General features: G+C 61.7%; 45 protein-coding genes, 1 tRNA gene, 1 pseudogene and 1 riboswitch (1 of these 48 running past the window's edge). Of the genes and pseudogenes, 32 read left to right on the top strand and 15 right to left on the bottom strand.

Annotation, left to right across the window (positions count from 1 at the left end):
- The 3 genes in view from pheS to DDD64_RS00225 are tightly spaced (each overlapping or abutting the next) and all read left to right on the top strand, a layout consistent with a single transcriptional unit that may run on beyond the window.
- Positions 1-961: the 3' portion of a phenylalanine--tRNA ligase subunit alpha gene (gene pheS / locus DDD64_RS00235; RefSeq protein WP_126134495.1), read on the top strand. 119 nt of this gene lie to the left of the window's left edge; only the last 961 of its 1,080 coding nucleotides appear in the window; its start codon lies off the left edge, out of view; its stop codon occupies positions 959-961.
- Entirely contained in the window at positions 961-3,504 is a 2,544-nt protein-coding gene (pheT, locus tag DDD64_RS00230) for a phenylalanine--tRNA ligase subunit beta (RefSeq protein ID WP_126134494.1), read from the top strand. Before pheS ends, pheT begins: the two co-directional genes overlap by 1 nt.
- Complete coding sequence (locus DDD64_RS00225) at positions 3,504-4,358, top strand: SDR family NAD(P)-dependent oxidoreductase (RefSeq protein WP_241227312.1); 855 nt, start codon at positions 3,504-3,506, stop codon at positions 4,356-4,358. The genes pheT and DDD64_RS00225 overlap by 1 nt, the downstream gene beginning before the upstream one ends.
- A 107-nt stretch (positions 4,359-4,465) precedes the next feature.
- Here the strand turns inward: DDD64_RS00225 and DDD64_RS00220 are convergent, their stop codons facing one another.
- From DDD64_RS00220 to DDD64_RS00205, 4 genes are all read right to left on the bottom strand, one after another.
- Positions 4,466-4,945, bottom strand: coding sequence for a hypothetical protein (locus DDD64_RS00220; RefSeq protein ID WP_126134493.1), 480 nt, complete (start codon positions 4,943-4,945; stop codon positions 4,466-4,468).
- Between the two features lie 128 nt (positions 4,946-5,073).
- A complete protein-coding gene (locus DDD64_RS00215; protein WP_126134492.1) occupies positions 5,074-5,445 on the bottom strand; it encodes a hypothetical protein in 372 nt (123 codons plus the stop codon).
- Positions 5,446-5,546: 101 nt separating this feature from the next.
- Complete coding sequence (locus DDD64_RS00210) at positions 5,547-7,529, bottom strand: DEAD/DEAH box helicase (RefSeq protein ID WP_126134491.1); 1,983 nt, start codon at positions 7,527-7,529, stop codon at positions 5,547-5,549.
- Between the two features lie 167 nt (positions 7,530-7,696).
- On the bottom strand, positions 7,697-9,157 hold the full coding sequence (locus DDD64_RS00205; RefSeq protein WP_126134490.1) for an MFS transporter: 1,461 nt from the start codon (positions 9,155-9,157) through the stop codon (positions 7,697-7,699).
- Positions 9,158-9,363: 206 nt separating this feature from the next.
- On the opposite strand from DDD64_RS00205, the gene aspS reads away from it, so the two are divergent.
- On the top strand, positions 9,364-11,208 hold the full coding sequence (gene aspS / locus DDD64_RS00200; protein ID WP_126134489.1) for an aspartate--tRNA ligase: 1,845 nt from the start codon (positions 9,364-9,366) through the stop codon (positions 11,206-11,208).
- Between the two features lie 66 nt (positions 11,209-11,274).
- Here aspS and DDD64_RS00195 read toward each other — a convergent pair whose 3' ends face one another.
- Positions 11,275-11,823: a DUF421 domain-containing protein gene (locus tag DDD64_RS00195; RefSeq protein ID WP_126134488.1), complete on the bottom strand. Its 549-nt coding sequence runs from the start codon at positions 11,821-11,823 to the stop codon at positions 11,275-11,277.
- A 7-nt stretch (positions 11,824-11,830) separates the two neighbouring features.
- Positions 11,831-14,431 (bottom strand): MMPL family transporter, encoded by a 2,601-nt coding sequence (locus DDD64_RS00190; protein ID WP_241227311.1) that lies wholly within the window; start codon positions 14,429-14,431, stop codon positions 11,831-11,833.
- A gap of 131 nt (positions 14,432-14,562) precedes the next feature.
- Here DDD64_RS00190 and DDD64_RS00185 point away from each other — a divergent pair, with 131 nt between their 5' ends.
- From DDD64_RS00185 to DDD64_RS00140, 10 genes are all read left to right on the top strand, one after another.
- Entirely contained in the window at positions 14,563-15,906 is a 1,344-nt protein-coding gene (locus tag DDD64_RS00185) for a replication-associated recombination protein A (protein WP_126134486.1), read from the top strand.
- Positions 15,907-16,017: 111 nt separating this feature from the next.
- Positions 16,018-16,638 (top strand): 30S ribosomal protein S4, encoded by a 621-nt coding sequence (gene rpsD, locus DDD64_RS00180; RefSeq protein ID WP_016442833.1) that lies wholly within the window; start codon positions 16,018-16,020, stop codon positions 16,636-16,638.
- A 242-nt stretch (positions 16,639-16,880) separates the two neighbouring features.
- The gene (alaS, locus tag DDD64_RS00175; protein WP_126134485.1) at positions 16,881-19,562 is read left to right on the top strand and encodes an alanine--tRNA ligase; all 2,682 of its coding nucleotides are present in this window, start codon (positions 16,881-16,883) and stop codon (positions 19,560-19,562) included.
- A complete protein-coding gene (gene ruvX, locus DDD64_RS00170; protein ID WP_126134484.1) occupies positions 19,562-20,041 on the top strand; it encodes a Holliday junction resolvase RuvX in 480 nt (159 codons plus the stop codon). Before alaS ends, ruvX begins: the two co-directional genes overlap by 1 nt.
- Positions 20,034-21,365, top strand: a complete 1,332-nt coding sequence (gene mltG / locus DDD64_RS00165) for an endolytic transglycosylase MltG (protein WP_126134483.1) — start codon at positions 20,034-20,036, stop codon at positions 21,363-21,365. The genes ruvX and mltG overlap by 8 nt, the downstream gene beginning before the upstream one ends.
- Before the next feature lie 155 nt (positions 21,366-21,520).
- On the top strand, positions 21,521-22,150 hold the full coding sequence (locus tag DDD64_RS00160) for a prepilin peptidase (protein ID WP_126134482.1): 630 nt from the start codon (positions 21,521-21,523) through the stop codon (positions 22,148-22,150).
- 129 nt (positions 22,151-22,279) lie between these two features.
- Complete coding sequence (aroC, locus tag DDD64_RS00155; RefSeq protein ID WP_126134481.1) at positions 22,280-23,491, top strand: chorismate synthase; 1,212 nt, start codon at positions 22,280-22,282, stop codon at positions 23,489-23,491.
- Positions 23,488-24,012, top strand: a complete 525-nt coding sequence (locus tag DDD64_RS00150) for a shikimate kinase (protein WP_126134480.1) — start codon at positions 23,488-23,490, stop codon at positions 24,010-24,012. Before aroC ends, DDD64_RS00150 begins: the two co-directional genes overlap by 4 nt.
- A gap of 119 nt (positions 24,013-24,131) precedes the next feature.
- Complete coding sequence (gene efp / locus DDD64_RS00145) at positions 24,132-24,695, top strand: elongation factor P (protein ID WP_016442826.1); 564 nt, start codon at positions 24,132-24,134, stop codon at positions 24,693-24,695.
- A complete protein-coding gene (locus DDD64_RS00140; protein ID WP_126134479.1) occupies positions 24,695-25,300 on the top strand; it encodes a transcription antitermination protein NusB in 606 nt (201 codons plus the stop codon). The genes efp and DDD64_RS00140 overlap by 1 nt, the downstream gene beginning before the upstream one ends.
- Positions 25,301-25,469: 169 nt before the next feature.
- Here DDD64_RS00140 and DDD64_RS00135 read toward each other — a convergent pair whose 3' ends face one another.
- Complete coding sequence (locus DDD64_RS00135) at positions 25,470-25,847, bottom strand: RNA-binding S4 domain-containing protein (protein WP_126134478.1); 378 nt, start codon at positions 25,845-25,847, stop codon at positions 25,470-25,472.
- 238 nt (positions 25,848-26,085) lie between these two features.
- Between DDD64_RS00135 and mihF the strand changes: the two genes are divergently transcribed.
- The 11 genes and pseudogenes from mihF to DDD64_RS00080 all read left to right on the top strand — a co-directional run bounded on the left by mihF (position 26,086) and on the right by DDD64_RS00080 (position 37,531).
- On the top strand, positions 26,086-26,394 hold the full coding sequence (mihF, locus tag DDD64_RS00130) for an integration host factor, actinobacterial type (protein ID WP_126134563.1): 309 nt from the start codon (positions 26,086-26,088) through the stop codon (positions 26,392-26,394).
- Positions 26,395-26,489: 95 nt separating this feature from the next.
- Positions 26,490-27,059 (top strand): guanylate kinase, encoded by a 570-nt coding sequence (gene gmk, locus DDD64_RS00125; RefSeq protein ID WP_126134477.1) that lies wholly within the window; start codon positions 26,490-26,492, stop codon positions 27,057-27,059.
- A 66-nt stretch (positions 27,060-27,125) separates the two neighbouring features.
- Positions 27,126-27,374 (top strand): annotated as a pseudogene (rpoZ, locus tag DDD64_RS00120) (DNA-directed RNA polymerase subunit omega); the annotation flags it as partial.
- Positions 27,374-28,654, top strand: a complete 1,281-nt coding sequence (gene coaBC, locus DDD64_RS00115; RefSeq protein ID WP_126134476.1) for a bifunctional phosphopantothenoylcysteine decarboxylase/phosphopantothenate--cysteine ligase CoaBC — start codon at positions 27,374-27,376, stop codon at positions 28,652-28,654. The pseudogene rpoZ and the gene coaBC, both read left to right, overlap by 1 nt.
- A gap of 74 nt (positions 28,655-28,728) precedes the next feature.
- Positions 28,729-29,928 carry a methionine adenosyltransferase gene (metK, locus tag DDD64_RS00110; RefSeq protein ID WP_126134475.1) on the top strand — a complete coding sequence of 400 codons (1,200 nt, stop codon included), beginning with the start codon at positions 28,729-28,731 and terminating at the stop codon, positions 29,926-29,928.
- Positions 29,929-29,994: 66 nt separating this feature from the next.
- Positions 29,995-32,169 (top strand): primosomal protein N' family DNA-binding protein, encoded by a 2,175-nt coding sequence (locus DDD64_RS00105; RefSeq protein ID WP_126134474.1) that lies wholly within the window; start codon positions 29,995-29,997, stop codon positions 32,167-32,169.
- Between the two features lie 68 nt (positions 32,170-32,237).
- A complete protein-coding gene (gene fmt, locus DDD64_RS00100; RefSeq protein ID WP_126134473.1) occupies positions 32,238-33,194 on the top strand; it encodes a methionyl-tRNA formyltransferase in 957 nt (318 codons plus the stop codon).
- Entirely contained in the window at positions 33,187-34,635 is a 1,449-nt protein-coding gene (locus DDD64_RS00095; RefSeq protein WP_126134472.1) for an RsmB/NOP family class I SAM-dependent RNA methyltransferase, read from the top strand. Before fmt ends, DDD64_RS00095 begins: the two co-directional genes overlap by 8 nt.
- A 13-nt stretch (positions 34,636-34,648) precedes the next feature.
- On the top strand, positions 34,649-35,323 hold the full coding sequence (gene rpe, locus DDD64_RS00090; protein WP_126134471.1) for a ribulose-phosphate 3-epimerase: 675 nt from the start codon (positions 34,649-34,651) through the stop codon (positions 35,321-35,323).
- 40 nt (positions 35,324-35,363) lie between these two features.
- A riboswitch (FMN riboswitch) is annotated at positions 35,364-35,482 on the top strand.
- A gap of 103 nt (positions 35,483-35,585) precedes the next feature.
- The gene (locus DDD64_RS00085) at positions 35,586-36,389 is read left to right on the top strand and encodes an ABC transporter permease (RefSeq protein WP_126134470.1); all 804 of its coding nucleotides are present in this window, start codon (positions 35,586-35,588) and stop codon (positions 36,387-36,389) included.
- An 89-nt stretch (positions 36,390-36,478) separates the two neighbouring features.
- The gene (locus DDD64_RS00080; protein ID WP_126134469.1) at positions 36,479-37,531 is read left to right on the top strand and encodes an ABC transporter substrate-binding protein; all 1,053 of its coding nucleotides are present in this window, start codon (positions 36,479-36,481) and stop codon (positions 37,529-37,531) included.
- 45 nt (positions 37,532-37,576) lie between these two features.
- Here the strand turns inward: DDD64_RS00080 and DDD64_RS00075 are convergent, their stop codons facing one another.
- Positions 37,577-38,692, bottom strand: a complete 1,116-nt coding sequence (locus DDD64_RS00075; RefSeq protein ID WP_206435354.1) for a DUF3866 family protein — start codon at positions 38,690-38,692, stop codon at positions 37,577-37,579.
- Between the two features lie 36 nt (positions 38,693-38,728).
- Between DDD64_RS00075 and DDD64_RS00070 the strand changes: the two genes are divergently transcribed.
- The 5 genes from DDD64_RS00070 to DDD64_RS00050 are packed head-to-tail and all read left to right on the top strand — an operon-like array spanning position 38,729 to position 45,777.
- Complete coding sequence (locus DDD64_RS00070; RefSeq protein WP_126134467.1) at positions 38,729-39,709, top strand: helix-turn-helix transcriptional regulator; 981 nt, start codon at positions 38,729-38,731, stop codon at positions 39,707-39,709.
- A complete protein-coding gene (locus tag DDD64_RS00065) occupies positions 39,706-40,821 on the top strand; it encodes a helix-turn-helix transcriptional regulator (protein ID WP_126134466.1) in 1,116 nt (371 codons plus the stop codon). Before DDD64_RS00070 ends, DDD64_RS00065 begins: the two co-directional genes overlap by 4 nt.
- Positions 40,818-43,415 (top strand): DEAD/DEAH box helicase, encoded by a 2,598-nt coding sequence (locus DDD64_RS00060; RefSeq protein ID WP_126134465.1) that lies wholly within the window; start codon positions 40,818-40,820, stop codon positions 43,413-43,415. The genes DDD64_RS00065 and DDD64_RS00060 overlap by 4 nt, the downstream gene beginning before the upstream one ends.
- Positions 43,412-45,004 (top strand): apolipoprotein N-acyltransferase, encoded by a 1,593-nt coding sequence (gene lnt, locus DDD64_RS00055; RefSeq protein WP_164545849.1) that lies wholly within the window; start codon positions 43,412-43,414, stop codon positions 45,002-45,004. Before DDD64_RS00060 ends, lnt begins: the two co-directional genes overlap by 4 nt.
- Positions 45,005-45,006: 2 nt before the next feature.
- Positions 45,007-45,777 carry a polyprenol monophosphomannose synthase gene (locus tag DDD64_RS00050; protein ID WP_164545848.1) on the top strand — a complete coding sequence of 257 codons (771 nt, stop codon included), beginning with the start codon at positions 45,007-45,009 and terminating at the stop codon, positions 45,775-45,777.
- 24 nt (positions 45,778-45,801) lie between these two features.
- On the opposite strand, the gene DDD64_RS00045 is transcribed toward DDD64_RS00050, so the two are convergent.
- Positions 45,802-46,155 (bottom strand): RNA polymerase-binding protein RbpA, encoded by a 354-nt coding sequence (locus tag DDD64_RS00045; RefSeq protein ID WP_126134462.1) that lies wholly within the window; start codon positions 46,153-46,155, stop codon positions 45,802-45,804.
- Positions 46,156-46,572: 417 nt separating this feature from the next.
- On the opposite strand from DDD64_RS00045, the gene DDD64_RS00040 reads away from it, so the two are divergent.
- On the top strand, positions 46,573-50,211 hold the full coding sequence (locus DDD64_RS00040; protein ID WP_126134461.1) for a S8 family serine peptidase: 3,639 nt from the start codon (positions 46,573-46,575) through the stop codon (positions 50,209-50,211).
- Between the two features lie 131 nt (positions 50,212-50,342).
- Here DDD64_RS00040 and DDD64_RS00035 read toward each other — a convergent pair whose 3' ends face one another.
- The 6 genes from DDD64_RS00035 to DDD64_RS00010 form a co-directional block, all read right to left on the bottom strand.
- Positions 50,343-50,906: a MerR family transcriptional regulator gene (locus DDD64_RS00035; RefSeq protein WP_206435353.1), complete on the bottom strand. Its 564-nt coding sequence runs from the start codon at positions 50,904-50,906 to the stop codon at positions 50,343-50,345.
- Positions 50,907-51,269: 363 nt separating this feature from the next.
- Complete coding sequence (gene add / locus DDD64_RS00030; protein WP_126134460.1) at positions 51,270-52,277, bottom strand: adenosine deaminase; 1,008 nt, start codon at positions 52,275-52,277, stop codon at positions 51,270-51,272.
- Between the two features lie 43 nt (positions 52,278-52,320).
- Positions 52,321-54,087: an adenine deaminase C-terminal domain-containing protein gene (locus DDD64_RS00025; RefSeq protein ID WP_126134459.1), complete on the bottom strand. Its 1,767-nt coding sequence runs from the start codon at positions 54,085-54,087 to the stop codon at positions 52,321-52,323.
- A gap of 54 nt (positions 54,088-54,141) precedes the next feature.
- Positions 54,142-55,560: a purine-cytosine permease family protein gene (locus DDD64_RS00020; protein WP_126134458.1), complete on the bottom strand. Its 1,419-nt coding sequence runs from the start codon at positions 55,558-55,560 to the stop codon at positions 54,142-54,144.
- Positions 55,561-55,774: 214 nt separating this feature from the next.
- Positions 55,775-56,506 (bottom strand): transcriptional regulator FtsR, encoded by a 732-nt coding sequence (ftsR, locus tag DDD64_RS00015; protein ID WP_126134561.1) that lies wholly within the window; start codon positions 56,504-56,506, stop codon positions 55,775-55,777.
- A gap of 73 nt (positions 56,507-56,579) precedes the next feature.
- Entirely contained in the window at positions 56,580-57,029 is a 450-nt protein-coding gene (locus tag DDD64_RS00010; RefSeq protein WP_126134457.1) for an FHA domain-containing protein, read from the bottom strand.
- Positions 57,030-57,336: 307 nt separating this feature from the next.
- On the opposite strand from DDD64_RS00010, the gene DDD64_RS00005 reads away from it, so the two are divergent.
- Positions 57,337-57,410 (top strand) — tRNA-Pro (locus tag DDD64_RS00005).
- Positions 57,411-57,671: the final 261 nt, after the last annotated feature.

The following is a 57,671-nucleotide window of genomic DNA, read 5'->3' as shown; positions in this document are numbered from 1 at the left end:
CAGCGGTGATAACGCTCCGATCACTCACGCAAATATGCAGATCCGGAACCTCGCCAAAGAAGAAAAGCCCATTGCCGGCAAGCTTCTGGGCGCGGCCCGCAAAGATATCCAGGCGGCCCTCGCCAGCGCCACCGCCCGCATTGAGGAGGCGGAAGCGGCCGCGGCCCTCGCCACTGAAACGGTGGATGTTACCGTGCCGACCAACCGGTCCCCGCGGGGGGCGCGCCATCCACTCACGGTTCTCAGTGAGGATATTGCCGACTTCTTCATTGCTATGGGCTGGGAGATCGCCGAAGGCCCCGAAGTGGAACACGAATGGTTTAACTTCGACTCCCTGAATTTCGGGCCCGACCACCCGGCACGCCAGATGCAAGATACCTTCTACGTATCGGGTGTCGTTGATGGTGCCGGTGCGGTAACCGAGGAACGCAACCTGGTGTTGCGCACCCACACTTCGCCCGTGCAATCCCACGCGCTACTGCGCCGCGGGGCTCCGCTCTACATCGCCTGCCCGGGGAAGGTATTCCGTACCGACGCGCTGGATGCCACCCACACCCCGGTTTTCCACCAGGTGGAGGGCTTAGCGGTCGATAAGGGCTTGACTATGGCCCACCTGAAAGGCACCCTTGATCACTTCGCCCGCCACATGTTCGGGCCCGAAGCCAAGGCGCGCCTGCGCCCTTCTTTCTTCCCCTTTACCGAACCGAGTGCCGAAATGGACCTGTGGTTCCCGCAAAAGAAGGGCGGCCCGGGGTGGATCGAATGGGGTGGCTGCGGCATGGTCAATCCGGAAGTACTGCGCAATAACGGTATCGACCCGGATATTTACACCGGATTCGCTTTCGGGATGGGCCTGGAGCGCACCCTGATGCTGCGCAATTCCATCGCTGATATGCGTGACATGGTGGAAGGCGATGTGCGCTTCTCCATGCAATTCGGAACCACCGGGAGGGGAAACTAATGCCACTTATTCCGCAGGAATGGTTAGGCTCGCACGTGGAGCTGCCCGAGGATCTCACCCCGGCGCAGCTGGCTGCCGCGCTGGTAAAAGTCGGCTTGGAAGAAGAAACAATCCATCCCGCTACTGTTACCGGCCCGCTGGTTTTCGGCCGGGTTCTCACCCGCGAACCGAAGAAACAAAGCAACGGCAAAATCATTAACTACTGCCGCGTGGACGTAGGCCAGTACAATGACGAGCCCGGTACCGGCCGGGAGCCCTCTGAGCTGCCCTCGCGCGGCATTATTTGCGGGGCCCATAATTTCGAGGCGGGCGATACCGTGGTTGTCTCCCTCCCCGGCGCGGTGCTACCGGGTGGTTTTGAGATCGCGGCCCGCAAAACTTACGGCCATATTTCCGACGGCATGATGTGTTCGGAACGTGAACTGGGGCTCTCGGATGAAAGCGCAGGAATTATTGTGCTCGACGCCGCGGCCGCCAGCCGGGTGGAACTGGGAAGTGATGCCCGGCAATTCCTGGGCTTGCCCGGGGAAACCCTGGAAATTAACGTAACCCCGGATCGCGGTTACTGCTTCTCCATGCGCGGAGTAGCCCGCGAATACCACCACTCCACCGGAGCACGCTTCACCGATCCGGGCCTGCCTACGCAGCCACTCCCGGAGGCGACTCCCACCGGTTTCCCGGTGCGGGTGGAAGATAATGCACCCATTCACGGCCAGCCCGGCTGCGACCTTTTCGTGACTCGGGTGGTGCGCGGGGTGGATCCCGAAGCGCCCTCCCCGGCCTGGATGGCACGCCGTCTCCAGCAAGCCGGCCAGCGCTCCATTTCGCTGGCGGTCGATGCCACGAATTACGTCATGCTGGACCTGGGCCAACCGCTCCACGCCTACGATCTGGATAAGATCCGCGGCGGCGGGCTGGTGGTACGCCGCGCCACGGCCGGTGAAAAACTCACCACCTTGGACGACGTGGAACGCGTCCTCGATCCGGAAGATCTTCTTATTACGGATAGCGATGGAGCACGGGTTCTTGGCCTGGCCGGCGTGATGGGTGGTGCGGACACTGAGATCACCGCCGAAACGCGCAATGTCCTGGTAGAGGCAGCGCATTTTGACGCCGTATCGGTGGCGCGTAGCGCCCGGCGGCATAAGCTCCCCACCGAAGCATCCAAGCGGTTCGAACGCGGGGTGGATCCCGCGGTGGCTGCGGTGGCCGCGCAGCGCGTCGTCGACCTTTTGGTGGAATACGGCGGGGGAGAAGCTACCGATGAAGTATTCCACTACGGCCAGGTGCAGCCGCTGCCCGCGCTGGCTTTCCCGATTGCGGATGTGGAACGCCTGACCTCATTGCGACTGAGCGCGGATCGTATCGCTGATATCCTCACGGATATCGGTTGCACGGTGGAACGTAGCGGCGAGGTGTGGAGCGTGCAGCCTCCGACCTGGCGCCCGGACCTGGTCGGTTCGGCTCATCTGGTGGAGGAAATTGCGCGCCTGGAGGGCTACGACGCGATTCCGACCGCCGTTCCCACCGCTCCGGCGGGGCGTGGCCTGAGCCCCGCGCAGCGGCAGCGCCGCGATATTGCCCGTACCCTGGCTGAAACCGGGTGGGTGCAAGTACTTACCTATCCCTTTATCCCGGCCGCGCGTTTCGATGAGCTCGGGTACGCCGCGGATGATGAGCGGCGCACCGCTATCGTCTTGGCTAACCCCCTGCAAGACGATGCCAATCTGCTACGCACGTCCCTGCTCGACACCCTCATTCCGGTGGCCTCGCTCAATGTGAAGCGGGGTAATCCGGCGGTGGCAGTGTTTGAAATGGGCACGGTGAGCCGTCCGGCTGGCATTAGCCCGGCTCCGATTCCGGCAGCGGGCCAGCGCCCCTCGGAAGCAGAAATTGCTGCACTCCACGGGGCTATTCCTGCTCAACCCCATCACGTCGCGGGGGTCGCCTGCGGCCCACGCACGCCCGCGCGGGCCGGTTACCCGGTAGAAACATGGGATTGGCGTGACGCGGTGGAAGCCGGGCGACGGGCTGCCGGTATGCTTGCCGACGTTTCGGTACGCGCTGCGAGCCAGGCCCCCTGGCACCCGGGGCGCTGCGCGGCCATTCTCAGTGGCGATCAGGTAGTTGGCTATGCCGGGGAACTTGCTCCGGCCGTCTGCAAGGCCTTGGATATTCCGGCGCGCTCCATCGCCTTTGAGGTGAATACGGATGCGGCGCTTCCCGATACCGTGGAACCCGCCGCGGTGAAGCCGGTATGGACCAGCCCGGTTGCCAAGGAAGATCTCGCCTTTATTGTTGATGCCGACGTGATTGCCGGTGAGGTACGGGCGACCATCGAGGCGGCCGCGGGGGAGATCCTCGAGGGCATTGAACTCTTCGATGTGTTCACGGGCGATCCCGTACCGGAAGGTAAGAAGTCACTGGCGTTCTCGCTGCGTTTCCGCACCGATCACACCCTGACCGCTGAGGAAACTGCCCAGGTACGCCACCGGGTGGCACGCCGGATGCGCAAGGACTTCGGCGCGGAGTTGAGGGCGTAATGGCGCAGCAGGAACTGGAGCGCGAAGAATCGGGCGAGGCCGCAGCGGCTAGCGTGGAGCGGGCCGGTTTAGAACCCGCCCGCCGGATTCTTATCACCGGAGCCTCCCGGGGCGTGGGCAAGGAGCTTGCTATTGGCTTAGCGGCGCCCGGGCGCACTCTCATTTTGCTGGCGACCAAGCTCTCCAATTTGGATGGTACCGCCACCGAATGTGAGATCCGGGGTGCCCAGATTATTACCCTCGGGTGTGATCTAGCCAAGGAATCCTCCATTCGAGAGATGTTGCGCATCCTCCTGGAGGAAGGCGCACCCGATATGGTGCTCAATTCTGCCGGGGTGTACGGGGAAGAGGAACTTCCCTGGGATACCAGTCTGGAAGATTTCCAGCGCACCATCGCCATTAACGTGGAGGCGCCGTTCCAGCTCGCGAAAACCCTGGTGCCCATTATGCTGGAGCGTGGCGGGGGGAGAATTCTTGATCTTTCCGCCACCGCGGCCTCGCACGATTCTGCGGATGCGGTATCGTATTACGCCTCGAAAACGACGCTTTTGCGGCTGGCTGCTTCTTTGCATCTAGCCGGGTACCAGCGTGGCTTGCGGGTACTTTCCCTCAATCCGGGAGCGGTGAAAACCGATATGACGGCCTCCATGAAACGCTATCGCGACCGCACCGAATGGGTACCGCTCGGGGAATCGGTAGCTATCGCCCAGGCATTTGCGGCCGGCGAGCTCGACGGACTTTCCGGCACCCAGGTGCGGGCCGGAACGGACTCCCTGGAAAAGCTCCGCGAGCTCTCCGCGCGCGGGGTATCCGGGCGGGCGCGCCGCCTGCGCCTAACCGGATGGGATGCCTAAATCTCTCCGGGTCCAGCAATGAGGGCTAGGGGTAGGCAATGACTAAGGGCGGGAGTCTCCTTCACTGGAGGCTCCCGCCCTCGCTTTGTACCCAGAATAACTAGTGGTTAGTTAGCCCCGAATTTTTCCCCGCAGACCTTGGCTGCTTCGCCCATAATGGCCTGGTCTTCCTGGGAGAGCAAAAGGACCTGCGCGGCGATATTACGCTGGCCCTGCTCGGAAAGGCCACGGCTGAGCCCTTCATCAACAGTGCACTCCACCAGCTGGGGGAGCAGTGCCTTTTGAGCTTCCGGAATATCCTGCGTGTTCTTGAGTAACTCCGAAGTAGCGGCGAGCATACCGGCGCTCACCTCATCGCGGCTAGGTGCCGGACCATCCGTTGCGATAGCTGCCGGGCCCTTATCGGTGATCGGCGCGGCAGGCTCAGCGGAGGTTTCAACCGGTGCCGACGGCGCGGCCTGTGCCGACGCGGCTACCGACGTTTCCGGAGCCGGCGTAGCCGATTCCGATGTATCGCTCTTACCCGAACAAGCGGCCAGATTCACCACGAGGCATACCGCGGCAACGCCGCCCAAAAATTTACGCATCTTCACTCATTTCCACGCGGAATAAAACAAGTAGATACTATCAGCTACGCGGCATTCACCCGCGGGCTGCCCGCGTGAGGTATACCGCCTAAGGCGCGGGTAGCAAAAATGGGTAATAAGGCGTGGGCTTAGCCCTGGGGCTGGCCAACGAGCTTCGTCACGCAACCTTCGGTGATTTTTTGGAGAAGCTCATCGTCCTGTTTAGGAACGTCATTAAATTTTTCAGCGTCACCCGTGGCAAGGATCTTGAGCCCCTCCGCAGAAACACCCTGTTCGATAGCGCCATCGGCTATGCATTCAACAAAGTTAGAAAGCATAGCTTCCTGAAGGCCGGCCGGGGCCGACGTGCCCGTCTCCTTGATAGCGGCACTGAATCCTTGGTTCAGCCCGGCTACGATCTCATCACGAGAGGGCGCGGCATCCTTTCCGGAACCGTTGGAGCAGGCTGTTAGAGTGATCGCGGTGCAGAGCGCCGCCAAACCGGCAAAGATTTTACGCATGGAATTCTCCTCAGAAGCGTGGTAGTGGGTGAAAGTTTATCCAGCCCACCACCACTTTACCGGGAGAAGGTTACCAGCGCGTGAACACTAAGCGGCGACACTTATGAGCGACGCCATCCGCGTCCGCCGCGCCGTTCCCCGCGATCATGCCGGTCATGGCGCCGGTCTGAGCGCCGCTCAGACCGGTAATCCGAACCGTACTCACCCTCGTCGCCGCGGTTGAAGCTGCCGCGCCCGCGCCCGCGCCGATCCCCGCGCGCGGTGCGATCCGAACGGCCGGCCCGATCCGAACGGCCGTAACTCCCACGGCGCGCGGTGGGAGCACCGCTGTCCTCGGAGATACGCAGGGCTCGCCCGGAAACCTGGGCTTCGGAAATGCGCCGGCGGGCTTCCGGAGAAAGCGGCACCCCGATTTCCACCAGCGAGAACGTGGGATAAATATCGATATGACCCAGGTCCGAACCGCGCAGGCCACCTTCGTGGGTGAGTGCGCCAACGATAGCTCCCGGCCGCACCCGATCCTTATGCCCGACCTCGATGCGGTAACGCTTCCCGCCCTTGAATTCACGAGCTTCGCGACGCTTCTTCTTGAAGGAATCGCGGCTATCCTCCCCGGTGAAGCTTTCCTCTTCATCCGCGGAAGGTCCAGGATCGCGCACGCCCAAGGCCAGCAGGGCAACGATAATATCCTCGAGGCTCATCGGCTCGGGAGCGTCACTCGCTACTTCGGTAACGTCCTCGCCCGTGGGGAGGGGAGCGGAGGAGGCTGCGGCGTCGTCGTTCTTAAGCTGCTGCTCCTCTTGTTGCGCGGCCAAGAATTGCTCGAGTACCTCGCGGTAGACCCCCAGGCGCCCGGCATCGAAACGGGTGCGAGCCTGCTCCATAAGTTTGGCGGCGCGCAGTTTCGAAACCTCGGCCGGGGTGGGAAGATCGATTTCTTCCATCTTCGATTTGGTGGTCTTCGCGATGCGGCGCAGGCGCGGCAGTTCCTTCGGAGTCACGAACGTGAGTGAGCGACCCTCGCGGCCAGCGCGGCCGGTGCGGCCGATGCGATGCACGTAGGTATCGGCTTCGCGCGGCACATCAAAATTGACAACCAGCCCGATGCGTTCCACGTCCAGGCCGCGCGCGGCCACGTCCGTGGCGATAAGAACATCCAGGGTGCCGTCGCGCAGGCGCGAGACCAAGCGTTCGCGATCCTTTTGGGCGACGTCGCCGGACAGCGCCGCGGTGGCCACCCCGCGGGTACCCAGCTCAATCGCCAAGTCCTCGGCGGTGGCGCGGGTGCGCACGAAGACGAGGGCGGCGTCGGCCTCAGAAACCGCGAGTACTCGGGCGAGGGCACCCACCTTGCGGCGGGCCGGAACCACGGCGAACTCCTGGGTAATATTCGCAACCGTCGAAGCCGGGGGAGTAACAGTAATTTCCTCCGGGTCGTGCAGATGAGAATCCGCCACGCGGCGAATCGCGGGAGGCATCGTAGCGGAGAAAAGCGCCGAGACGCGCTCCGCGGGCAGATCCGAGGCGATCTTTTCCACGTCCTCCGCGAAGCCCATGCGCAGCATTTCGTCGGCTTCGTCCAAAACGAAGTAGGAAACGTGATCGAGCACAAGCGCGCCGCGATCAATGAGATCCATAATGCGCCCGGGCGTGCCCACCACCACATGCACGCCGTTTTCAAGGGCGCGCAGCTGCGGCGGGTAGGGCGAACCACCGTACACAGCCAGCACCTTGGTATCCGTGCCGCGGGCAAAAGATTCAATGGCGTCCGCGCCCTGGAGCGCGAGTTCGCGCGTGGGGGCGAGCACAAGTGCTTGTACGACGGCGCTGCTAGTATCCACCCGTTCCAGGAGCGGCAAACCGAACGCCGCAGTTTTCCCCGTTCCTGTTTGGGCGACGCCGATAACGTCCCGCCCGCTCAGCAGGAGCGGAATGGCCTGTTCCTGGATCGGGGAGGGGTGTTCAAAGCCGAGAGCATGAATAGCGGTGAGTGTTTCCTCGGAAAGCCCGAGGTCAGCGAAAGTCGCCGGAGTGGCGGTGGAGGAAGAATCAGACGGCGTGTGTTCACCGAGATGTTCAGACATGAATTCCTAACATAGGCACAGGGGGCGCAAACGCGCCGCTACTAGTTTACTCCGGGGCGCAAGCCCGGCGGTGGATATGCGCGGTGAGCTTGCCCTCTGTTCGGAACGGGGCGCGCGGGCGCGGTGTACCGCAGCGCGATACCCGGGGATTAGTTCGGACCAGGGGATTAGTTCCTGCCCGGCCCAGGTTCCTCGCTGAGCATATCCGATCCACTCAGCTTTTCCCCGCCCGGACCCACGCCACTCAGGCGCTGCGATTCGGCAAGATTGGCTGCGGCCTCACTTCCCGCGGGTGGCACAATGCGACTGGCCACCACGGCACCGGCAATAGTCAGCGCGATGGACACCGCGATTCCTGCCATCAGCGCAATATCCTGCGGCGGCGTAATAACGGAATAAATAATGCCAATTATTGCGGCAACGAGTGAAGTCCCCATGGAATCGGCCACCTGGAGCGCCGAGGAGGTGCGCCCTTGGCCAGCTTGGGAGGTGCAGGCGAGCGCGTGCACGCTCAGCGCGGGGAAAGCAAAACCGCATCCGATACCCGCGATGGCCCAGCCAAGAATGACGAGACTTCCGGGAAGGGCGTGGTGTGAGCCGGCTAATACCAGGGCCAACCCGATGGCGTCGGTAATCGAGCCCCATAGCGGCAGGCGCAGGCGCAACGCCGCATTGGTAATCCGCCCGGAGAAATACGATCCAACCGCCCAGGTAATTGAGCCGACCGATAAAATGAGACCGGCTTCCACCGGGCTCCACCCGTGCACATCCTGGAGCAGCAGCGGTAGGAACATCTCAATGGCCGTGAAAGTACCCAGGAGGACGCGGGTGGCGATCGTTGCGGGTAGTCCGCGCACTCCGCGGAAGGTTCCGCGCGGGAAGAGCGGGCGGGCGCAGAACACCAGGGCAAAGGCACATACGCCAATAATCGCGAAGGTGCGTGCGTTATGCGACGTCGCCCCGCTCATAATTTGCAAGCACGCCACCAGAGCGCCGGTACCGAAAGCCGGAACCACCATGGTGCGAATATTCATCGGCTTCTTTACGCGGTCGATATCGGGGATTTTATTCATTCCGATAAAGAAGAAGGGGCCGATGAGCAGGATGGTGGCGGGGACGAATCCGAAAATCCAGCGCCAGGACATTGCCTCGACGATAATTCCGGCGAGCAGGGGCCCGAAAAGCGAGGGGAGAACCCAGGCTGCGGCGAAAGCAGTGAAGAATCCGGGGCGACGGCGCGGCTGCACGCTATTGCCCACGATGGTATAGAAGGGCACAATAATGAGCCCGCCGCCCAGGCCCTGAATGGCACGCCCGGCCACGAAAATTTCCATGCTGGGGGAGATGGTACAGATTGTGAGCCCCACGGTGAGAAGCACAACGCCGGTGTAGAGGCAGGAATGCGGGCCTTTGGAATCGGACCATTCCCCGGCGAGCGCCGTCGTCATGAGCTGGGCAGCAAGTACCACGCCGAGCGCGAGGGCGTAGAGATTCTGGCCGTTGAAGGCACGGGCAACGGTGGGCATGGCCGTGGTGACCGCCATGCTCTCAAAAGCAACGAGCGAAATAAAGCCGACGGAAAAAATACGGAAAAGGCGTTCGCGCTCCGGAGATAGATACCTGCTCATTAGATCAATTACACCAGCGGGAGGGGGGAGAAAGAAAGAGGCGGAGCTCAAGAAAGACGGTGGTGTGTGCCACCGTAGCACATGGGCCTAACTTTTGCCCCGAGTGCGCTGCGGGTTCTACCATGGAGCCGGTGCTTGCTCGTCTCGCAGGTGCCTCAGAACGGCCCGTCTAGCCGTTTCCCACGACAAGAAAGAGTGACAAAAGCGTGTTACGTACTCGTTATGCAGGCTCGCTGCGAGCAAGTGATATTGACAGCGAAGTGACGCTGACCGGGTGGGTGGATCGCCGCCGTGACCACGGGGGTATCGCCTTTATTGATCTGCGCGATGCTTCGGGTATCGCACAGGTGACCGTCCGCGAAGAAATTGCGCACGAGTTGCGTAACGAATTTTGCATTAAGGTGACCGGGATTGTGCGCGAACGGCCGGAGGGCAATGCGAATGCGGCCCTGGCTACGGGAGAGATCGAGGTGGAGGCCACGGACGTTGAGGTCCTTAGCCCCGCCGAAGCCCTGCCCTTCCAGGTCTCCGATCATGCCGAAGGCTCCGGCAAGGTTTCCGAAGATATTCGCCTCAAGTACCGCTACCTGGATTTGCGGCGCTCTTACGAACAGAAGGCGCTGCGCTTGCGCGCGAAGGTGAATCAGGCTGCTCGCCGGGTGCTGGACGGCCATGATTTCGTGGAGATTGAAACCCCGACCCTCACCCGTTCCACCCCGGAAGGTGCGCGCGATTTCATTGTGCCGGCGCGCCTTAATCCGGGAACCTGGTACGCACTACCGCAGTCCCCGCAGCTCTTTAAGCAGCTGCTCATGGTGGGCGGGATGGAACGCTACTACCAGATTGCCCGCTGCTACCGCGATGAAGATTTCCGCGCGGACCGGCAGCCGGAGTTCACCCAGCTGGACGTGGAGATGAGCTTCGTTGACCAGGATGACGTTATCGCGGTGGCCGAAGAAGTGCTGCGCGAGATCTGGAAGCTCATCGGCTATGACCTGGCCACCCCGATTCCCCGGATGACCTTCAAGGACGCCATGGAAAAGTACGGTTCGGATAAGCCGGACCTGCGCTTCGGGTTGGAACTTATTGACCTGACCGAGTACTTCAAGGACACCACCTTCCGAGTTTTCCAGAACCCTTATGTGGGCGCGGTAGTTATGCCCGGCGGGGCCTCCCAGCCGCGGCGCACCTTCGATAAGTGGCAGGAATGGGCGAAGGCACGCGGGGCGCACGGTCTGGCCTACGTCACAATCGCGGAGGATGGCACTCTGGGCGGCCCGGTGGCCAAGAATATTACCGAGGCGGAACGTGCCGGCCTGGCTGAGGTCACCGGCGCGAAGCCCGGGGATTGCATCTTCTTCGCTGCCGGTGAGCCGACTTTCTCCCGCGAACTTCTGGGCGCGGCCCGGTTGGAGATTGGCCAGCGGGTAGGCCTTATTGATGAGGATGCCTGGGCCTTTGTGTGGGTGGTGGACGCCCCTATGTTCAAGCCGGCCTCCCAGGCCGCGGCGGAAGGCGATGTGGCTCTTGGGTCGCGCTGGACCGCGGTTCATCACGCTTTCACGGCGCCCAAGCCCGAACACCTGGATACCTTCGATACCGATCCGGCCGGTGCGCTCACAAATGCTTACGATATCGTCTGCAATGGCAATGAGATCGGCGGCGGTTCCATCCGTATCCACCGCCGTGATATCCAGGAGCGCGTCTTCAAGGTCATGGGTATCGATAAGGAAGCCGCCGAGGAGAAATTCGGTTTCCTCCTCGAGGCTTTCAAATTCGGTGCGCCCCCGCACGGCGGCATTGCGTTCGGCTGGGATCGTATTGTCTCCCTGCTGGTCAAAGCCCCGTCGATCCGCGATGTGATCGCTTTCCCGAAGATCGGCAACGGCTGGGATCCCCTCACGGACGCTCCCGCGGAAATCACCGCGCAGCAGCGTAAGGAAGCCGGTGTGGATGCCACCCCGAAGGCCCGCTCTGGCGCGGTGGATGCCGCGACCGGTGCCCCGATCACGGAGGAGGCCGCTGCGGTCGGTGCAGCCAACGCGAAATAACGGCTCGGCCGCCGCGTAGGCGGTGGCTGTGAAACTAGCGGATTTACCGGGAAGACGCCGGGCGTACTAGATGCGCTCGGCGTCTTTCACACCCGCGAGCAGGCGCGGATCAAGCGTATTGGCTGGCCCGGTCAGTACCGATAGCTGCCCGTTCGGCTCGAGGATGACAGCGGCGACGTCGTCCACACACGCAACCCCGCGCAAACGCAAAGCCATCATGATTTCTTCCGTGGTGGTGGAATGGCGCCGGGCGGCAGGGGTGAGCTCCCCGTGCGCCCAGATAACGACGGGCCGCGCGTGCACCCAGGCTTCTCCGCGGTGCGAGAGCGCGATAAATCGCAGCAGCGCCTGCATGAAGAACAGGGTGAGAAGGGCGACGATACCGCCGGCCAGGGTGGGGGTATGCCCGAGCGTCACGCGCCCCGCGATTGCCCCGATAACGACGACGGCCGCCATATCCGAGGTGGAAAGCCGGCTCACCACGTTTTGCCCCAGAGCCCGCAAAATCACCACGAGGAAAAGGTACATCAGGCAGGTGGCCACCGCGATAGCACCGGCCTGCAACCAGGTAATGCCCAGTAGTTCGGCCAGATTCAGGTGATTGATCTCAGACATGCCTCCATTATGGCGCGGCGTGCCTCCCGCGCGGCACCGCAGTCGCGGTGCTGGCGCTTGCCGGCGCGATATTCGCGGGGTATTTTTCCGGCGCGATGGCCGCGGCTTGGGCCGGTTCGTGGTGCTCGAGGGTGCGGTGCCCGCCTTCGGACACCCCGAAACGCTGGTAAATACGCGAAAGCCAGCGCGGCGCCCACCAATTCCACTTGCCCAGTACCGTCATGGTGGCCGGAACCAGGAGGATACGGCTGAGGCTGGTATCCGCGATGACGGTGATGGCTAGCAGCACCCCAACTTCCTTGATCGCGAGCATCTGCCCGAAGCAGAAGCCCACGAAGACCGCCACGATAATCGCGGCCGCGGACGTAATAATTCGCCCCGAGCGTTGCAAGCCGAGCGAGACTGCCCGGTCATTGGATTCACCAGCATCCCAGTATTCCTTCATGCGGGCCACCAAGAACACTTCGTAATCCATGGAAAGCCCGAATCCGAATGCCAGGCCGCAAGCCACTACCACCGCGGTCAGCCCGTCGGTTTCCGGCAGACCCAGCAGGCCGTTATCGAAGAGGAAGGCGGTCAGCCCGAGGGAGGCCACCAGAGAGAGCGAATTAATAATGATGGCCTTGAGGGGGATGAGCACCGAACCGGTCATGAGGAAGAGCAAAATCAGCACGGCGAGCAGCACCACGCTGAAAGCAATAGGTGCGCCCTCGCGCAATACCTGGTTGAAATCAATCTGGATAGCCGCGCTCCCACCTACCAGAATCTCCGTATTCGCGACGCTTTCCGCATGGGTGCGGATATCGCGAACGGTATTACTGGCCTGGGCGGAGGTAGGATCCCCACCGTTAACAAATACTCCGAGATTATGCCAGCCGTTATCCATTTTCGTGGATTCCCCGACCTTGGAAACCTCCGGCAGCCCGGCGATCCACTCTGATTGCTCGCGCAGGGCGGCATCATCGCCCTTGACCAGGACGGTAATGGCCGGCTGGCTCAAATCCGGGTAATCACGTTCCAGAATCTCCTGGGTGGTGCCCGGCGAGGAGGTTACCGGAATATATTCACTGGTATCCGTGCGTAAAGTGGTGTCCTTAATGGGAATAATCATGACCACGAGGATGGCGGCCACCACAGTCATAATGACCCACGGGCGCCGCTGCACCCAGCTCGCGATACGGGAGAATACCCCGTGATCGGTATGGGTATCACCCACCGCGCGCATCAGGTGGCCCAGGCCGGGGATTTTCGCGAGCGCGGACGGCTGGGCCAGTCGCGGCCCGGCAATACGCAAAAGGGCCGGCACCAAACTAACTGCGGAAATAACCGCGAGGAGCACGACGACGAAACCGCCCATGGCTATCACCCGAATAATGCGGGAATTGAAGGCCAGCAGCCCGGCAATGGCGAAAGCAATGGTGACGGCGGAGAAGATCACGGTGCGCCCGGCGGTGCGGACCGTGGTGGCTAGCGCCCCTTCCATAATGGTGGCCAGTTCCTTTTTCTCCGGTTTGGCTCCCAGCCCGTAGCGTTTTTCAATACCGCGGGTGATTTCTTCGCGGTAGCGGGAGACCACCAGCAGGCCGTAGTCAATGGAGAGCGCCAAGCCAATAATGGAAACCACGTTGAGTACGAAGGAATCCACATCGGCCACGAAGGTGAGGAGCCAGACTCCGCCCAGGGTAATAATGATGGCAACAATGGCCCCGGCCAGCGGCATAAGAGCGGTGAGGAGACCGCCAAAGACCAGCACCATGAGGATGAGGGCGACCGGGAGGCCGATAGCTTCCCCGCGCACCAGATCGTGACGGGCTACATCGTTAATGGCGGTCATCGCCGCATTCGCGGAGGTGGCATCCACCTGGACAGCGTGGGTGGATGCAAAAGTATCAAGCGTTTCCTGCACCCGAGCTTCGGTAGCTTCGGTAGGCGCATCCGAGGTGAATGTGATGACGAGGGCGAAACCGTCCGCGGCGCGCAAACCGGCTGTTTCCGCGCGGGCCTGGGTGCGCGCGGTGGCGATGCCTTCTTCACGAGCGGAGGCAATGACCTCTTCTTCGCTGGGTTGGCCCGCCTGGGCCGCGGCGGCCGCGGCGCTCACTTCCTGGGTGGCGCGGGCCTGAGCTGCTTCGCGCGGCATTCCAGCGCGCATGAGCTGCGCGGTGGCGGCCTCAATTTGGGTGGCGAGCTGCTGCTGGGCCGCGGCGGCGGCCTTCTGATATTCGGCGCGCGCCTGCTCCTCAGCCTTGGTTGCGCCTTCCGCTTCAGCTTCCCGCACGAGGGAAGGTGAACTCAGGGCGCTGGCCACCCCGGGGATTTTCGCGATCTCCTCACTGAGATCAGCGACGGCAGCGGTAAGCTCCTGCGGATTTGCGGCGCCGTGGATGGCGGCCACCATGCGGTAATCGCCCTGGGAATCGGTGAGTTCCAGGACTCGAGCGGATTCCGTACCGGTGGTGAGGCCCTGGGTGGAGGACATGCGGGAGAATAGGCCTCCCTGGCCGAAACCTGACAGCGCGGCGAAACCGGCAGCAACGGCGCACAATATCCAGGTGATGATGACTCTCCACGGGTGGCGAATAGAGGCACGCGCTAACAACTCTGTCATGCTCCTATTATCGCTCATTTTCCCGAAAAGTAGCGGTTTTTAAGCCATCTTTGAACGCTTGAACTGGAGCTTCTGCGGTAGGCGCCCATAGCGGAGCGTGAGCCTGCGTGCTGAGCCCGTAAACTGGGAGGGTGGATCTCTTTGAAAGCAGCCAAGTTGATTCTCGCGGGTTACCCGATTCCGACACCGGCCCGCTGGCGGTGCGCATGCGCCCGCGCACGGCCGCCGAGGTGGTCGGTCAGGATGAGGTGCTCGCCCGCGGCGCGCCCTTGCGCCGCCTCATCGACGCGGAGGCCGGGTCTGCGCCGTCGTCCGTATTTTTATGGGGACCGCCGGGGGTTGGGAAAACAACTCTCGCGTATCTTATTGCTCGCTCCGGGCACCGCGATTTTATTGAGCTATCCGCGGTGAGCGCCGGGGTGAAAGACGTGCGGGCCGCGGTGGAAAGCGCCCGGCGCAAGCTGGTGAGCAACGGTACCGAAACCGTGCTTTTTATTGATGAGGTGCATCGCTTCTCGAAAACGCAGCAGGATGCGCTGCTACCGGCCGTGGAAAACGGGTGGGTGATTCTGGTGGCCGCGACCACCGAAAATCCGGCCTTTTCCGTGGTGGCACCGCTGCTTTCGCGCTCGCTTCTCGTCACGCTGCGGGGTTTGAACGACGCCGATATCCGCGCCATCATCAACCGGGCCCTCACCAGTGAGCGCGGGCTGGGCGGGGCATATACTCTCGACGACGATGCGGAATACAATCTGGTGCGCCTGGCCGGAGCGGACGGGCGGCGCAGCCTCACCCTTCTGGAAGCCGCGGTGGACGGGGCCCGTGCTCGCGGGGAACACCGGGTGAGCGTGGAGGATGTGGCCCGCGCCGCCGATGGCGCCACCGTGCGCTACGACCGCGATGGCGATGAACACTACCAGGTGATTTCCGCTTTTATTAAGTCGATCCGCGGTTCGGATGTGGACGCGGCTATGCACTATCTTGCACGCATGCTAGAAGCGGGGGAGGACCCGCGGTTCATCGCGCGCCGTCTCATGATTTCCGCCGCCGAGGATGTGGGGATGGCCGATCCTTCCGCGCTGCAAACCGCTACCGCGGCGGCGCAGGCCGTTGCGCTGGTGGGTATGCCCGAGGCGCGGATTATCCTCGCGGAAGCCGTGGTCCACCTGGCCACCGCACCGAAATCAAACCGGGCCTACCGCGCTATCAACGCTGCCATTGCCGATGTGCGGGCCGGGAAAAGCGCCCCGGTGCCCCTCGCGCTGCGCAATGCCTCGTTCAAAGGTGCCGCTGCCCAAGGCTACGGGGAAGGATACCGGTACGCCCACGACTACGAGGAAGGGATTGCCCCCATGCAATTTATGCCGGAGGGCTTGGAAGGCACTCGCTATTACGAACCCACCACCCGCGGCTACGAGGCGAATATCACCCCGAGGTTGGCGCATAACCGCGAGGTGCTCGACCGGGAGAACTGATACACTAGTTCGGTTGCTTTGCGAGAAGTAACACCTGGGGTCTTAGCCGATTGTGTTGGCCCCGAACCGGCGCCGCCCGGCGCTGGAACGTACATCTACAGGAGATTATCAATGGCAGGAAATCGTTCTCGTAAGGCCGTGCGTCAGTCGCGCGCCCTGGGCATCGCCCTCACCCCGAAGGCCGAGCGCTATATGCAGCGCCGCCCCTACCGTCCCGGTGAGCACGGCCGCGGCCGCACCAAGGATTCCGACTACTCGGTCCGTCTCAAGGAAAAGCAGCGCCTGCGCGCCCAGTACGGCATCCGCGAAGCGCAGATGCGCCGCGTCTGGGAAGAAGCGCGCCGCCAGGATGGTCTGGCCGGTGAAAACCTCGTCGAGCTGCTGGAAATGCGCCTGGATGCCCTGGTGCTGCGCGCAGGTTTCGCGCGTACCATCGCCCAGGCTCGTCAGGTTGTGGGCCACTCCCACGTCATGGTAGACGGCAAGATCGTCAACCTCCCGTCCTACCGCGTGACCCCGGGCCAGGTGGTGCAGGTCAAGCCGAAGTCGCAGGCTTCCCCGCAGTTCCTCGTGGCAGCGCAGGGCGCGCACCGCGATGTGCTCCCCGCGGTTCCCGAATATCTCGATGTTGACCTGGAGAAGCTGAAGTTCACCCTGGTGCGCCGCCCGCGCCGCGTGGAAGTTCCGGTCCAGGCTGACGTCCAGATGATCGTCGAATACTACTCCCGCTAAAGATGTGGGACTTGAGGAAGGGTGCACCCGGAAAGGTGTGCCCTTTCTTTGTTTCATAGTTTTTTGATAGCTATGTGAGAGCGATGCCCGCCGCTGCTTTTATAGTGCCCCCGCGAGCAGCTGCGGCGTCGTCGTAAAAAATAAGCCACTCCCGCCTGTGCCTCGAAAATACCGGGCGGGAGAGCCTGTACCATAGGTGCGTGGTCGGAACGGCCACATAAGCCATAAGGAGACAAATACGTATGCGCACCGCTGAGATTCGCCGGCGCTGGCTGGATTACTTCGCGAAGCACGACCATCATATTGAGCCGTCCGTGCCCCTCGTGTCGCCCGATCCTTCCATTTTGTTCACGATTGCCGGCATGGTTCCCTTCATTCCTTATATCGTGGGAACTCAGCGAGCTCCGTGGCCGAGGGTAGCCTCGGTACAGAAGTGCATCCGTACGAACGACATCGATAACGTTGGCAAAACCACGCGGCACGGTACGTTCTTCCAGATGTGCGGCAATTTCTCCTTCGGGGACTACTTCAAGGAAGGCGCTATCGACCTGGCCTTCGGGCTGCTGTGCGCGCCGCTGGAGGAAGGCGGCTACGGCCTGGATATCGAGCGGATGTGGGTGACCATCTGGGAAGAAGATGAAGTCTCCTTCGCGAAGCTCGTTGAGGTAGGCGTGAATCCGGCCCATATCGTCAAGCTGACCCGGGAAGAAATTTTCTGGTCCACGGGCCAGCCTGGACCGGCCGGACCCTGCGCGGAAATTCATTATGACCGCGGGCCCGAATACGGCCCGGATGCGGTGGGCGGAACCGTGGACCCGGGCGGGGATCGCTACCTGGAAGTGTGGAACCTCGTTTTCGACCAGTATCGGCGCGGAGAAGGCTCCGGCAGTGACTACCCGCTGCTCGGGGAGCTGGACCAAACCGCCATCGATACCGGTGCGGGCCTGGAGCGTATCGCCTTCCTGCTCCAGGGCAAAAATAATATGTACGAAACCGATGAGGTGTGGCCGGTTATCGCCCGCACCCAGGAACTCACCGGGCGTACCTACGGCGCGAACGAAGAAGACGACGTTCGCATGCGCGTTATCGCTGACCACGTGCGCTCGGCCATGATGCTTATTAACGACGGCGTGCGCCCGGGCAACGACGGACGCGGCTACGTACTGCGCCGGCTTATGCGGCGCGCCATTCGTTCGGTCCGCTTGCTCGGGGTGGATGCCGCGGTCCTCGGTGACCTGGTGGAAACCTCGAAGAATGCCATGAAGGAGTCCTACCCCGATCTGGAGGCGAACTTCGGGCAGATTCACCAGGTGGCGGTGGAAGAAGAAGCCGCTTTCCGGCGCACCCTGGCTACCGGTGAACAGATTTTCGCGGCGGCCGTGGATTCCGCGACAAACGCGCCCCATACCGGCAAGGTCATTATTCCCGGATCGGCCGCTTTCACGCTGCATGATACTTACGGGTTCCCCATTGATCTCACGCTCGAAATGGCGGCTGAGAAGGGCGTGGCCGTGGACGAAAAGGGCTTCCGGGCCCTCATGACCGAGCAGCGCGAGCGGGCGCGCGCCGATGCCCAGGCAAAGAAAACCGGGCACGTGGACGCGCACGTGTACCACGAGATTCTCGACGCGCAGGGTGGGCCCACCTCGTTCCTCGGATACTTTGAAAAGGCCGCGGAAGCGCGCGTGGTGGCGATCCTTGAAAACGGGGTGCCGGTACCTGCGGTCACGGCTCCCTCCGATGCTGATGTTATTTTGGACAAGACCCCGTTCTACGCCGAAATGGGTGGGCAGCTTGCCGATCACGGCACCATCAGCGTAGCCGGGGGCGGTATGTTCGACGTCGTAGACGTGCAGGCACCCGTCAAGGGCTTGCACGTGCATCGCGGCTCGCTGACCGAAGGGACCATCGCGGTGGGCGATATTGTCCACGCGCAGATCGATACCCTACGCCGCCATCGGATTGCCCAGGCGCATACCGCTACCCATATGATTCACAAGGTGCTCCACGAATTTATTGGTGAGCAGGCCACCCAGGCGGGCTCCGAAGATGCCCCCTCGCGGCTGCGTTTCGATTTCCGCCACGGTTCGCAAATCCCGGTGGACGTGATGACGCAGATTGAGGCGCGCGCCAATGAACGCCTCCAGGACAACCTGGAAGTTACGTGGGCGGAATACCCGATTGAAGAAGCCAAGAAACTCGGGGCGCAGATGCTCTTCGGGGAGAAATACGGCGATATCGTGCGGGTGGTTTCCATTGACGATGCCTGGTCGCGGGAATTCTGCGCCGGCACCCACGTGGCGAATACCGGTGAAATCGGGATGATTACCGTCCTGGGTGAATCCTCCATCGGTTCGGGAGTGCGCCGTATTGATGCGCTCGTGGGCGAAAGTGCCTACGCGCAAGGGGCGCGTGAACGCGCGCTGGTTTCGCAGCTCACCGCGATGATGGGGGTGCGCCCGGAGGAGCTTCCCGAGCGCATCGACACGATGCTCGGCAAGCTCAAGGCGGCTGAAAAACAAATCGCGGCGCTGCGCCAGAAAGATATTGTGGGGCAGGTTGACACGGTTATTTCCCAGGGCGTGCACCTGGGTGATCGCGCGCTCTACCGTGCCCACCTCGGCGTGGTGGAGAGTGCGGATGACCTGCGCGTGCTCGCCACGGAGATCCGCGGGCGGTTGGCACCGTCCGATGATTTCGTCATCATTATTACCGGAGTTAGCAACGGGCGTCCCCTTATTGTGGTGGCGGCTTCCGAGGCGGCACGTACGGCCGGTCTGAAGGCCGGGGCACTGGTTTCGCGCGCGGCGAAGATCCTGGGCGGGGGCGGTGGCGGTAAGCCGGATCTCGCGCAGGGCGGCGGTTCGGATGTGACGAAGCTGGATGAAGCCCTCGCGGTTCTGGAAGCGGAGCTGCGCGGCTAATGCGGCGAGGCGTGCGGATCGGAGTGGACGTAGGACGGGCGCGTACCGGCGTGGCCAGTTGCGATAGCGACGGCATCCTCGCCACTCCGGTCGCCACGCTCCGGGCGAACGGCACGGACGTGAGTGAAGTTGCTCGCGAGGTGCGCGAGCGCGGCGCCATTGAAGTTATCGTGGGTTTGCCGCGCAATATGGATGGGAGTGAAGGCTCCTCCGCGAAGTATTCGCGCAGGTGGGCGCGGCGTTTAGCCCGGCGTATCGCTCCGGTTCCGGTGCGTTTATTCGACGAGCGGCTCTCCACGGTGGCCGCCCATGCCCAATTGCACGAGGCCGGGCGCAGCTCGCGGAGCCACCGCGCCGTTGTTGACCAGGTCGCGGCGACCGTTATTCTTAATAATGCGTTGGAAGCAGAGAGGCTCACCGGCGCACCGGCCGGCGAACTCGTGGCGGCGAGTACCGAAGCGAAAGGCGATAATGAGTGACGTTTTTGACCGCTTGAGTGCGGACGACGCCGATACCCCGCGCCGTCGCCAATCGGGCGCGCGGCGAAGCTCTCACGGGGCGAGTGTGCCGCGGGGCGGTGCACGCGGAAGCCAGCCGCACGGGCGCGGTGCCCAGGGGCGCGGAAGTTCCGGGCGGATGCCGGCGGGGCGCAACTCATCGGGCCGAAATTCGGAAGGCCGCAATGCCGCGGAGGCGAGGCGCCGGGCGGCCGCGCGGCGTACGGAGCGGGCCCGGCTGCGGCGCCGCAAGAGGATCACCACCGGGATCATTACCGTTCTTCTTGTTACCGCGCTCACCGCGGCGGCTGTTATTTTCTTCCCGCGCTTGCTGCACAGCTCCGATACCGTGCGCGACTACAGCGGAGAAGGAACCGGCCAGGTGGTGGTGCGGATTCCGGAAGGGGCTACCGGGCGGCAGATCGCAGCGGTACTCGCCGAAAAAAATATTGTTGCCACCGAAGGCGCATTTATCGATGTCTTTTCCCGTGATCCGCGCTCCACGGGCATCCAGGCCGGGGCGTATACGCTGCGCGAGCAGATGTCCGCTTCCGCGGCTCTTTCCGCCCTGCTGGATCCGGCTAATGCCGCCACGATTAAAGTGACGATTCCCGAAGGCTTTACCAAATGGCAGGTGCGTGACCGGCTCGGCAATCTTATGGACATCGATGTCGGGGTGGTCGAAGATGCGATGAACGACGCCGCAGCTATTGGTCTGCCTGCGGAAGCCGGCGGGAATGTGGAAGGCTGGCTGGCGCCCGCCACCTACGATTTTGATCCGAATACCACGGTGACCGAGGCGCTCCAGCAGATGGTGGAAGTCCAGGTTGGGCGCCTAGAAGCCAGTGGGGCAGAGCGGAGCCGGTGGCAAGCAGTGCTCACCACCGCTTCTATCGTGGAACGTGAAGGGCACCCGGCCGATTACCCGAAGGTCGCCCGAGTCATTGAGAACCGGCTCGGGGATAATGCGCCGGAAGTAGCCGGGCGCCTGCAGATGGACTCCACCGTGCTCTACGGGGTAGGCAAATCCGGCGGGGTGCCCACGCGGGCGGAATTGGACGCGGATAATCCGTATAACACCTACCGTGTCAAGGGCCTACCGCCCACCGCTATCGGGGCGCCCGGGGTACAAGCCATTGAAGCGGCTGTCAATCCGGCGGAAGGCAATTGGCTCTATTTCACCACCGTTAATCTGGAAACCGGGGAAACGAAGTTCACGGCCGATTACGAGGAGCAGATGCGTTTCCAGGCTGAGTTCCGCGAATGGTACGCCGCTCACCCGGACGGAGAGAAAAAGGACCACTAGCGTAGCTGCGCATAGGTACGACGGCGCAGCGCGAATCTGGCATGTATCGATGCGGCGGTGCCGGAATTTATCCCCAGGTTGCTCGCGCGGCCCTGCTATCCACAGGGCGCAGGCGTGGCATCGCCCCGATACGTGGGCATCCGTAATCTGAGCGCATGAACTTCTTTTCCCGTGAACGTATCCTGCGGGGCGCTCTCAGCCCGGCGGTAGCGGTGTTGCTCGTCGTGGGTGTGAGCCTGTGCTGGGCGGGGCTGGGGTGGTCACGTTCGGTGGGTGCACTTGGGGGCGGTAGCCCGGTTATTGATACGGGTGCCGGTAATTCTGCCGGGGTGTTCCCGGGCGCCGGAGCGCTGCTGGGTGCCGGTATGCTCGCGCTCCTTTGCGAGGCGGTAAGCGGGGCATGCCTGGCTCTTGCCGCGGTCGTGGACTCGCGGGTGCAACTCCTTCCTGATCCGCTGCTGGCGGCGGCCGGGGGAGCTGCGCTTACGGGCATCGCGCTGCGAGGGCAGTGGGAGGATAGTGCTATTGGAGCCGTGGCTGGCCTCGGTGGTTACGTGGTGCATCGTTTTGCCCAGCTCGGATGGGGTGATGTCAAAATGCTCATCGTGCTGGGGTGGTGGACGGGGCCGCGCCTTGGGCTCGGCCTGCTTATGAGCCTCGTGGGCGCGGGTATCTTTGCCGCGGTGCGGGTGCTGAGCGCCCGGCTCACCGTGGATGATTCCATTCCGCTCGGGCCGTGGCTCATGGGCGGTGGCGCCCTCGCGTGGCTGGCCGGGCTAGGATAGGGAGGCGCCTGCATCCCGGCACTTCCGGGCCATGGCGGGTGAACCGGGATCCGTGAGCTCTGTGCTAACAGCACGGGTGGCCGGGATACGTAACGGGACTTATGAACATAGGAACGGGGAAGGACGCGCATGATTCGGTGGTCAACAGCGGGGGAATCCCACGGAGCAGCCCTCGTGGCGCTTATTGAGGGAATTCCAGCGGGCCTGAGCCTGAGTTCGGATACCATTCGGGATCAATTGGCCCGCCGCCGGCTCGGCTATGGGCGCGGTGCCCGCCAGAAATTCGAGCAGGATAAGCTTCACGTCCTCACCGGATTACGGCACGGATCCACCCTCGGTTCACCCATCGCGCTCGTTATTGAGAATTCCGAATGGCCCAAATGGGAAGCGGTCATGTCCGTTGATCCGGTTCCACCCGAAGCACTGCTGCGTGATGCCGGGAGGGGAGATAACCAAGAACTTGCCCGGAATAAACGCCTCACCGCGCCCCGGCCCGGGCATGCCGATCTCACCGGCATGAATAAGTACGACCACAGCGATGCTCGAAACGTCCTCGAACGCGCTTCGGCTCGGGAAACTGCGGCCCGGGTGGCGCTGGGCGCTATCGCGCGCGAGTACGCGAGCCAAAGCGCTGGAATTACCATCGTTTCCCGCGTGGTGGCTCTCGGTGGCGTGAGTGATACCTCAGAGACTGTTCCCGGGCCGGCCGATGCCGCAGCTCTTGATGCCTCGCCGGTGCGCTGCCTGGATGAGGCCGTGGCCCAGGCCATGATGGAAGAAGTTGATCGGGCGAAGAACGCGGGAGACACCCTGGGCGGCGTCGTCGAAGTTCTTGCCTACGGCGTGCCGCAAGGACTGGGCAGTTACGCAACACCTTACGGGAGGCTCGATGCGGAACTGGCCCGCGCCATGATGTCCATTCAAGCGGTAAAAGGCGTGGAAATCGGAGATGGATTCGCCACCGCTGGCCGGCCCGGCAGCCAGGCCCATGATGAGATCGTCCGCACCGCAGCAGGGGTGCGGCGTCTGACCAACCGGGCGGGTGGAATCGAAGGCGGCATGTCCAACGGCGAAACGATCCGAGTGCGTGTGGCTTTCAAACCGATTTCCACGGTACCGAGGGCCCTGCGCACCATCGATACTGAAACCGGGGAAGCCGCAACGGCACTGCACCAGCGCAGCGATGCAAGTGCTGTGGTTCCCGGAGCGGTTATCTGCGAAGCGATGATGGCGCTGGTTCTCGCGGAAGCAATCCAGGATAAATTCGGTGGAGACACCCTCGGTGATACCCGAGCGGCGGTCCGCGCCTACCTGGAGCGCATTCCGGAGGAACGCCGATGAGCGTGCGAGCAGTGTTGGTCGGGATGCCTGGGGTGGGCAAATCGACCGTGGGAAAGCTGCTGGCCAAAGATCTGGGCCTTCCCTTTGCCGATTCGGATGCTCTGATCGTGAGCGAAACGGGGCAGAGCATCCCGGAGATTTTCCAGACGGTGGGAGAAGAAGGATTCCGGAGGCTGGAAGCCGATATTATCGCGCGCACCCTCGCGGATTTTGATGGTGTACTTTCCCTGGGGGGAGGAGCTATTTTGAGTGAAGCCACCCGGCAAGCGCTACGGCACCATCCCGTGGTTCTCATCGAAGCGCGTATGGATATCCTGGTGCGAAGGATTACCGGTTCGCGGACCCGCCGTCCGCTCCTCGAGGATAATCCCGCGCTTCGGTTGCGGGAACTCGACCGGGAGCGCACTCCGCTCTATCGTGATGTGGCAAGCGTGACGGTAACCTCCGATGGGGGTTCCCCACACCGGGTAGTGCGCCGGATTCGCGCGGCTCTGGATGAATGCGGTGATACCGCCAGGTGAAGGCTCCGCCACCCAGTGGATGCACCGCTCAGAAAAGGTGATGGCACCGTAGCGGCTGCGTCGCAAAGATGAAACTCCCCGTGTAAACTTGGGGAGGACTATTTGTGAAAGGATACCTTGTGGCAACAACCAATGATTTGAAGAATGGCATGGTCCTGGTATTCGACAACCAGCTGTGGCAGGTTGTTGAGTTCCAGCACGTCAAGCCGGGCAAGGGCCCTGCTTTTGTGCGGACTAAGCTGAAGAATGTCCTCTCCGGTAAGACTGTGGATCGCACTCTCAACGCGGGTATTAAGGTCGAAACCGCCACCGTGGACCGCCGCGATATGCAGTACCTCTACCATGATGGTACTGATTTCATCTTTATGGATGAGGATACCTACGAACAGGTTCCGGTCACCGCTGAAGTCATGGGTAATCTGGCGAACTTCCTGCTCGAAAACCAGAAGGCCATTGTTGCTTTCCACGAAGGTAATGTGCTGTTCGTGGAACTCCCCGCTTCGGTGATTCTCGAAGTGACGGAAACCGAACCGGGTCTCCAGGGCGACCGCTCGAATGCGGGTACCAAGCCGGCTACGGTGCAGACCGGGTATGAACTCCAGGTGCCGCTCTTCCTCAATATTGGGGACAAGATTAAGGTTGATACGCGCACCGGTGAATACATTTCCCGGGCGAATGACTAATGGCTAAACAGAAGAAACACCGGTCCACAGGCCGTTCCACCCAGCGTCATCGCGCCTTGGATGTGCTTTTCGAAGCTGATGAAAAGAACATCACGTCGGAAGCGGGTATTCTCGAGCTTCTTGCTGAGCGTCAGCGCGTCTCTACCGCACAGGTTCCCATCGGGGAATTTGGCTCGCAGATTGTGAGGGCTTACGCGCAGCAAATCTCGCAGGTGGATACCCTCATTGAGGCTTCCTCGGAGGATTGGTCACTCGAACGTATGAACGCGGTGGATCGCAGCGCTTTGCGCGGTGCGGTTGCCGAACTCATGTACCTGGGGACTTTCCGCGGTGCCGTCATTGTGGAGTGGACGAACCTCGTACGCGAATTCTCTACGGATCGCTCCGTCGGCTTCGTTATGGGCGTGCTCAATAAGGCTGCCGATATTCGCGAACGTGAGGAAAGTGGCGGCGCACCGATTCTTCAGAACGACGACGCCGCTAACGCGGTGGAATCCGGCGAAGAAAGTAACCTTGTGGAATCTGATGAGGCCGGCCTCATCGCCGCTATCCGCACCGGCCAGCTAGATGATCCCGAAGCTGCCCGGGCCAGCGCGGAAGAATAAGATTTTCTCCCGGCCACCAGTAACTAATGGCGGGTTTCCGTGAAATCAATTCACGGAAACCCGCCATTTTTTGTGCTTGGCAGGCAGCTTGTGCTGCTAAGCGAAAGTGATGAATCCCCGCGCCCCCGAAAATTCCTGAGCTCTCGGAAAAGCCCGAGCTCCCGGAGTCTTACCGGCGGCCGTAATTGGAATTGCGGCCGAAAAGGCGGTCGAGTTCGCGCCGTTCTTTCTTCGTGGGGCGGCCGCTCCCAGGATCACGCCGCATGACCGGTAGATAAACTTTCTCCCGCACCGGGGTGAGATCCTCATAATTTGCCCGAGCTAGTGGCGCACTCGTCCGTTTGGTAATAATCCCGGTAACTTTGAGGATTCGATCAAAACCTTCTACCCGGTAGCGCACCACATCACCAACGCGGACCTTCGCGGCGGGCTTGACTGGTTCATCATTGATGCGCACGTGGCCCGCCTTGCATTCGGACGTAGCCAAGGAACGAGTTTTGCACTGCCGCACGCTCCATAGCCAGACGTCAATCCGAGTTGTTTCCATAGGTGTAGCCTACTCGGATGCTCCTACCCGTCGCGAACTTCGTCACAAGCCGCGGCGCTGACCTGCCGCGATGGTTTTATAAAAAACAAGGGCGCGGCTCCTTATATTATTTACGGCTTTTTCGCTCTACGCTACTAACAAGACAGAGAAGTTTCGTAGCGTCAGCGTCGTTATGACTGATGTTGACGGAATTGTTATGAGCACCAGGGCATATCTGATGCGCAAGAAAGGGGACACTGTGGAGGTACCACCACTTACTCTGGAGCAGCGTCTCGCCGCTTTGGATAAGGCCGCCGAAACACGGCGGCGCCGCGCGGAACTTTTGCAGCAACTGAAATCCGGACAGCTGCACCTTTCGGAGGTTTTGGCGCAGCGCGATGACCCGGTAATCGCACGCACCCGTGCCAGCGTACTACTGCGGGCACTTCCCGGTATCGGTGAAGCCAAGGCCGCGCGGGCCATGGCTGATATCGGAATCGCTCCCTCCCGGCGCGTACGCGGACTTGGTGTGCATCAGACCGCGGCCCTTATCGCACTTTTCGGTTAAAGGCTCACCTGAGGTAAGCACCAATTGCTCGCGAGGCACGGTGAGGATTTTCGGGACCGAAAATCCTGTCGTAGGGCTGTGGCACAATAAATGTCATGACACCTGAGGATCATCGTCGTATTTGCGTGCTTGCCGGCCCCTCCGGGGTGGGAAAGGGAACCGTGGTTGCGCAGCTGCTCGCGCAGGAGCCGCGCATATGGCTGTCCATTTCTGCCACTACGCGCGCACCTCGCCCGGGGGAGCGCGAAGGGGAATCCTACTTCTTCGTGGATGATGAGCACTTCGATCACCTCGTCGAAAGCGGGGAGATGCTCGAGTGGGCCATAGTACACGGGAAACACCGTTACGGAACCCCGCGCCAGCCTGTGCTAGAAGCATACGCAGCGGGAAAAATTCCGCTTCTTGAAATCGATCTGGCAGGGGCGCGCCAGGTTCGCCAGTCACTGCCCGAAGCGTTCCAGATCTTTCTAGCTCCGCCGTCGTTCCAAGAACTTGAAGCGCGGTTGCGCGGGCGCGGTACTGAAACAGAAGAGGCCATCGAACGGCGCCTGGAGACCGCGCGAGGTGAATTAGCCGCCCAGGCGGAGTTTGACGCCGTCGTCGTTAATGACACCGTGGCACGTGCCACCGGCGAAATTCTCGACCTCATCGCCCCGAAGCGTTAGAATAAAAGGCCGAAGCTTCACGGTGGTGCCCATGTGCGGTACCGCGTTTATCCAGAAGGGAACTACATGTTCGGAACTGTTCCGGAACCCGAAGGTATCACCAACCCGCCCATTGACGATCTTCTCGCAAAGATCGATTCGAAGTACGCACTGTGCGTGCTTTCAGCGGATCGTGCGCGTCAAATCAACTCCTACAAGCAGGAAATGGCGCGCGGTGACGGCAATATCGAGCATTACGGTGCGCTTGTCTCGGCGGAACCGGAAGAAAAGCCCCTGTCCATCGCGCTGCGTGAAATCGCCGAGGACAAGCTCGAATGGCAGCTGGACGAAAAGTAGAGCACGCGCCGCGCGTCGTTATCGGCGTAACCGGAGGTATCGCCGCCTATAAGGCGGCCTACCTCGTCCGGCTCTTCGTGAAAGCCGGTGCGGATGTGCACGTTATCCCTACCCCGACTGCCCTGGAGATGGTCGGGGCCACCACGTGGGAGGCCTTGACGCATCATCCCGTTCTTGTGCGAACCAGTGAACACGCTGATGAAGTCGCGCACGTTCGCCTTGGAAAAGAAGCCGACTTGGTTGTGGTCGCGCCGGCAACTGCGAATACTATCGCGAAGGCGCGTGCGGGAATAGCCGATAACCTTCTTCTCAATACCCTGTTGGTGGCCCAGTGCCCGGTGGTGATGGCACCAGCGATGCACACCCAAATGTGGGAGCATCCGGCTACTCAAGAAAATATTGCGGTGCTGCAGGCCCGCGGGGTTCATATTATTCCACCCGCTAGCGGGCAACTCACCGGGGCGGATTCCGGGCCGGGCCGGCTGCCGGAACCGGAAGATATTTTCGCGCAATCCTGGGAGATCCTCACTGGCGAACACCCGGATGCACGGGCGGAGCAGCACAGTACGGAACATACGCTGCGCGGTCGGAATATCCTTGTCACAGCGGGAGGCACCCACGAAGCCCTCGATCCGGTGCGTTTTATCGGCAACCGTTCTTCGGGGCGTTTTGGCCTGGAAATTGCTCGTGCTTTGCTCGAGCGCGGCGCGCGGGTAACGGTGCTGGCGGCTCATGTAGCCCGCGATATCACTGCACTTGCTTCGGGGGCTGAGATTGTTCCGGTCAGTTCGGCGCGTGATCTTCACCAAGCAGTTCTTGCCCGGGTGAAGAATGCAGACGGCGTGGTGATGAGCGCAGCGGTTGCTGATTTTCGCCCGGCCGAACCCGCCGCAAGCAAACAGAAAAAAGACGGTAGCGGCAAACGCGTCGTCGAACTGGTAGAAAATCCGGATATTTTGGCTGATATTTCCCATCGGCGCCGCCGGTCGGGGCAGCTCATCGTGGGTTTTGCCGCGGAAACTGGCGACGCGAATGGAAGCGTCTTGGATTACGGACGCGAAAAAGCGCGGCGCAAAGGCGCTGATTTACTTGTGATCAATCGCGTAGGGGAGAAAACAGGATTTGGCGAGGTACCCACTGAGATCACCGTGGTCACTCCCGCAGGTGAGGTCATTGCGAGCGGCGCGGGCAGCAAAGCTCAGATGGCTGGTATTATTGCGGGCCTTATAGCCGATCATTTCACCACCGAGCGCGTATAGAATAAGGTTTGCCTTACCTGGCAGCCGCTGATGACTAATAGTGACTAAGTAGTTTTAATAAGCGAGGGGATACGATGCATTACCGGCAACCGTTCACGTCCGAATCGGTCACGGAAGGACACCCCGACAAGGTGTGCGACCTTATTTCCGACTCCATTCTTGACGCTCTGCTCGCGTCGGATGAGAATTCTCGCGTTGCCGTGGAAACGATGGTGACGACCGGGCTGGTGCACGTGGCCGGTGAAGTGACCACGGATGCCTACGCGGATATCGCTCATATTATCCGCACTGTTGTGACCGGGATCGGTTACAACTCCTCGCAAGTCGGCTTTGATGGAAACTCCTGCGGCGTGACCATCTCCATCGATGAACAAAGTCCGGATATTGCCGCCGGTGTTAATACCTCGCTGGAACGGCGGGAAAGCAGCGAAGTCGAATACGATCATTTCGACCAGCAGGGGGCCGGGGATCAGGGGCTCATGTTCGGTTATGCCTGCAATGAGACTAAAACACTTATGCCCGCTCCCATCCTGCTTGCCCACCGCTTCGCAGAACGTCTCGCCCTGGTGCGCCGTGAAGGTGTCGTTCCCGGACTGCGCCCCGATGGTAAAACTCAGGTCACTATTGACTATGAAGGTGCGCGGCCCGTGGCCCTCAATACCGTGGTGATCTCCAGCCAGCACGACGAAAATGTGCAACGCGAGTGGTTGACGGAAACGCTGCGTGACCACGTGGTTGCGCCCGTTCTCGAAGAAGAAAATATCGCCATCGATACCGATAAATTCTCGCTTCTCGTTAATCCCTCGGGGCGTTTCGTGGTGGGAGGACCGATGGGCGACGCCGGAGTGACCGGCCGGAAAATCATCGTGGACACCTACGGCGGGATGGCACGCCACGGCGGCGGGGCTTTCTCTGGAAAAGACGCGTCCAAGGTGGATCGTAGCGCGGCCTACGCGGCACGCTGGGCGGCTAAGAATGTGGTTGCGGCCGGGCTTGCTTCCCGGTGCGAACTCCAGCTGGCTTACGCTATTGGGCGTGCCCATCCGGTATCCGTGCGCCTGGATACTTTCGGGACGGAAACAGAAGAACTGGGTCGTATCGAAAACGCTGTTCAGAAGGTTTTCGATTTCCGCCCCGCGGCGATTATTGACGCTTTGGAACTCAAGCGTCCAATTTTCGCGAAGACGGCTTCCTACGGTCACTTCGGGCGGGAACTTCCCGAATTCACCTGGGAGAAAACAGACCGGGTTGAAGAACTCCTCCGCGCTATCTAGAGCTATCTAGAGCCCGAAGTTTGACGCCGGATTTTTCTGTCGTAGGGCCGGGATATCCTAGGTTGCATGGAGAGCACACTCTTTGATTTCGATGCCCTCCCCCTCGTGGGGGAGCAAGGCGCCCTTCTTGAGGCGCGCCCGGCACGCACCCGCGTGCGCTCCAAGGTACCTAATTCCGTTGCGCATGTTCAGGTGCTCCACTCCCAGCCTCATATGGACCGGGTATTTGACTACCTTGTCCCCGAAAAATTCGCGGATAGTGCCCGGGTGGGAACCCGGGTCGTGGTAGATCTCGGTGCACAGCGGGTAGGCGGATTTATCGTTGCTCGGGATAGTGTTACGGAAGGCAGCGGGCGGCTGCGCCCCCTGTATCGGGTGGTCTCGGAATACCCGGTGCTCACTGCGTCGGTGTATGCGGTTGCCCGTACTCTTGCCGATAAGTATGCCGGAACAGTAGCTGATATATTGCGGACCGCTATCCCGGAACGGCATGCGCGGGCCGCTAAAGAATTCTTGGCCACTACCCAAGAAACCATCCCTTTGGCCAGCTCGCACGCGGCTCCTGAACCGGGCCCCTGGGAAGCCTATCGGGGTGGACCAGAATTCCTTGCGGCGCTAGGGGAAGGGAAAGCTGTGCGGGCCTGCATGGCTGCCCTCCCCGGGCCCGCCGGGGGAGTAGAAGTTTTGATTCGGGCCGTCCAGGCAGTGCGGCACGCCGGGCGCAGCGTCCTCCTGGTTGTTCCCACTACCCGGGCTGCCAGAGCACTGCAGGCTACCCTTGCCTCCCGGGTAGGGGAAACCCCCACTCTCATGGTGTCCGAAGAAGCACACGAAAAACGCTACCGTGCTTTTTTGGCGGTGCTATCGGGGCAATCACGCATTGTGGTAGGTACCCGCGGGGCGGCCTGGGCGCCGCTCACAGATCTTGGGCTGGCAGTCATCATGGATGATGCTGCCTCAACCTTGCGTGATATTCGCGCACCGTATCTGGCAACACGTGACGTACTACTGGAGCGTGTTCGGCGTGAAGGGGCTGCGTTTCTAGTTTTCTCCCCTTACGTGAGTGAAGAATGCGCCCAGCTGCTTTCAGAACACCGCATCAGCCTATTGGATGGCACCGCGGCCGCACGGCGCGCCGCGCTTCCGCATATTTCAGGTCCCCACCAGTGGCCCGGGGGAGAAGCCGATCACTTGCGCTTACCCCAACCGGCATTTCCTATTCTGCGGCGGGCCCTGGAAAACGGGCCGGTTCTTATCCTCGTGCCGCGGAGCGGGTATATTCCGGTGCTGTGCTGTACCTACTGCGGGGAGCGTGCGCTGTGCACAATCTGCGGAGGGAATCTGGCTCAGCGTACCTCACGTGAACCACTGCGCTGTCAGCGCTGCGGGGTGCGAGTGCAGCCCTGGCGATGTCCGCACTGCCACAACGGGAAGCTGCGCGCTGTCCGAATCGGTTCTGCACGTACCGCGGAGGAAATCGGGCGGGCTTTTCCCGGTGTTGGCATTATTCTTTCTGGATCGCACTCTCCGGAGGGAATTATTGGGCGAGTCTCCCAGCACCCGCGCATCGTGGTGGCAACACCTGGTGCGGAACCGGAGGCCGAAGGCGGATTCGCCGCTGCATTGGTATTGGATGCACGCTACCTCCTCGGAGAAGGGCTCGGCGCTGAAACACGTTTTATTCGGGTGCTCGCGCGGGTTGCGGCCCGGGTCCGTTCAGCCGGAGAAGGCGGCCATATGCTGGTGGCCGGGGGAGCACCTCCCGCACTTCTCAATCGGCTAGCGCAATGGGAACTGGGCGAATATGCCGCTGAATTACTCGAACAGCGGGCCGAATTGAAATTGCCTCCCACTGCTTCCTGGGTGGCTATCTCCGGAGCCAGCGGGGATGTGCGAACGTACCTGGCCATGTTGCGCGCGGCCCTCTATCGCGGCGTAAGAGAGGAAGAGTCCCATCTCTTTGCCCAGTTTTCAGGGGAGGCCGGTTCCAAGAAATGGCCGCCGGAGAATGAGAAAGAAACAGAAGCAGACCTGCTGGCCGGCGGAGCTTTTGAGCTAGCGTCCGGGATCGTGTTGCTCGGCCCGGTGCCGGGGGCACGCCCGGGAGAAATCACCGTCTATGCACGGGCGGAACTCTCGCGGGGTATGACCCTCACCCGTCAGACGCGGAAAACTTACGGTGCCTACTCTGCCCAGCGGCTGGGTGGCTCATTGCGTTTACAGGTTAACCCACCCCTATAAGCACTCAGGGGCAGAGATAACTATCCATACTCGACTAGGCTGAGAAAAGAACTAGGTAGGATTGATACGTGAGAATACTATTCGCAGGCACACCGGAGACCGCGGTTCCGTCCTTAAAACTCCTGCATGATGAAGGTTTCGATATCGCTGGGGTGCTTACCCGCGCTCCAGCTGCCCAAGGGCGCAAACGCGTGTTGACTCCCTCGCCGGTACACCGCGTGGCAACAGAACTAGACCTTCCCGTGCTCACCCCCCGTACCTTAAAGGACAGCACCGCTCAGGACCAGATCGCCCAGCTCGCCCCCGAAGCTGTGGCGGTAGTTGCCTACGGGCTCATCATTCCGCCCGCGCTCCTCACGGTGCCGCGCTACGGTTGGCTCAACCTGCATTTCTCCCTCTTGCCGCGCTGGCGGGGGGCCGCGCCGGTCAATTACGCGATTGCCGCGGGGGATACCACCACCGGAACCAGCGTCTTTCAAATTGAACAAGGCCTGGATACCGGCCCCGTTTTCGCGAGTGAAGCCACCCGGATCGGGGCGGAAGAAACCGCTGGAGAACTGCTGGCCCGCCTGGCACAATCCGGGGCGCGCCAATTGAGCGATACTCTCCATGCCATCGCGGCCGGTAACGCCCACGCACAACCCCAAACTGGGGAAGTTACCCTCGCGCCCCAATTCGATTCTTCCTGGGCGCGAGTGAATTGGGAGTGGCCCGCCCAGCGTATTGCGGATCGGGTTCGCGCCGCCAACCCGGCCCCCGGGGCGTGGACCACCCTCAACGGCCAGCGCTTTAAAATCGAATCAGTGCACGTGGTTGTGCCTGAAGCGCCTACAGCACCCCTAAACTTGGCACCGGGCGAAATCGGCCCGGGTGGTGTTATCGGCTGCGGGGAAGGAACCGTGCAATTGCGCCGGGTTGCCCCGCCTGGCAAGGCCCATATGGATGCCTCCGCCTGGCTTAACGGTGCCCGCCTTGCCGAGCACACCCGTTTCGATGCTGAAGTGAAGGAAGGCCACCATGAATGAGCGTCCTGCCGGCTGGGTGCCGCGCCGCCAGTCATCGAACCACGCACGTCTCGTTGCCTATGATGCATTACGGGCTGTTAATACTGAAGATGCTTACGCTAATCTCATCCTTCCGGGTATGGTGAGCCGGGCGCGTCTCAATCGAAGCGACGCGGCCTTCGCCACCAATCTGGCTTACGGAACCTTGCGACTGCAAGGCCGGTGGGATGCCATGATCGCCCGCTGTTCCCAAGGCCGTACCCTCGCGGATATCGATCCGCGTGCCCTCGATCTACTCCGTCTAGGCTGCTACCAGCTCATTGAGCTGAAAACACCACCTCACGCGGCGATTAATGAAACAGTTGCGCTAGCTCGCAATGAACTAGGTCAGGGAATCGCCGGTTTCGTCAACGCCGTGTTGCGGAGGGTGTCCGAGCGTCGGAATGCCTGGCGTGGGATCATTGAAAATAGCACGGCATCTAGGGAAGAGTTCCTGGCGGTGTGGCATTCGCATCCGCGCTGGATCGTGCGGCAGCTGGAATCTTCGCTCGCGGCAGCCGGGCGCTCCACCGAAGTGGAAGCCGTTCTCGAAGCGAATAACACGCCCGCGAAAGTAGCTTTAGCCTGTCGCAATATCTCACCCGAACACCTCAAAGCCAGGATTGAGCGCGCCAAAATGACGTGGGAAGATCCCTATCTGGTACCCAGCGCGGTGCTCCTAGCCTCCGGTGACCCGCACCGGCTCTGGCCCGTACGCGACGGGGTCGCCGGTGTCCAGGATGAGGGCTCGCAGCTCATTTCCGCCATTGTCACGGAGGCCTCCATATCCGGGAAGGATAAATCCTGGTTGGATATGTGCGCCGGCCCGGGAGGGAAAACCGCAACTATTGCTGCTACTGCGGCACGGCGCGGTGCTCGGGTGTTCGCAAATGAACCCCAGGCTCACCGCCTTGATCTCGTTGAAGAAAATATTGCACCCTGGGCGGATACCGTCGCCCTGCGCGAAGGCGATGGGCGGGATATTGGCGCTCAGGAACCCGATAGCTATGATCGGATCCTCGTGGATGCCCCATGTTCTGGCTTGGGGGCACTGCGCCGTCGCCCCGAAGCTCGGTGGCGCAAAAAAGAAAGCGACCTGGCTGCACTGACGCAACTCCAAGGCGAGCTCCTCGACTCCGCCTACCGTGCCCTGCGTCCGGGCGGGCTATTGCTCTACACCACCTGTTCCCCGGTGCTCGCGGAAACCCGCGATGTCATCGCCGCGTTCCTGGAACGCACCGCGGGCGCGGAACTTGGCGACGTCACCGTCACCGCGAACCGGCGAGCCCTGCGCCCGGTTGCCTCTCGTGGAATGACCGTGCAACTGTGGCCTGATATCCATCACACGGATGCCATGTATATGGCACGCATCCTCAAATCCGCATCCGCACCCGAATTCGCGCCAGCATCACGGCGCTCCTGAAAGGATCACCATCATGGACGTGAAGATTTCCCCATCTATCCTCAACTGCGATTTTGGGCATCTAGCTGATGAACTGGAGAAAATCTCCAACGCTGATTTCGTGCACGTGGATATTATGGACAATCACTTTGTTCCCAACCTTGCCCTCGGTCTGCCTATTTTCGAAGCTACGGCACAGGCAACCGCGGTCCCGCTCGATGCCCACCTCATGATCGAGAACCCCGATCACTGGGCGCCCGCCTACGCGGAAGCAGGAGCTGCCTCCGTCACCTTCCACGCCGAAGCCTGCCAAGCCCCGCTACGTCTTGCCCGCGAACTACGCGCGCAAGGCGCCCGCGCCGGACTCGCCATCAAACCGGCAACGCCCATCGAGCCGTACATCGACATTCTCAACGAATTCGACATGGTCCTCATTATGACCGTGGAACCTGGATTCGGCGGGCAAAGTTTCATCGAATCGATGATGCCGAAAGTTACCCGCACCCGCCGCGCGATCGAAGCAGCCGGCCTGGACGTGTGGATTCAAGTGGACGGCGGTATCTCCCGCGCGACCATCGAACAAGCGGCCACTGCTGGAGCTAATAACTTCGTGGCGGGTTCAGCCGTTTTCCGCGCGGAAGATGCCTACGCTGAAGTAGAGAAGCTCCGCGAATTAGCCACAGGTGCGTGCCAGCACGCGGCGCATTAACAACGGGTGCACGCCCGCACGCGACGAGCTAATATAGAACACGATGCACCGGGGTCAGTGAAAGTCTGAACCGGCGGTAACAGTCCGCGAACCACGCACGTGGCCGATGGGGTGGAATTCCCCAACCGACGGTAATAGTCCGGATGGGAGGCGCATCGAGGGGCTCCAAGCCCCGCTTCGGCTACGCAATTTTGGCGCGCCGTGGCGTCAGCGTCTCCCGGCTTCAAAGTTCCCGGCCATCGGGAAGGTCAGGAACTGGAACGTGAACACCGTGCGCCGCAACTCTCACCCGCGCCCGCGCTCTCCTCGCACCGCGTGGGTACCCGCCGCACTCTCTCTCCTCGCGGTTTTTCTCCTCTGGTCGGCAGTCACTAGCGCCCAGCTGGTACCCGACCACCTCTTCCCCGCACCTCGCGCGGTCGGGCACCGCCTAGCGACCGCACTCCTCGGACTTGGCGCTCACCCTCCCTACCTCCTCACCGCGCTAGGAAACACCCTCGCCGCGGCCCTCACCGGGTGTGCCTGGGCTGCCCTCCTCGGAGTTCCCCTCGGCATCGCCCTAGCGCGCTGGCGTCTGCTCAATAGCGCACTCCAGCCCTTCCTCGCCGCTTCGCAAGCAGTCCCCGCCGTCGCCCTCGCGCCCCTCCTCGTCGTCTGGATTGGCTACGGGATGCCCTCCATCGTAGTGCTGTGCACCATCATGGTTATCTTCCCGATTATCGTTTCCACCTCGGTGGGCGTGCATGCCATTGACCGCGATGTTATCGCCGCAGCTCGGCTCGACGGCGCAGCTCGCCTCAGCCTCCTTTTCCCCATCATCGTGCCCCTGGCTGCGCCCTCCATCCTGGCCGGCCTACGCACCGGATTCACCCTGTCCATCACCGGCGCCGTCGTTGGAGAAATGATCATCGGGGGAGCGGGCCTGGGCACCGAACTCTCGCGTGCCCAACCCACCGGAGATATCACCGGAATGTTCGCCGTCATCGTTGTTATGGCCGCCGCCGCCATCAGTATCTACCTCCTCATCTTTACCGTCGAAAAACACGTCACCGCTGCGGTGCGTTAACTGCGGTGCGTTACCGAGGCCATCACAGCCACAGCTCGCACCCCAGCAGGAAACTCGCGCACAGAAGCGCAACACAAGAAAGGACACCCATGAAACGACTCATTGCCACACTCGCGACCGCTGCCCTCGGGCTCGCCGGATGTGCGGGAGGCGGCGCGGGAGGCGGCTCCGGGAACAAAGCCGGTGAAAGCAGCTCGCCCTCCGCCGCCGTGCAGCAACCTACCGCGAGCGCCACCGCCTCCCTCACCGTCGGTCTCACCTACGTTCCGGATATCCAATTCGCGCCCTTCTACGTGGCTGAAGACCAGGGCTATTTCCGCGAAGCTGGGCTTGATATCACGCTGCGTCACCACGGCGCCCAAGAATCCCTCCTCGGCGCGCTCTCCAGCGGGAGTGAAGATGTGGTTTTTGCCGGCGGTGACGAAATGATGGAGGGTCGCTCCAACGGTATCGACGTCGTCAATTGGGCAACGATGTACCAGGCTTATCCCGTCACCCTCATCGTGCCGGCCGATTCCCCGATTCAAAATGCAGCTGACCTGGCTGGACGCCGCATTGGGCTGCCCGGTCCGTACGGGGAAAACTACTATGCGCTCCAGGCGCTCATGGCCGCACATAACTGGACTGAATCAGATATCAGCGTGAACTACATCGGCTACACCCAGGCCGCCGCCCTGGCCAGTGGGGAGGTGGACGCAATTATCGGTTTCCGCAACTCCGATGTTCCCAGCGTGGAACGCCAGGGGGTGCCGGTGCGCACCATCGAGATGCTCCCGGGCGGACTGCCGCTTGTCGGGGTGGGACTCGGTTCGCTGCGCCCCACCGTCGACGCCCATCGTGACGATTTCACCCGCATGCTCGGAGCGCTCGACCGCGCCGTGAACTTCGCGCGCAGCAACCCGAAGGAAACCGTGGAGATCACCGCAAAGCATGTTCCGGCTTTGCGCGAAGCGGATAACGCCACCGCTGCCGAAAAAGTCCTCGCGAATACCATTGAGCTGTATGCGGGACGTACCCCGCTCGGGGTGCAGGACGCACGGCGCTGGGAAGCGATGGCCACGTTTATGTCTGAGAAACTGTTACGCGAACCGGTTGCCGCGGCCGATGCTTTCGTTGATCTGACCGGTAACTCCGCGCATTAAGAACGACGACGCAGCTGCGTGCCACCGGCCTACCGGGCACGCAGCTCAACTCTGCTGAGCCCGCGCCACCAGCTCCCCGGCCGTGTAGCCGGCCGCGCCGGCCGCTAAGAAATTGAGGGGATCGGCGGTGAGCGAGCGCCCCATCGTGGACAGCCGTACCGGGAAGTCCGCGAGGGCGCTCGCTACCGCACTCGCCTCTATATCCACACGTTCCAAGTGGGGTGCTCGGAAAAGTTCCTCCAGCTGCCCGCCCAGACGCGCGGCCACGTCAGCTGGTACCGCTCGGGAGAGCGCATCCTCGCCGAGCACCGGAACCGGGCAGCTCACCTGGCAGCGCGCCACTCGCGTGAGTGCCGTCACGCTGTGATGGGAAAGTCCCAGGTGGCGCTCCCGCCTATCCGCGCTCGACATCCGCAAGGCCGCAATCGGGATTCCTCCCAGGGTATCGGCGGCGTTGAGATGCTCACCGACTCGTGTGCCGGAAAATCCCCACCGGGTATCCGTTCCCAAATTCCCCGGCCCCTGCGCCACTACGGCTACATCCGCGTGCCAAACCAGGCGCGCCGCCAGTAAGGCCGTATACATCGTGACAGCTTCGAGCTTCCCCCCGAAGGCCTGCCCGCACGAAATTGTGCCCAGGATAAGGCCGAGACCTTCCAATTGCGCAGCGGTGCGTGAGAACCAGGCGGGCAGAGCTCCGCCGTCGTCCATCACATACGCGATACGCGCGTTCGGCACGCGCGCGTGCACCCCGGCAGCAATCGCGGGAAGCGCCGAATGCAAATCTGCGGCCACCACCGGCATCCCGCTAATGGAATCAGCCTCGCGCAGCAGCTCGTGGTGGGGAGAATTCTGTTCATCAACACCCAGGGTGAGGTATTGGAGCGGGGTGTAGCGGGCCTTGACAATATGGCCGGGCGTGGAGGAGTCTGCGGGCAAGCGCTCGGGAATCGCGCATACAAAGAAATAACCGCCGGTGCCCAGCCCGCGCGCGGCGGCACTTGCCTGAAGCAGCACGGTATCACCGACCTCCGGCTCGCCGACGAGTTCAGGATAGGCCAGCGCTCGCCCGCGGGTACCATCCTCAAGCTCCACTTCGGCTTCGCGCGCCCCACGCCATGTTTTGCCCAGGGAAAGAATTCTCCCTCTCCGCCACATCATCACGGCTTTAACTCTACCGTCGGCTAGGCTGGGATCGTGAAGCAGAAAGAGACACGCCGGCGCCGCGAACGTCAGCTCGCGCTCCTCCACACGATTCGCCGCGGTAGTTTCCTTACCGCGGCGGAACTCATGGAGCGAATCCCGGCCTACGCCGAAGCCGGAATCGATCTGCGCACCTTCCAACGCGATATTGATGAGCTGCGGGAAGCCGGGTATCCCGTTATTTTCGATGATCGCTGGCGTTATTCTTACGATTCGACCGCTCCGGTACTCGCGCGGGTGACCGGAATTGGGGCCGGTGTGCTCCACGCTCTGCGCGCTAGTATCGAGGCGGGCGATCCCCAAGGTGAATCGGCACGCCTGGGGGTGGCGAAACTGCTCGCGGTAGCGCCGCCGGAAAACGGCGACGCCGCAGTCCCCACCCACCTGCGGGTTAGGATTCCGGGTGGTGCGGCCGCGCGGGTGGTGGCGCGTGCCCTCCAGTACCGCCGCCGGGTCCGCTTCGATTACCGCCGCGGCCCTGGGCTGGTCAAACATTATGAAGTCGAGCCGTGGAACTTCTCCGAACACTACGGAATGTTCTATGTTTCCGGGCTGGCGCGTTCGCGGGCGGGGCGCGGCGAGGCGTTCGGCCCGTGGGATGAGCGAACTTTCCGCCTCGGTCGCGTGATCGCCGGAACTCTCAGCGTAGGTGAGCCATGCGAGTTCCCACGGGGGGAAGTAGGCGGTGACCACTTCGATGTCGATATTATTCTTCATATTCGCGACGGTGCCGCCGCGGCGCTTACCGCCCGCGGGGAAAAACTCAGCCGCGCGCAGGCGCCGGCCCCAGCGGGATGGTCGGCCTACCGATTCTCCACCGTGGGCCTTAATCGCATTTTCGAATATCTTGCTTTTTACGGGGTGGATGTGCGCCTCGCTGCACCCGGTGAGCTGCGTGAGGAATGGGACCGCCGTGTAGAGAATCTCATTAACCTGGGCGAAGCTGCCGGGCCGGGGGAGGGGGAAACTCGATGAGTACCGATATTGTTACCACTCTAGGGATGCTGCTCTACCTGCATGAACGCCCCGAGGGTGCGAGTTTGGCTGAGCTGACCGCCCATTTCCAGTTCCCCTCCTGGAAGCGCACCCTCGACTATCTTTGGGATGCTAACCTCGCGGAAACCGCCGATTTCGATATCCCCTTCGAATTGGAGCTCCCTGAACGTGCCGCTTCCGCGGGGCGCGTGGCGGAGTCGGATACCGCGGGCGGGCCGGAGAGTCGCGTCTACCTGCGGTCCATGACAGATGATCCGGTTATTCCTTTCACGTTGGACGATGCGATGGTGGTAGCTGCTCTGCTCGATGCCGCCCGGGATGTGACCGCTCCCGGCCCGGCTGCCACAACCCTCACCGCCACGCGCAACGCACTGGGGGAGGCGGTGCGCGAAGCCGGATACGAAGGTGCCCTCTGGCCACCCACCCGCCCGGCAGCGGATGCCGCCACTATGGAGGCCGTGCACGCCGCACTCCAAGGCGGCTGCTACCTTGACTTCAACTACGAACGCGCGGTGGCCGAGCCGTTTGCACATGCGAAGGCCGGGCACGAACACGTTATTCCCCTCGTTATCCTGGCCGGTGACGCTCCGCTACTACGCGCCCTCACCGCGCAGGGCCTGCGGCATTTCCGCCTGGACCGCATAACGGCGGCCCGTCCCGGGGCGAAGCTCAGCCGATCGGAACGCGCGGCAGCTCGCAAAGCCCTCGTCGAGGTAGAGAAAAGCGAGAAAGTGCAGCGCACCCGCGGGGAGGATACCTGGGAACCGCGCGGCACGCAGGTGCGGATCACCGTGACCGGAGCCTCACGCTGGGTGGCCGAAACCCTCCCCGGCGCGCGGGTGCGCGAAGCGGATGAGGAATGTGGCACCGCGGCAGCGCCGGGCGGCGCGGAACTGCTCACCATTGAGGTTCGGGCGCGCTCACTTTCCTGGCTCGTTTCCCTCCTCGTGCAAATTGACGACGTGATCGCATTGGAACCGCCGGCGGTTGCGCGCGCGGTAGGGCGGTATTGCGCGCGCTTGCGCGCCCAGAAGGGCGACGACGCCGCTGCGTGCGTGAGCGATGAAAGTGCACCGGAAGGGGAGCGATGACCGATCTGCTACTCGAGGATTATCGGGAAAGCTACGCTAGCCGCGGTATCCACCTCGATGATTTCCAGCTGGAAGCCTGCGCGGCTCTCGGGCGCGGCCATGATGTGCTGGTCTGTGCTCCCACCGGTTCGGGGAAAACAGTGGTGGCCCATTACGCGGTGTATCTGGCTTTAGCGTCGTCGAAAAAATGTATCTATACCGCGCCGATTAAAGCGCTCTCCAACCAAAAGTACGCCGAACTGTCCCGGCAGATCGGTGCGGAGCAGGTGGGTCTGCTCACCGGCGACCAGAGCATTAATCGCGAGGCGCAGATTTTGGTGGTGACCACCGAAGTGTTGCGTAATATGCTGCTGCACGAATCCCCTGATATCCGTGACGTCGGCTACGCAGTTCTGGACGAAGTGCATTTTTTGGCGGATCCTGACCGCGGGCCGGTATGGGAAGAAACAATTTTGTCGCTCCCTGAGCATGTGCGTTTGGCTGCGCTATCGGCCACGGTGGCCAATACCGAGGAACTTGCAGCGTGGATGCGGTCGGTGCGCGGGGCAACGGACGTCGTCGTATCGACAAAACGCCCCGTTCCGCTCGCGCAATACGTCAATGTGGGCCGCAAGCTCTTCCCGCTCTACCGTGCGGGTACTGTGGATCCTGATCCGGCGCTGGTCAACGCGCTGGGCCGGCGCAGTGCGGAACGCAAGAAACGCGTCTCGGATCGCGAGCGCCGTGCCATCATCGACAAACTCGGCGAGCGGCGTATGCTCCCGGCGATTGAATTCATTTTTTCCCGCAAAGGCTGCGATAAAGCGGTTGAGGCACTACTGCGCCATAATGAGGTCCTCACCACCCGGGAGCAGCGCGCCGAGATCGCTAAGGAGGTCGCGGCGCTGCGCGAAACACTCACGGAATCGGATCGGCGTGCCGTGCATTTTGAGCGGGCCGCCGCGGCGCTGGAACGCGGATACGGAGCTCACCACGCCGGGGTTTTCCCCGCTATCAAAGAGCTGACTGAACGTCTCATGGAACGTGGGCTCCTCAGTATCGTCTACGCGACCGGTACTTTGGCCCTCGGCATCGATATGCCGGTGCGCACCGTGGTCCTCGAGGAACTCCAGCGCTGGGACGGCCACGGTTTTGTGGACCTGAGCGCCACCGAATACACCCAGCTCATCGGGCGTGCTGGGCGGCGCGGGCGCGATAACGTGGGCTACGGAGTGGTGGTAGCCGATGCGGATACCGATCCGGAGCATCTGGCCGATCTGGCTTCGGGGCGGGTGGAGCCCTTGATATCAGCTTTCCAGCCGTCCTATAACACGGTAACGAATCTGCTGGCTCGGATGAGCTACGCGGCGGCCCGGGATCTTATGGGGCGTTCTTTCGCGCAATTCCAACGCAATGCGGAGCTGGGGGGACTGGCGGCGCGGCGCGCCCGGATTCAACGCCGGGTGGAGACCGAGGAAAGCCGCCTGCGCTGCTCACGCGGGGATCTGCTTGACTACCTGCGGCTGCGCGGGAATGCCGGGCGGGCCGCGAAAGCCGAACGCAAAGCCGCGAAACGGCGCTACCGGGAGCGTATTGCGAATAGCTTCGCGGCGGTGCGCCAGGGCTATGTGTACGCTTACGCGAGAGGTACCGAGCTGTCCTACGCCCTGGTGCTCTCCGCAGCCCCGGAGCGAGTGCGCATTATCGATTGGTTCGGGAACCTGGCTTGGCTTGATGAAGATTCTCTCGCCTCGGAAATGCGTGAGATCGGCCCGGTCACGGTACCTTTCGGAATGTCTACCAAAAAGACGGAGGTGCGCGAGCACATCGCCGACGACATTCTCAATCTGGTGGGGGGACGCGCAGATCTGGGAATCGACCGGGACCTGCTGGCATCCTGGGCGCGTTTCGCCACCCCGCGCGATCCCGCAGTAGCCGCGCATCCGGTTTCTTCCTGCCCGCACCTGTATACCCATCTCGATGAGGCCCAAACGTGGATCTCGCTCCACCACCGCATCGAGGAACTCGATCAGCGTATCGCGGCTTTCACCGATTCGGCCGGGCGGGAATTTGATGCCACCGCCGCGGTATTACGCGAGGTCGGGGTGCTCCAGGGCGACGATGACTCCATCCGCATGGGCCCGGGAGCCGCGCAATTGCGCGAACTGCATACAGAGGCTGATCTGCTCATGTACCAGTGCTTGGCGCAGCTGCCGGAGGGCGGACTGGACGGATCGGCCCTGGCCGGATGGGTGTCCATGTTTTTGGCCGATGATCGCTTGGGGACTGCCCTACCGCGCGATACTCGGCTCTTTGATGCGGCGCGGGTCGCCCGCGCCGAGGTGCAGTACCTGCAATCCCTGGAATATCAGCATGGGATTACGCGCACCCCGGATCTGAGCCCGGGCTGCGCGGATGTTTTCGCAGCCTGGGCTAGGGGAGTGGGCTTGGAGGCGTGCCTGGAATCTGCCCGGATGACCGCCGGGGATTTCATTTCCGCGGCCCGCCGCATTATCGATGTCCTCGGGCAGGTCACGGTGGCCACCGAGGGTACCTGGCTGAGCGATATCGCACGTCAGGCCCGTGACCTCATGCGGCGATCGGAGCTTATGTGAGCGGTGTTCTCTTGCGGCTGTGCGGCGTGGTTCTGGCAGGTCTTGGGCTCTTTGCCTCCTTCCCGCCCCTGAGCTACGGCATCCTCGCGCCGGTGAGTATTGCGCTACTTCTCCTCGTTGCGGCCTCCTGTCACCCGAGCGCTGGTTTCGCCTACGGAGTTCTTACCGGATGCATATTTTTCTCCTTGCATTTTTCCTGGGCCGGAGAAGCCTCCGGGGATCTCATACCCCAACTCGCTCTCGCTCTGTCGCAAGCACTGTTTACCGGAGTGGTGGTGGCAACCTGGAGCGCCATGAGCCAGGCGCGTTGGACTCGTTGCCCGCTGCTATTCCTCCCCGCGGTAGCCCTGGTGTGGACGGGCGCCGAACTGGCTCGCTCCCTGTGGCCTTTCGGCGGCATCGCCTGGGGAACCCTCGCCTTTTCCCAGGTAGATAGCCCGCTAGTGCGCCTGGCACCCTGGGGTTCCACCATGCTGGTCTCCGCCGCCGTCGTGATATGCGGGGCAGCCCTCAGCCTGGCCTTCATTCGAGTGCGCAGCGGTCGGCTTTTTGTGGGGGCCGCTCTGGCGCTCAGCGCCGCGCTGCTCTTCGCTTTCCCCTGGGCACTTCCTCTTCCCGCCACCCCTCCCACCGGTACGCTACGCCTGGGCTATGTGCAGGGGATCGTGCCGCGGGCGGGTAGCCTTCCGGACGGGCGTGATCAGGCCCTGACAGTCACCGAGAATCTCAGCCAAGCAACCCGGGAAATCAACCCGGAGGAGGTAGACCTGGTGGTATGGCCGGAATCCGCCTCCGATCACGATATTCGCGAGCATCACCGCGCTCGGGCTCTCGTGAGCGAGACCTCGAACTACCTGGGTGTTCCGCTGCTCTTGGGAACCCAATCTTACGAGCGTGATGCTTCGGGACAGGCGATGAGCCGAACCAATGATCTTGTTGTTTATCTTCCCAACGAGACCGGGGGAGAGGTAAACGCTGTATACAGTAAGCAGCACCCGGTTCCCTTCGGGGAATATATGCCCTATCGAGATTTCTTCCGAAAGTTTAGCTCCGCGGTTGATCTGGTCTCCGTTGATATGCGGGCCGGTACGAAACCTGCGGTTCTTGACATCCCGATGGGGGAGAGCGGTGCCGGTGGCCACAACAGTACTGCGGGAGCTAAGAGCACCACCGTGCGCCTAGCCACCCCGATTTGTTTCGAAGTGGCGCTTGGAGATGTGGGCTCCGAGGCGATCCGCCAGGGTGCCCAGCTCTACGTGGTCGCCACCAATAACGCCTCTTTTGGGGATAGCGCCGAATCTGCCCAACAATTCGATATGGTCCGTTTCCGGGCGGTGGAATACCAGCGTATTGCGCTCCAGGTTTCCACCGTGGGAGTTTCCGGCGTCGTCGAAACAAATGGCGCGGTACGTGAACGCACCGAAGCGTGGACGCAAGCAGTGCATACCACCACGGTGGCCCTCCACGAAGGTCTCACTCCGGCAGCGCGTTTCTATCCGTACTACCGGGACGGGGTTCTCGGTGCGGCGGCAGCGGTCGGCGGTATAGCATGGGTGTGGTACGCAAGGCTGCGCTGGAAGAAAGGTTAGTCGTGCACGTTCTCATCACGATTCCCACGTACAACGAGGCGGAGAATCTTCCGCGTATTATCGAGCGGGCCCGCCGGGCGGTGCCCGCCGCGGATATCCTGGTTGTTGACGATAATTCTCCGGACGGTACCGGGGATATCGCCGAGGAACTTTCCGGGCGTGATGAGCAGATTCACGTGCTGCACCGCACCGAAAAAGATGGTCTCGGGCGTGCCTATATCGCGGCTTTCGGCTGGGCACTTGAGCACGGATACAGTCATGTGGTGGAGATGGACGCGGATGGTTCCCACCATCCTGAACAGTTGCCGCTGCTGCTGGAGCGCGCCGCGATGTCTGATCGGCCGGATCTGGTCATCGGTTCGCGCTACGTGCGGGGCGGGAAAATTGATGGCTGGTCCAAGCCGCGCGAAGCGCTCTCGCGGCTAGGGAACCTTTATATTCAAGGGATGCTCGGGCTGCCGGTACGTGATGCCACCGCTGGCTACCGCGTGTACCGCACAGATATGCTGGAGAAGCTCAACCTGGATTCCGTGGAAGCACGCGGCTACTTCTTCCAGACGGATATGACCGACCATGTGGCGCGCAGCGGCGGCCATATCGTTGAAATGCCCATCACTTTTTCAGAGCGCGAGGCGGGGGAGTCGAAGCTCTCCGGTTCGGTATTCACCGAATCGCTGAAGCGCACCACGGTGATGGGCGTCACGCGGCGGGGGAGGCAGCTACGCGATGCCGCGAAACGAGCTGCCGCACACCTGCGCCGGCCGCGGCATTGAGCGCCGCGTGATTGACGGTGGCGATTAGCGGTTCCGCCGCAAGCGCAGCTTACCTTCACGCAGTAGCTCGAGGCGTTCCTCCAGCAGCACCTTGAGCTCATCTTCGTTACGGCGTTCCATGAGCATATCCCAGTGGGTGCGCACCGGCTTGGGCGGCTTGCGGTCGTCCACGCCTTCACCTTCGATAAGTTCGGCTTCCACGCCGCAGCGGCACGTCCACGCGGTAGGCACTTCGGCGTCCACCGCCATGGCAACCCCGAATTCGTGGCCGTTCGTGCAGCGGTATTTCACCTGCTGGCGATCCACGAATACCACGTTGTCATCGGTCTCGAGTGAATTGGCTCCGATGCGCATTCCGCGCAAGGAACGTTCAGCCATAGTGCTATCCTTCCTCGCGGGCCGGCAAGCCCGCATATCGTTTCGCTGTTTCTATATTAACGACGACGCCGCGTACGCCTGCGGTTGCGCTCTGGAAAACGGTGCGGTCATGCGTGAAAGAGGGGCTGGACGGGAATCTGGCTCCCCGGCGCTACTTGCCGATAATGTACATTATGTCAAAACGAATTCATGGGGGCGCGAACGGCGGGCCGCTGGATCGGCTCCTGGTAGCAAGCCCCTTCCCCGTACTTTTTCGCCGTACTTTGACCTTGTCCCTTCTTCACCCATGCCTGTCGTTCACACTCTGGACTGTCAGTTTTGATTATTTAAGATATTCGGCAAAATTGCTGGCATGCCGTTGACCTGGGCGCATATCTCTCTGTTCGGGCCGGCGGCCAGCTATCAGGAAGGATATGTATGGCTGAGCAACCACGCTGGCGCCGATTTAGCGTCACCTGGGCCTGTGCCGCACTCATCGGCGGCGCCCTCGCTCCCGCAACCGCGGCGGCCACGGAATCGGATGGGCAGGCACCCCTCGACATCCGCGCCACCGTCGCCGCAGCGGAAAGTGATCCAAATTTCACCGGGAAATGGTTTATTGAGCTTAAGAGCGAACCTCTTATTCGCGGTGGTTCCTCCGCCCGCATCGCGGGCGAGCAGCGCGAATTCACCCAGACGGTCGAAGATGACGGTGGCGAGGTGGACACCTCCTACCAGCATGTCTGGAATGGCGTGACCGTCGAAGCCGATTCGGTGGAACTGGCGCGCTACGTCAACGACGCTAATGTTATCGGTGTTTACCCGGTCCTCACGGTGGAACGTCCCGCCGAGGTGGACTCGAATGCGGAAATTAACCGCCCGGGCGAAACTCCCGATATGTATTCCGCGCGGGAGATGACCGGCGCGAGCGTGGCCAATGAAGAATTCGGCGTCACCGGCAAGGGCGTGCGCGTGGGAATTATCGATTCCGGCGTGGCCATTGATCACCCCGCTTTCGGTGGGAACGGCGTCAAGGGCGAGCGCGCTTTCCCCAATGAGAAGATCGTGACCGGTTACGATTTCGTGGGCGACTCCTTCAATACGGATCGCAGCGATCCGAATTTCCAGCCGGTCCCCCACCCGGACACTCTTCCCGATGATTGCGGGGCCGGCGGCGGGCACGGCTCGCACGTTGCCGGTATCGCCGCAGGTAATGACCCGGAAAGCAAGTTCAAGGGCGTGGCTCCCGATGCTGTAATCGGTGCTTACCGAGTATTCGGATGCACGGGTTCCACCAGCTCCGAGGTCATTCTTTCCGCTCTCGAACGCGCCCAGCGCGACAAGATGGACGTGGTTAATATGTCTATCGGCGCGGCTTTCGCCACCTGGCCCAACTACCCCACCGCGGTGGCTTCGGAAAACCTCGTTGCGGCCGGTGTGGTGGTGACGGCCTCGCAGGGTAATTCCGGTGCGAAAGGTATTTTCTCCGGTAGTGCTCCGGCGGTAGGCCCCTCGGTTATCGCGGTGGGCTCCGTGGACAATACCCACGTGCTGCGCCCGGTATTTATGTTCAACGGCGCGCCCGAGGGATTTGATAATGTCACGGAATCGCCGGCGGTACCCACGGCGGGTAGTCTCGACGTCGTCGCCTATCCCGAAGGGCAAAAAACCGGCGCTGTTGATCTGCCCGGAACACCGTTTACCGGGAAAGCAGTGCTTATCTCCCGCGGCACCTCGACCTTCTACCAGAAGGCGCGCGCCGCGCAGGACGACGGCGCCGCCGCGGTCATTATCTACAACAACCAACCCGGGAGCCTCAACGCAACCATCGCCGGAAGCCCGGCCGTGACCATTCCGGTCATCGCGGTCACCCAAGAACAGGGCGAGCGCTTCGAAGAGGCCGTAGCTGCCGGAAACGCCAGCCTCGAATGGACGGACGCGAAGCGAGTGACCGCCTCCCCCACCGGCGGGAAGATTTCCGATTTTTCCTCCTGGGGCCTGGCTGCGGATCTCCAGCTCAAACCCGATGTGGTCGCCCCGGGTGGCAATATCTATTCTGCGTGGCCGGTCGATGATGAGGTGACGCCCTCGTGGAAGACGATTTCCGGTACCTCGATGGCGGCCCCGCACGTGGCCGGGAGCGTGGCTCTGCTCCTCCAAGCTAACCCGAAGCTCACGCCGGCGCAGGTGCGCGCGGCTTTGCAGAACACCGCTGATCTGGTGACGGTGGACGGCAGCGCGGATTCCCCGAAGCTCGCCACGCACCGCCAGGGTGCTGGGCTCGTCAACCTTCCTGCGGCCCTGACCGCGGTCACGGAACCGGGTACGAATGGTGGTGGGAGCCCCACCGCGTTCACGCCCGCCAAGATTTCCCTGGGCGATTCTGACGTGCAGGAAACGACGACGCTCACCGTGCACAACGCTGCGGCAGCTCCTGTCACCTACACTTTCACGGCGGATACCCACGTGCGCGCCACCAGCGGGCCGCATGATCGTTTCACGAGCTACAACGGGACCGATGCGCAGGTGGCGATTAGCCCCGCGCAGGTAACGGTGCAGCCCGGGGCGGACGCCCAGGTACAGGTGTCCGTCACCGATCCGACGAACGTGCCCGAGGGTACGATCTACGGCGGGTACGTGGTGGCCCACGGCGATGATAATTCCACCTACCAGGTGCCCTTCGCGGGTCTCAAGGGCGATTACGAAAACGCCTTGCAATTCCTCCACACCACGTGGAAGGTCAAGGATATTCGGCCGGATATCGCTCAGAGGCGCCCGGATCTGGCGAATCTGCTCGCCTACGATCCGCCCTCGCTAACGAAGCTCATTGCGTGCCCCAACCCGGCCACCATCTACAAGGGCGAGTGCCTGGATAAGGGTGCGCAGTACTCCAATGCCCCCAATTCTGAGCTCTTTGCCTACGCCATGGACTACGCCAACGGCGCGGTTCCGGTAGTGGAATACCATATCGATTCCCCCGTGCAGAAGCTTGAGATTCGGGTCTTCCACGCGAATGAGGATGGCTCAAAGGGCGCCCCGGTCTCGGAAAATAACGTGGTGCATAGCGAGGACGGTGTGGGGCGTACCGATCTGGGGCGCTTCGCCTGGGACGGTACCTACCTCGAATCCGCCTCGGCGACGACGCGCACCGCGGCTGCCCCGGGTCGCTATGTCTTTGAGTTGCGGGTCGTGAAGGGTACCGGTGCAGGAACAACTGAGCCGACCGGTGACACTCTTCCCGGATTCACCCGCAGCGCCAGCGAAGAAACCTTCGTGACAGCGCCCTTCTGCGTCAAGGAATGCACGACGTCGCAGCCGTCTCCCACACCGGAGCCGACCCCGAGCGAGAAGCCGGAGCCGACCGTCGCCCCGACAACCCCGGCCCCCGCGCCGAGCCCGAGTATCGATCCAACGACTCCGGCCCCGACGCCAACGACCCAGGCCCCCGCGCCGACGCCGTCGGTGGAGCCCACGGTCGAGCCGACCGCTCCTGCCCCCGCGCCTACGACTCCCGCGCCCGCGCCGACACCGAGCGCAGAGCCGACGGAAGAACCTCCGGCCCCGGTGCCCAGTGAGAAGCCGGAGCCGACCGCGCCCGCGCCGACACCGAGCGCAGAGCCGGAACCCAGCGAGGAGCCGAGCAAGCCGGCCACTCCCCCGGCTTCGCACGGCAACACCTTCTTCGTCTCCAATAATTGGACGGCAACCGTTGCCTCGGCAGTGTTCTCTTACGGGCGTGCCGGCGATGAAGTCCTCGTGGGTGATTTCGACGGGGATGGGAAGGATACTTTCGCGGTGCGCCGCGGTAACACCTTCTTTGTCCAGAACTCGCTCGTGGGCGGGAATGCCGAGCAGGTATTCTCCTACGGCCGCGCCGGCGATGAAGTCCTCGTGGGTGATTTCGACGGGGATGGGAAGGATACTTTCGCGGTGCGCCGCGGCAACACCTTCCACATCACCAACCACCTCACCGGAGGAGATGCTGAAGCGACTCTTGCCTACGGGCGCCACGCTGACGCGGTCTTCCTCGGAGACTGGGATGGTAACGGAACGGATACCCCGGCTGTGCGCCGCTAAAGTAGCGCCGGCAGGGTACTTATAGCCCACTAAAGATCCCGGTTACCTCACTGCTCAGGCAGGAAAGGTAACCGGGATTTCTTTGAGCGTATGAAATTTTATAGGGATTCGCGAGAAGAATAGAGTTGCCGCTACGCACCGCGGCGGCGCTTCGCGGCCCGCCGCTGCGCCAGTTCATCCACTACGTCTTCTTCAGCACGTTCGGTAGGAAGCTCGGAAAGCGAACCCTGGATTTCACGCCAGACACGACCAACTGCGATGCCGAAAACGGCCTGGCCGCCCTTGACCAGATCAATGACTTCATCATCGGACGTGCATTCGTAGACCGAAGCGCCGTCGGACATGAGGGTGATGCCGGCCAGGTCTTCCACGCCACGATCCTTGAGCTGCGCAATTGCAACCCGAATCTGCTGGAGCGACACCCCGGTATCTAACAGGCGCTTGACCACCTTCAGGACCAAAATGTCCTTAAAAGAGTAGAGACGCTGGCTGCCGGAGCCCGAAGCGTTCTGCACGGTAGGCGAAACAAGACCGGTGCGATCCCAGTAATCGAGTTGGCGGTAAGTGATACCTGCAGCCTTGCAGGCGATCGGACCGCGGTAGCCGGTTTCGGCGTCAAGCTCGGGAAGAGGATCGCCGAAGAGCATCGGTTGGGTACGCCGATACGTCGCGTCCTTGGCAGTCGCGTCGCTCATAGTCTCTCCGTTTCGCAGCGTGGATTCTGGCCGGTTGCCAGTGTTAGCTACCACGATATAGCAGGCCGCGCGGCAGGTCAGCGCCCGGCGCGGCGTGTCTAAAGCTCAACTTGAGCTTTAGGGTTTGTTGCCATGGCATTGCGCCCCGCAGCACTCCCCTAGCCTACCGCATTCATCCCTGAGAATGGCCAGTTTCCGCCACTTAAAGGCCGCGGCGCCGGCGCGCTCCCACACGAGAAGCGGCCGGCGCCGTCGTTCCCATCGCGATGTGATAAACGATACATGCGATGTTATTGTGAAAATTGAGGCAACTGAGGCTAGTGCGCGCGAGGTGCCGCGCACCGGCCGCAGCGCTTAATTCACCTAGCCCTTATAGGCCGCAATCTCCGCCGCGATGCGTTCCTTGAGCGAGGCCGGCGCCCAGGAAATATCCACCGCATTGCGCGCGAAACGCTTGAGGGTCTCCTCATCGACCCCGGCTTCATCCACCACGCGCTGGTAGTTTTCCGCAATGTAGCCACCGAAGTAGGCCGGGTCATCCGAATTGACAGTGACCTTGACTCCGCGTTTATCCAGTTCGGTGAGCAGTCCCACCTTGGAGCCGTCGGATACCCAGGTATTGGAGATCGGGCAGGAGGTGAGCCCGATCCCGTGCTCAGCCATGTAATCGACCAACTCAGGCTTTTCCAGCACGTTGGTGCCGTGATCCACGCGATCTACCCGCACATCCTCGAGGACCTGGCGAATATGCTCGGCCGAATCGGCAATATCGACGTCGCAGTGCATCGTCAGCTGATAGCCCAGCTCACGGGCCTTGGCGAAGACGGCCGCAAACTTGGCGGGCGGGTTGCCGGTTTCGTCCGAATCAAGCCCCACGCCGATAATCCAAGGGCGGTAAGGCAGGGATTCCAGCAGGGTCGCCATGGCGTATTCAGCCTGGAAATCCCGCAGGAAACACATAATCAGAGCGCTGTCCACCCCCAGCTGTTCGCGCGCCTCAATCTGGGCGCGCCGCAGCCCGGAGATGACGGTATGGAATTCCACGCCCCGCGAGGTATGTGCCTGCGGGTCGAAGAACATTTCCACGTAGCGGACGTTCTGGCGCGCTACCTTACGGAAATACTCCATCGCGAGGTCGTAGAAATCCTCCGCGGTGAGCAGCACGCTCATGCCTTCGTAATACGCGTCCAGGAAAGAGGCGAGGTCATCGAATTGGTAGGAGGCCCGCACCTCCTCCTCGCTGGCGTAAGGCAGCTCCACGCCATTGCGCGCGGCGAGCTTGAATTTGAGATCGGGTTCCAAGGTACCTTCAATATGCAGATGCAGCTCAACTTTGGGCAAGCCCTGCACGAAGGGCGAAATCGCGGTCATATTTTTCCTTTCTGCGCGGTCACGTTCGCGGGTACGCGCTACGTTACCGCGCTGCAATAACGGGGTCGACGACGTCAAATTTGACGCAGTCAATGAGGCCAAGATCGGTGATCGCCCAATCGGGAATCGCGGTGATCGACAGGAAGATGAGCTGGCCAAAGGGCGAGTCGAGATCCGCACCCAGCACTTCTCGGGCAGCCCGGTCCATATTGGCTTCGGCGGCCGCCATATCTTCGGCAACCAGGTCGGCAACAATGCCGCCTACCGGGAGGGGCAGCGAGGCGACGACCTCGCCATCGCATACCGCAACCTGTCCCCCGCCCAGGCGGGCCACTTCATTGATCGCCAGCGCGATATCCTCCGGGTTCACACCCGCACATACCACGTTGTTATCATCGGGGGCCGCCGAGGTGGCAATCGCTCCCCGCTTGAGACCGAAGCCTTGAATGAAAGCAACGGGTAGATTCGTGGTTTTACCGTAGCGTTCAGCTACGCATACATAAATGGCATCCTGTGCGGTATCGGGCTGTACCTTGCCGTCCACAACCTTGAGTTCCACTTCAGCGCCGGGGCGCTTGAAAGCAACGTCCTTGGAGAGCACGATGGTGCGCACCCGCGCGGAAGTAGCAGAATCAGCAACCGGAACAGCAATGCGATCAGCGCTGACCGGGGCGAGCTTGAAAGTATCAAGGACCGCGGCGGTGCGCTGCGGGGCATGCGGGGCCTGCACGGCGGCACCGTTCTGCGCCACGATCCGCCCACCCTTGAGGACGGTGCGGGGCCGGAAATCATCGAGGGAATCAACAAAGAGAATATCGGCGAAGCGCCCCGGAGCAATGGCGCCGATGCGGTCATCAAGTTGGAACATCCGCGCGGTATTGATGGTGGCCATCTGGATCGCGGTGACGGGATCGATCCCTTTCTCAATGGCGAGGCGTACCACGTAGTCAAGGTGACCGCGGCCCAGAATGTCGGTGGCGGTCACATCATCGGTGCAGAAACCAACCCGGTGAGCCGGGGCACCCATCTCGGTGATGAGCTTAATGTTTTCCGCGAGCATCGGGGCGGCGGTGGATTCCCGGATAAGGATATTGATGCCGTTACGCATCTTCTCCAGCTCTTCTTCCGGGGAATACGATTCGTGACACAGCGTCACGCCCGAGGCTGCGTATCCGGCTACTCGGCGGGCATCCACAAGCGGCGCGCAGCCGAAGGCGTGCAGGCGATTTTCCTCAGCCAGGTCCATCGCGGTGAGAACCTCTTCATCACCGTATTCCACCATTTCCTGCACGGTTTCCCACAGCCCCACGCATTCGGGCATACGCTGAACTTTCCGGTGGTCTTCCACCGCGAAGCGATGCCCCACGGTGGATTCGGGAACCGTGTAGGGAGCTTTGGCGGGCGCGCCCCACCATACCCGCATGGAGGATTCTTCAGCTTCGGCCAGGAACTCCTTCACGCCTTCCAGGCCGGCGGATACCAGGATCTGGTCCAGACCGGAAATAACGGAGGTTGTTCCGTAGCGGGATACCAGATCCGCGAACATGGTTACGGAAAGTTTGGAGCATTCGATGTGCTGATGCCCGTCGATGAGCCCGGGGGTCAGGTAGGCGCCGTCGGCATCAATAATGGTGGTATTCGGGCCGCGCTGCGCGTCTACGTTCCCCACCGCTGCCACGCGCCCGTAGGCGATGGCAACGGAGGCCGGATAAGTTTCCCCGGTCAGAACGTTAACAAGAATTCCGTTGTCAATAATGGTGTCGGCGTGGGCGCGTCCGTAGGCGACGTCAAGAAGCTGACGATGAGGCATGAGTTTCTCCTAAAAATGATGACGATGTTTGGGCGGGGAATGATGGTGTGGCCATTAGGCAGCGGTAATAAAGGCACGGCGGGCAGCGCGTTCGCGTTCGCGCACCGGGCGCAGCGCCAGGTAAATCACAGCGGAGGCAATCACTCCGGCGGGAATCGAAAGATCTGGTGCCGCGGCGGGCACATCCACGAGGAGCCGGGTGAGCGGGCCCACCAGGTATCCGGAGTTTGTGAAAAGTGCGGAGCAGAGCATGCCGCCCAGCAGCGCGGCCATTCCGGACCAACGCACCCCGCCTCTCCCCCAGTACGGGCCGTGCGATTCAATGGCGAGGCCGGAAAGGTGGTAGGTACCGTGCCGGGCCACCCAGTCGAGCAGGTACACGGTCACCCAGGGGGCCAGCCAAATGCTCAGCGACGCGGCGAAAGCATTGAGGAGACTATAGAAGGCTTCCTGCTGGATCGCGAAAACACAGATAGCCACGCAAATGAGACTATCGATGCACACGATAACCATGCGCGGAACGTGAATACCTGCAGTCTGCAGATTCAGGCCGGAAGAATAGAGGTTGGTGCCGTTTTGGAGCAGCAAACCCACCATAACGAGAACCAGGAAAGGCACCGCGAAAGCCGGGCTGAGGATTGCCGGGACAGCCAGAGGATTAGAAAGCTCCACCTCGGCGGGAACCGCCACGGTTGCCATCGCGGCCCCGAGGCTCTGGAGCAGCACGTAGGGAATAAACCCGCCCAGCGCCGCCCAGGTTCCCACCGCGAGCGGCGAAGAATCAGCGGGTAGGTAGCGGGAGAAATTCGCTCCGCTTGGCGCCCACGAAAGCCCACCCGAAACAATAACGAGCGAGGTTGCAGAAATCAGGGTGAAAAGTGAATCGGTACCCGCCGAGCCACCCGGAGCGGCCTGCGGAATAATCAGTGCCGCTAACACAATAAAAGCCACCGTGAAAATCATGGTTGCGTATTTTTGTGCTGCCATGAGAATCCGGTGGCCAAGAAGAGGAAGAAGAAGCTGAATACCCGCGAGAAGAACGACGACGGCGATCTGCCCGCCGCCCTCCAGCGCAATACCTGCGCGAGCGAGAAGGGCTTCACAGGCGTAGTAGACGAGAATGAGTCCCCCGGCTTCAAAGCCGATGAGCATCAGCCAGGACAGAACTCCATTAATACGAGCACCGCGAGTACCGAGCGATGCTCGCGAAATGGTCATCGTGGTGGTGCCGGTTAGCGGCCCTTGAATGGAGGTCAGCGCGAGAAGCGGATATGCGATAACGTTGCCGATCACAATAACGGCGAGCGCTTGCGTAAATGAAAGTCCATAGAGTAGCACCAGCATGGCGCCGTAGGACACGGTAAAAATATTAGTGGTTGTGCCCGCCCACAGGAAGAAAAGATCGCGGGGGCGACCGTACCTTTCGCGGGGCGAAACAAGGTCGATACCTTGGGTTTCCACAGAACCTGACATTAATTGTCTCCTGCTAGTTGAGGTGCCCAGCATGACCTGGGTTCGGTTCAATCGATATGAAGTTGTACTGCCACACTACTCCTGAGTGGGCGGTGCTGTCTGCCTGACGTGGCTCACTTTTGCGCAAAAGGCTGCTTACCGGGGTGTGGGCTGGCCTGAGTGCAGTGAGCGGAGGTCAAAAACACGCTCCTCGAGTACCGCGGCGGAACGTAATTTAGCGCAGTTCCACTTCGATATTTTCTGTGAGAAGAGCGCCGTAAAGCCGCGCGATAGTGGTGCCGTCCTCGGCGGCCTGGTTGAGAGCGCGTTCGGAGGCGACCGGTGTTTTCTTTGCGAGTTCCGTGGCCAGCTGAGTGGTAATCATCACTGCCTGGGCGTGCGCGGAATTCTTGACGCTGCGAATCTGACGCAGATCGTAGCCGGCTTCCAGCAGCATCACGCAGTAGCGCACAATATCCGCTGATTGTGCGGAAAGGCGCCCCCGCGCATCGGTAGCAAGGATGCCAGCGGTTACGAGTTCCTCAATAGTGCCCAGAGCCGCTCCGGTCATATCGGCCAGTTCGGCTTGGGTAATACGTTCACCCGGTTTTGGGCGGCGCACTTCCGGTGCGGCGACGGCGCGCATTCCCCCGGGGCGCCCCGGGGCCTCAATGATTCCCTCATCGAGCTGCCGCAGCTCCTCCCGGATTTGATCGAGAGGTAGAAAGCGGTCGCGTTGTTCCCTCAGGATGAAGCGCAGACGCTCGGTATCCGAGGTGGAAAAGAGCCGTTGATTAGTAGCGGTGCGATAAGGCGAGATAAGACCAATGGATTCGTAGTGCCGGATTTTCGAGACTGAGAGCATGGGGAATTCATCGGTGAGGGCACGGCGAACCTCCCCGATCCGCAGGGTCGGGTCATGGCTGAGATCATGGGGCCAGGTGCTCGGACTACCATCTGCCCGCACACGGTGGGTTGCGGAAGTGGACGGGTAGGGAGAATCGGGCGTGGCCGTAGAAGCGCGAGATATCACCTGTGTATCACGCACCGGCTCGCGAAGCGTAGAAAGTTAACCGGAATTTTCCGATTTGGATCTCATCACCGGTGCGGAGCGCGGCATCATCCACCCGTTCCCGATTGACGTAGGTGCCGTTGAGAGAACCGGAATCCCGCACATGGAAAGTATCACCACGGCGGAAGAACTGAACGTGCTTACGGGAAACGGTGACATCGTCAAGGAAAATATCGGCACGCGGGGAACGCCCTGCATTCGTCACTTCCCCATCAAGAAGGAACCGAGCCCCGGAATTAGGGCCGGAGAGTGCAATGAGGAGCGCGGAGCCGGCAGGGAGGGCATCAATAGCGGTGCATTCTTGCGGGCTGAGATGCCGTTCAGCCACCGGTTGATCAGGTTGCGCACCAATAGCGGTGAAGCGAGAAGTTTCCGTAGGTGCGGGTGCGGCCGACCTCGGGTCAAATTGTTCAGCCATATGACTTCTCCTTCACTGCCCTGGATTGCTCCCCCGGGCGCGTCTTTATCGGTAACAATCCTATAACGATTTGGGGTGATAACTCTAGTGAGGCCATCCGCCCTTGAGGCGATTCGGAGGCATCGCTCCGCAGTGATTGCCCGGAACTGAGCGCATCGCAGCTCCGCGCAAAGAGCGGGCTACGTCACCTTCTGGGATTTGTATTTTTCTGTGCTCATGAGGTAATCTCATGTGGTCCACGTGGCGATGACCCGATATAGAAATCAGGTTATCGAAACGGGGATAGCGCTAAGTTTTCTTATCGCTTCGGGCTATGGCGCAGTTTGGTAGCGCACTTGACTGGGGGTCAAGGGGTCGTGGGTTCAAATCCCGCTAGCCCGACAAAAAGCCCGGTATCAAGCCAAAAACGATACCGGGCTTCTTTGTGTGAAGAGCAACTGTATGTTGAAACGTATGTTGAAACCGGTAAAGCACCATTGCAACAGGGGTTAATAGACAAAAAGTGGGTCTAATGACGGCGTGTCGTTAGCCCCCGATCTGGCCTTTACGGATGTTTAGACCGTCTTCCCAGGGGTGTTCGGTATCGATATGGGTATCAATCTCGACGGGCTTATCACTAGGCGTACTAACCGGTTCCTTCCT

The sequence above is a fragment of the Actinotignum sanguinis genome (genome assembly GCF_003957255.1).
Taxonomy (GTDB): Bacteria; Actinomycetota; Actinomycetes; order Actinomycetales; family Actinomycetaceae; genus Actinotignum; species Actinotignum sanguinis.
Note: the sequence above shows the minus strand (reverse complement) of the source record. Positions and strands in the feature narration are given on the sequence as shown.

Coding starts and splice junctions, on each gene's coding strand:
- pheT (WP_126134494.1), top strand. CDS start 961: ATGCCACTTATTCCGCAGGAATGGTTAGGCTCGCACGTGGAGCTGCCC.
- DDD64_RS00225 (WP_241227312.1), top strand. CDS start 3,504: ATGGCGCAGCAGGAACTGGAGCGCGAAGAATCGGGCGAGGCCGCAGCG.
- DDD64_RS00220 (WP_126134493.1), bottom strand. CDS start 4,945: ATGCGTAAATTTTTGGGCGGCGTTGCCGCGGTATGCCTCGTGGTGAAT.
- DDD64_RS00215 (WP_126134492.1), bottom strand. CDS start 5,445: ATGCGTAAAATCTTTGCCGGTTTGGCGGCGCTCTGCACCGCGATCACT.
- DDD64_RS00210 (WP_126134491.1), bottom strand. CDS start 7,529: ATGTCTGAACATCTCGGTGAACACACGCCGTCTGATTCTTCCTCCACC.
- DDD64_RS00205 (WP_126134490.1), bottom strand. CDS start 9,157: ATGAGCAGGTATCTATCTCCGGAGCGCGAACGCCTTTTCCGTATTTTT.
- DDD64_RS00195 (WP_126134488.1), bottom strand. CDS start 11,823: ATGTCTGAGATCAATCACCTGAATCTGGCCGAACTACTGGGCATTACC.
- DDD64_RS00190 (WP_241227311.1), bottom strand. CDS start 14,431: ATGACAGAGTTGTTAGCGCGTGCCTCTATTCGCCACCCGTGGAGAGTC.
- rpsD (WP_016442833.1), top strand. CDS start 16,018: ATGGCAGGAAATCGTTCTCGTAAGGCCGTGCGTCAGTCGCGCGCCCTG.
- alaS (WP_126134485.1), top strand. CDS start 16,881: ATGCGCACCGCTGAGATTCGCCGGCGCTGGCTGGATTACTTCGCGAAG.
- ruvX (WP_126134484.1), top strand. CDS start 19,562: ATGCGGCGAGGCGTGCGGATCGGAGTGGACGTAGGACGGGCGCGTACC.
- mltG (WP_126134483.1), top strand. CDS start 20,034: ATGAGTGACGTTTTTGACCGCTTGAGTGCGGACGACGCCGATACCCCG.
- DDD64_RS00160 (WP_126134482.1), top strand. CDS start 21,521: ATGAACTTCTTTTCCCGTGAACGTATCCTGCGGGGCGCTCTCAGCCCG.
- aroC (WP_126134481.1), top strand. CDS start 22,280: ATGATTCGGTGGTCAACAGCGGGGGAATCCCACGGAGCAGCCCTCGTG.
- DDD64_RS00150 (WP_126134480.1), top strand. CDS start 23,488: ATGAGCGTGCGAGCAGTGTTGGTCGGGATGCCTGGGGTGGGCAAATCG.
- DDD64_RS00140 (WP_126134479.1), top strand. CDS start 24,695: ATGGCTAAACAGAAGAAACACCGGTCCACAGGCCGTTCCACCCAGCGT.
- DDD64_RS00135 (WP_126134478.1), bottom strand. CDS start 25,847: ATGGAAACAACTCGGATTGACGTCTGGCTATGGAGCGTGCGGCAGTGC.
- gmk (WP_126134477.1), top strand. CDS start 26,490: ATGACACCTGAGGATCATCGTCGTATTTGCGTGCTTGCCGGCCCCTCC.
- coaBC (WP_126134476.1), top strand. CDS start 27,374: ATGGCAGCTGGACGAAAAGTAGAGCACGCGCCGCGCGTCGTTATCGGC.
- metK (WP_126134475.1), top strand. CDS start 28,729: ATGCATTACCGGCAACCGTTCACGTCCGAATCGGTCACGGAAGGACAC.
- DDD64_RS00105 (WP_126134474.1), top strand. CDS start 29,995: ATGGAGAGCACACTCTTTGATTTCGATGCCCTCCCCCTCGTGGGGGAG.
- DDD64_RS00095 (WP_126134472.1), top strand. CDS start 33,187: ATGAATGAGCGTCCTGCCGGCTGGGTGCCGCGCCGCCAGTCATCGAAC.
- rpe (WP_126134471.1), top strand. CDS start 34,649: ATGGACGTGAAGATTTCCCCATCTATCCTCAACTGCGATTTTGGGCAT.
- DDD64_RS00080 (WP_126134469.1), top strand. CDS start 36,479: ATGAAACGACTCATTGCCACACTCGCGACCGCTGCCCTCGGGCTCGCC.
- DDD64_RS00075 (WP_206435354.1), bottom strand. CDS start 38,692: ATGATGTGGCGGAGAGGGAGAATTCTTTCCCTGGGCAAAACATGGCGT.
- DDD64_RS00065 (WP_126134466.1), top strand. CDS start 39,706: ATGAGTACCGATATTGTTACCACTCTAGGGATGCTGCTCTACCTGCAT.
- DDD64_RS00060 (WP_126134465.1), top strand. CDS start 40,818: ATGACCGATCTGCTACTCGAGGATTATCGGGAAAGCTACGCTAGCCGC.
- DDD64_RS00045 (WP_126134462.1), bottom strand. CDS start 46,155: ATGGCTGAACGTTCCTTGCGCGGAATGCGCATCGGAGCCAATTCACTC.
- DDD64_RS00040 (WP_126134461.1), top strand. CDS start 46,573: ATGGCTGAGCAACCACGCTGGCGCCGATTTAGCGTCACCTGGGCCTGT.
- DDD64_RS00035 (WP_206435353.1), bottom strand. CDS start 50,906: ATGAGCGACGCGACTGCCAAGGACGCGACGTATCGGCGTACCCAACCG.
- add (WP_126134460.1), bottom strand. CDS start 52,277: ATGACCGCGATTTCGCCCTTCGTGCAGGGCTTGCCCAAAGTTGAGCTG.
- DDD64_RS00025 (WP_126134459.1), bottom strand. CDS start 54,087: ATGCCTCATCGTCAGCTTCTTGACGTCGCCTACGGACGCGCCCACGCC.
- DDD64_RS00020 (WP_126134458.1), bottom strand. CDS start 55,560: ATGTCAGGTTCTGTGGAAACCCAAGGTATCGACCTTGTTTCGCCCCGC.
- DDD64_RS00010 (WP_126134457.1), bottom strand. CDS start 57,029: ATGGCTGAACAATTTGACCCGAGGTCGGCCGCACCCGCACCTACGGAA.